The sequence below is a fragment of the Caulobacter sp. SLTY genome, assembly GCF_009905535.1.
GTDB lineage: Bacteria > Pseudomonadota > Alphaproteobacteria > Caulobacterales > Caulobacteraceae > Caulobacter.
Genome location: NZ_JAAALA010000015.1, coordinates 53,077 through 102,561, shown reverse-complemented (window position 1 = coordinate 102,561; position 49,485 = coordinate 53,077). Strand labels below are relative to the sequence as shown.

Annotated in this window: 51 protein-coding genes and 1 tRNA gene (1 of these 52 only partly in view); 24 read left to right on the top strand and 28 right to left on the bottom strand. The window is 68.1% G+C overall.

The genetic code is table 11. The features are described 5' to 3' along the window. The coding region (locus GVN21_RS10775) for a carboxylesterase family protein (RefSeq protein WP_166574739.1) at positions 1-1,319 on the bottom strand (1,319 nt) is incomplete at its 3' end. A gap of 72 nt (positions 1,320-1,391) precedes the next feature. Between GVN21_RS10775 and GVN21_RS10770 the strand changes: the two genes are divergently transcribed. Both GVN21_RS10770 and GVN21_RS10765 read left to right on the top strand, forming a co-directional pair. Then, positions 1,392-2,168, top strand: a complete 777-nt coding sequence (locus GVN21_RS10770) for a thiazole synthase (RefSeq protein ID WP_166574738.1) — start codon at positions 1,392-1,394, stop codon at positions 2,166-2,168. A 39-nt stretch (positions 2,169-2,207) separates the two neighbouring features. Beyond that, positions 2,208-3,830 (top strand): hypothetical protein, encoded by a 1,623-nt coding sequence (locus GVN21_RS10765; protein WP_166574737.1) that lies wholly within the window; start codon positions 2,208-2,210, stop codon positions 3,828-3,830. 6 nt (positions 3,831-3,836) lie between these two features. On the opposite strand, the gene GVN21_RS10760 is transcribed toward GVN21_RS10765, so the two are convergent. The 5 genes from GVN21_RS10760 to GVN21_RS10740 all read right to left on the bottom strand — a co-directional run bounded on the left by GVN21_RS10760 (position 3,837) and on the right by GVN21_RS10740 (position 12,066). Continuing rightward, positions 3,837-4,598: a DsbA family protein gene (locus GVN21_RS10760; RefSeq protein WP_166574736.1), complete on the bottom strand. Its 762-nt coding sequence runs from the start codon at positions 4,596-4,598 to the stop codon at positions 3,837-3,839. A 21-nt stretch (positions 4,599-4,619) separates the two neighbouring features. Further along, positions 4,620-6,029 (bottom strand): M48 family metalloprotease, encoded by a 1,410-nt coding sequence (locus GVN21_RS10755; RefSeq protein WP_166574735.1) that lies wholly within the window; start codon positions 6,027-6,029, stop codon positions 4,620-4,622. 57 nt (positions 6,030-6,086) lie between these two features. Next, positions 6,087-8,909 carry a ribonuclease E/G gene (locus GVN21_RS10750; protein WP_166574734.1) on the bottom strand — a complete coding sequence of 941 codons (2,823 nt, stop codon included), beginning with the start codon at positions 8,907-8,909 and terminating at the stop codon, positions 6,087-6,089. Positions 8,910-9,249: 340 nt separating this feature from the next. Beyond that, positions 9,250-9,960, bottom strand: coding sequence for a thermonuclease family protein (locus tag GVN21_RS10745; protein WP_166574733.1), 711 nt, complete (start codon positions 9,958-9,960; stop codon positions 9,250-9,252). Between the two features lie 105 nt (positions 9,961-10,065). After that, positions 10,066-12,066 (bottom strand): PBP1A family penicillin-binding protein, encoded by a 2,001-nt coding sequence (locus GVN21_RS10740; protein ID WP_166574732.1) that lies wholly within the window; start codon positions 12,064-12,066, stop codon positions 10,066-10,068. 298 nt (positions 12,067-12,364) lie between these two features. Here GVN21_RS10740 and GVN21_RS10735 point away from each other — a divergent pair, with 298 nt between their 5' ends. Continuing rightward, positions 12,365-13,585 carry an N-acetylmuramoyl-L-alanine amidase gene (locus GVN21_RS10735; RefSeq protein ID WP_166574731.1) on the top strand — a complete coding sequence of 407 codons (1,221 nt, stop codon included), beginning with the start codon at positions 12,365-12,367 and terminating at the stop codon, positions 13,583-13,585. Between the two features lie 56 nt (positions 13,586-13,641). Here GVN21_RS10735 and GVN21_RS10730 read toward each other — a convergent pair whose 3' ends face one another. Then, on the bottom strand, positions 13,642-13,920 hold the full coding sequence (locus GVN21_RS10730; protein WP_166574730.1) for a hypothetical protein: 279 nt from the start codon (positions 13,918-13,920) through the stop codon (positions 13,642-13,644). A 150-nt stretch (positions 13,921-14,070) separates the two neighbouring features. On the opposite strand from GVN21_RS10730, the gene GVN21_RS10725 reads away from it, so the two are divergent. Both GVN21_RS10725 and prfB read left to right on the top strand, forming a co-directional pair. Next, positions 14,071-16,500: a penicillin-binding protein 1A gene (locus GVN21_RS10725; RefSeq protein WP_240902862.1), complete on the top strand. Its 2,430-nt coding sequence runs from the start codon at positions 14,071-14,073 to the stop codon at positions 16,498-16,500. A gap of 69 nt (positions 16,501-16,569) precedes the next feature. Continuing rightward, positions 16,570-17,683 (top strand): peptide chain release factor 2 gene (gene prfB / locus GVN21_RS10720; RefSeq protein ID WP_205690025.1). Its coding sequence is split into 2 segments (ribosomal slippage): positions 16,570-16,638 and positions 16,640-17,683, totalling 1,113 coding nucleotides; the frame shifts between segments, so codons are not numbered across the junction. 9 nt (positions 17,684-17,692) lie between these two features. On the opposite strand, the gene GVN21_RS10715 is transcribed toward prfB, so the two are convergent. The 3 genes from GVN21_RS10715 to GVN21_RS10705 all read right to left on the bottom strand — a co-directional run bounded on the left by GVN21_RS10715 (position 17,693) and on the right by GVN21_RS10705 (position 20,768). After that, the gene (locus GVN21_RS10715; protein ID WP_166574728.1) at positions 17,693-18,088 is read right to left on the bottom strand and encodes a DoxX family protein; all 396 of its coding nucleotides are present in this window, start codon (positions 18,086-18,088) and stop codon (positions 17,693-17,695) included. A 27-nt stretch (positions 18,089-18,115) separates the two neighbouring features. Next, positions 18,116-19,672 (bottom strand): AMP-binding protein, encoded by a 1,557-nt coding sequence (locus tag GVN21_RS10710; RefSeq protein WP_166574727.1) that lies wholly within the window; start codon positions 19,670-19,672, stop codon positions 18,116-18,118. Between the two features lie 76 nt (positions 19,673-19,748). Beyond that, positions 19,749-20,768 (bottom strand): alpha/beta hydrolase, encoded by a 1,020-nt coding sequence (locus GVN21_RS10705; protein WP_166574726.1) that lies wholly within the window; start codon positions 20,766-20,768, stop codon positions 19,749-19,751. A gap of 102 nt (positions 20,769-20,870) precedes the next feature. On the opposite strand from GVN21_RS10705, the gene lipA reads away from it, so the two are divergent. Both lipA and GVN21_RS10695 read left to right on the top strand, forming a co-directional pair. Beyond that, entirely contained in the window at positions 20,871-21,827 is a 957-nt protein-coding gene (lipA, locus tag GVN21_RS10700; protein WP_166574725.1) for a lipoyl synthase, read from the top strand. Between the two features lies 1 nt (position 21,828). Then, on the top strand, positions 21,829-22,278 hold the full coding sequence (locus GVN21_RS10695; RefSeq protein ID WP_166574724.1) for an SRPBCC family protein: 450 nt from the start codon (positions 21,829-21,831) through the stop codon (positions 22,276-22,278). A 51-nt stretch (positions 22,279-22,329) separates the two neighbouring features. On the opposite strand, the gene GVN21_RS10690 is transcribed toward GVN21_RS10695, so the two are convergent. Continuing rightward, complete coding sequence (locus GVN21_RS10690) at positions 22,330-22,872, bottom strand: outer membrane protein assembly factor BamE (RefSeq protein WP_166574723.1); 543 nt, start codon at positions 22,870-22,872, stop codon at positions 22,330-22,332. A 98-nt stretch (positions 22,873-22,970) separates the two neighbouring features. On the opposite strand from GVN21_RS10690, the gene GVN21_RS10685 reads away from it, so the two are divergent. From GVN21_RS10685 to GVN21_RS10655, 7 genes are all read left to right on the top strand, one after another. After that, complete coding sequence (locus tag GVN21_RS10685; protein WP_166574722.1) at positions 22,971-23,495, top strand: ubiquinol-cytochrome C chaperone family protein; 525 nt, start codon at positions 22,971-22,973, stop codon at positions 23,493-23,495. Continuing rightward, the gene (locus GVN21_RS10680; protein WP_166574721.1) at positions 23,495-24,025 is read left to right on the top strand and encodes a DUF177 domain-containing protein; all 531 of its coding nucleotides are present in this window, start codon (positions 23,495-23,497) and stop codon (positions 24,023-24,025) included. The genes GVN21_RS10685 and GVN21_RS10680 overlap by 1 nt, the downstream gene beginning before the upstream one ends. A 139-nt stretch (positions 24,026-24,164) precedes the next feature. Next, positions 24,165-25,190, top strand: coding sequence for a phosphate acyltransferase PlsX (gene plsX / locus GVN21_RS10675; RefSeq protein WP_240902871.1), 1,026 nt, complete (start codon positions 24,165-24,167; stop codon positions 25,188-25,190). Further along, positions 25,190-26,170: a beta-ketoacyl-ACP synthase III gene (locus GVN21_RS10670; RefSeq protein WP_346764245.1), complete on the top strand. Its 981-nt coding sequence runs from the start codon at positions 25,190-25,192 to the stop codon at positions 26,168-26,170. Before plsX ends, GVN21_RS10670 begins: the two co-directional genes overlap by 1 nt. A gap of 266 nt (positions 26,171-26,436) precedes the next feature. Next, positions 26,437-26,739 (top strand): integration host factor subunit alpha, encoded by a 303-nt coding sequence (locus GVN21_RS10665; protein WP_166574719.1) that lies wholly within the window; start codon positions 26,437-26,439, stop codon positions 26,737-26,739. 9 nt (positions 26,740-26,748) lie between these two features. Beyond that, positions 26,749-27,162, top strand: a complete 414-nt coding sequence (locus GVN21_RS10660; protein WP_166574718.1) for a MerR family transcriptional regulator — start codon at positions 26,749-26,751, stop codon at positions 27,160-27,162. A gap of 68 nt (positions 27,163-27,230) precedes the next feature. Further along, positions 27,231-27,307 (top strand) — tRNA-Pro (locus GVN21_RS10655). 7 nt (positions 27,308-27,314) lie between these two features. On the opposite strand, the gene GVN21_RS10650 is transcribed toward GVN21_RS10655, so the two are convergent. The 3 genes from GVN21_RS10650 to GVN21_RS10640 form a co-directional block, all read right to left on the bottom strand. Beyond that, on the bottom strand, positions 27,315-27,527 hold the full coding sequence (locus GVN21_RS10650; RefSeq protein WP_166574717.1) for a DUF2842 domain-containing protein: 213 nt from the start codon (positions 27,525-27,527) through the stop codon (positions 27,315-27,317). Between the two features lie 62 nt (positions 27,528-27,589). Then, positions 27,590-27,850 carry a GlsB/YeaQ/YmgE family stress response membrane protein gene (locus tag GVN21_RS10645; RefSeq protein WP_166574716.1) on the bottom strand — a complete coding sequence of 87 codons (261 nt, stop codon included), beginning with the start codon at positions 27,848-27,850 and terminating at the stop codon, positions 27,590-27,592. Positions 27,851-27,922: 72 nt separating this feature from the next. After that, positions 27,923-28,255, bottom strand: coding sequence for a hypothetical protein (locus GVN21_RS10640; protein ID WP_166574715.1), 333 nt, complete (start codon positions 28,253-28,255; stop codon positions 27,923-27,925). On the opposite strand from GVN21_RS10640, the gene GVN21_RS10635 reads away from it, so the two are divergent. Next, entirely contained in the window at positions 28,254-29,285 is a 1,032-nt protein-coding gene (locus GVN21_RS10635) for a COX15/CtaA family protein (RefSeq protein WP_166574714.1), read from the top strand. The two genes, GVN21_RS10640 and GVN21_RS10635, sit on opposite strands and share 2 nt — an antisense overlap. Before the next feature lie 18 nt (positions 29,286-29,303). Here GVN21_RS10635 and GVN21_RS10630 read toward each other — a convergent pair whose 3' ends face one another. After that, a complete protein-coding gene (locus GVN21_RS10630) occupies positions 29,304-30,644 on the bottom strand; it encodes an alkaline phosphatase PhoX (protein WP_166574713.1) in 1,341 nt (446 codons plus the stop codon). A 234-nt stretch (positions 30,645-30,878) separates the two neighbouring features. On the opposite strand from GVN21_RS10630, the gene rplM reads away from it, so the two are divergent. Genes rplM through GVN21_RS10610 form a run of 4 tightly spaced genes read left to right on the top strand, consistent with a single transcriptional unit; the run spans position 30,879 to position 33,237 of the window. Further along, positions 30,879-31,352, top strand: coding sequence for a 50S ribosomal protein L13 (gene rplM / locus GVN21_RS10625; RefSeq protein WP_166574712.1), 474 nt, complete (start codon positions 30,879-30,881; stop codon positions 31,350-31,352). After that, a complete protein-coding gene (gene rpsI / locus GVN21_RS10620) occupies positions 31,352-31,816 on the top strand; it encodes a 30S ribosomal protein S9 (protein WP_166574711.1) in 465 nt (154 codons plus the stop codon). The genes rplM and rpsI overlap by 1 nt, the downstream gene beginning before the upstream one ends. A gap of 21 nt (positions 31,817-31,837) precedes the next feature. Then, entirely contained in the window at positions 31,838-32,818 is a 981-nt protein-coding gene (gene argC, locus GVN21_RS10615) for an N-acetyl-gamma-glutamyl-phosphate reductase (RefSeq protein ID WP_166574710.1), read from the top strand. Then, a complete protein-coding gene (locus tag GVN21_RS10610; RefSeq protein ID WP_166574709.1) occupies positions 32,815-33,237 on the top strand; it encodes a GNAT family N-acetyltransferase in 423 nt (140 codons plus the stop codon). Before argC ends, GVN21_RS10610 begins: the two co-directional genes overlap by 4 nt. Here the strand turns inward: GVN21_RS10610 and GVN21_RS10605 are convergent. Next, complete coding sequence (locus GVN21_RS10605; protein ID WP_166574708.1) at positions 33,234-33,866, bottom strand: nuclear transport factor 2 family protein; 633 nt, start codon at positions 33,864-33,866, stop codon at positions 33,234-33,236. The genes GVN21_RS10610 and GVN21_RS10605 overlap by 4 nt on opposite strands. 3 nt (positions 33,867-33,869) lie before the next feature. On the opposite strand from GVN21_RS10605, the gene GVN21_RS10600 reads away from it, so the two are divergent. Beyond that, a complete protein-coding gene (locus tag GVN21_RS10600; RefSeq protein WP_166574707.1) occupies positions 33,870-34,472 on the top strand; it encodes a class I SAM-dependent methyltransferase in 603 nt (200 codons plus the stop codon). Positions 34,473-34,556: 84 nt separating this feature from the next. Beyond that, complete coding sequence (locus tag GVN21_RS10595) at positions 34,557-35,705, top strand: acyl-CoA dehydrogenase family protein (RefSeq protein WP_166574706.1); 1,149 nt, start codon at positions 34,557-34,559, stop codon at positions 35,703-35,705. A gap of 147 nt (positions 35,706-35,852) precedes the next feature. Here the strand turns inward: GVN21_RS10595 and GVN21_RS10590 are convergent, their stop codons facing one another. The 3 genes from GVN21_RS10590 to GVN21_RS10580 all read right to left on the bottom strand — a co-directional run bounded on the left by GVN21_RS10590 (position 35,853) and on the right by GVN21_RS10580 (position 39,606). Beyond that, on the bottom strand, positions 35,853-36,200 hold the full coding sequence (locus GVN21_RS10590) for a nuclear transport factor 2 family protein (RefSeq protein ID WP_166574705.1): 348 nt from the start codon (positions 36,198-36,200) through the stop codon (positions 35,853-35,855). Beyond that, positions 36,200-37,432: an FAD-dependent monooxygenase gene (locus GVN21_RS10585; RefSeq protein ID WP_166574704.1), complete on the bottom strand. Its 1,233-nt coding sequence runs from the start codon at positions 37,430-37,432 to the stop codon at positions 36,200-36,202. The genes GVN21_RS10590 and GVN21_RS10585 overlap by 1 nt, the downstream gene beginning before the upstream one ends. A gap of 65 nt (positions 37,433-37,497) precedes the next feature. Beyond that, positions 37,498-39,606 (bottom strand): acylase, encoded by a 2,109-nt coding sequence (locus GVN21_RS10580; RefSeq protein WP_166574703.1) that lies wholly within the window; start codon positions 39,604-39,606, stop codon positions 37,498-37,500. 218 nt (positions 39,607-39,824) lie between these two features. On the opposite strand from GVN21_RS10580, the gene GVN21_RS10575 reads away from it, so the two are divergent. Further along, a complete protein-coding gene (locus GVN21_RS10575) occupies positions 39,825-41,681 on the top strand; it encodes a phosphoenolpyruvate carboxykinase (GTP) (RefSeq protein ID WP_166574702.1) in 1,857 nt (618 codons plus the stop codon). Positions 41,682-41,697: 16 nt separating this feature from the next. On the opposite strand, the gene GVN21_RS10570 is transcribed toward GVN21_RS10575, so the two are convergent. From GVN21_RS10570 to purL, 3 genes are all read right to left on the bottom strand, one after another. Continuing rightward, the gene (locus GVN21_RS10570; RefSeq protein ID WP_166574701.1) at positions 41,698-42,063 is read right to left on the bottom strand and encodes a hypothetical protein; all 366 of its coding nucleotides are present in this window, start codon (positions 42,061-42,063) and stop codon (positions 41,698-41,700) included. Positions 42,064-42,223: 160 nt separating this feature from the next. Beyond that, positions 42,224-42,616 (bottom strand): hypothetical protein, encoded by a 393-nt coding sequence (locus tag GVN21_RS10565; protein WP_166574700.1) that lies wholly within the window; start codon positions 42,614-42,616, stop codon positions 42,224-42,226. After that, complete coding sequence (purL, locus tag GVN21_RS10560) at positions 42,613-44,823, bottom strand: phosphoribosylformylglycinamidine synthase subunit PurL (RefSeq protein WP_166574699.1); 2,211 nt, start codon at positions 44,821-44,823, stop codon at positions 42,613-42,615. The genes GVN21_RS10565 and purL overlap by 4 nt, the downstream gene beginning before the upstream one ends. Before the next feature lie 225 nt (positions 44,824-45,048). Here purL and GVN21_RS10555 point away from each other — a divergent pair, with 225 nt between their 5' ends. After that, entirely contained in the window at positions 45,049-45,249 is a 201-nt protein-coding gene (locus tag GVN21_RS10555) for a hypothetical protein (RefSeq protein ID WP_166574698.1), read from the top strand. A gap of 66 nt (positions 45,250-45,315) precedes the next feature. Here the strand turns inward: GVN21_RS10555 and GVN21_RS10550 are convergent, their stop codons facing one another. The 5 genes from GVN21_RS10550 to GVN21_RS10530 form a co-directional block, all read right to left on the bottom strand. Beyond that, positions 45,316-45,855 (bottom strand): hypothetical protein, encoded by a 540-nt coding sequence (locus GVN21_RS10550; RefSeq protein ID WP_166574697.1) that lies wholly within the window; start codon positions 45,853-45,855, stop codon positions 45,316-45,318. A gap of 68 nt (positions 45,856-45,923) precedes the next feature. Continuing rightward, complete coding sequence (purQ, locus tag GVN21_RS10545) at positions 45,924-46,586, bottom strand: phosphoribosylformylglycinamidine synthase subunit PurQ (protein ID WP_166574696.1); 663 nt, start codon at positions 46,584-46,586, stop codon at positions 45,924-45,926. 455 nt (positions 46,587-47,041) lie between these two features. Further along, positions 47,042-47,278 (bottom strand): phosphoribosylformylglycinamidine synthase subunit PurS, encoded by a 237-nt coding sequence (purS, locus tag GVN21_RS10540; RefSeq protein WP_166574695.1) that lies wholly within the window; start codon positions 47,276-47,278, stop codon positions 47,042-47,044. Next, positions 47,278-48,036, bottom strand: coding sequence for a phosphoribosylaminoimidazolesuccinocarboxamide synthase (gene purC, locus GVN21_RS10535; protein WP_166574694.1), 759 nt, complete (start codon positions 48,034-48,036; stop codon positions 47,278-47,280). Before purC ends, purS begins: the two co-directional genes overlap by 1 nt. A gap of 115 nt (positions 48,037-48,151) precedes the next feature. Then, positions 48,152-48,589 (bottom strand): nuclear transport factor 2 family protein, encoded by a 438-nt coding sequence (locus GVN21_RS10530; RefSeq protein ID WP_166574693.1) that lies wholly within the window; start codon positions 48,587-48,589, stop codon positions 48,152-48,154. 75 nt (positions 48,590-48,664) lie between these two features. On the opposite strand from GVN21_RS10530, the gene GVN21_RS10525 reads away from it, so the two are divergent. Further along, positions 48,665-48,982, top strand: a complete 318-nt coding sequence (locus tag GVN21_RS10525; RefSeq protein WP_166574692.1) for a DUF1476 domain-containing protein — start codon at positions 48,665-48,667, stop codon at positions 48,980-48,982. A gap of 7 nt (positions 48,983-48,989) precedes the next feature. Here GVN21_RS10525 and GVN21_RS10520 read toward each other — a convergent pair whose 3' ends face one another. Continuing rightward, positions 48,990-49,485, bottom strand: the 3' portion of a protein-coding gene (locus GVN21_RS10520; RefSeq protein WP_166574743.1) for a DNA-deoxyinosine glycosylase. It continues 8 nt past the right edge of the window; 496 of the gene's 504 nt are visible here — the last part of the coding sequence; its start codon lies beyond the right edge, outside the window — the gene reads right to left on this strand; it ends in the stop codon at positions 48,990-48,992.

Below are 49,485 nucleotides of genomic sequence, written 5' to 3'. Positions count from 1 at the left end.
GTGATCGACCCCTCCGCCGCCAGGGTCCCGAACACCAGCGGGATATCCAGCGTATGCGGCGCCCCCCACCGCCCTCCGTCCTTCGGCGACGCCCAGTCCAACTGATAAACAAACGCCGGCGACCCCTGCGCCGCCCGCAGCTCCGCCTCGACGATCGCCGCCCGCCACGACCGCGAAGCCGTGGTCGCCGCGAAGAACACATCGCTCGCCGAGTAGTCCGGATACAGCGCCCGATACCGCGCGATCACCACGTGCGGATCGATATCCACCCGCATGTTGGGGATCAGCTTCCCCGGCAGTTCCTCCCAGCTCAGCGCATACATCGCCGGATCGCTGAAGAACCCTCGCGTCTCGTCCTTCGTATTGCCGATCATCATCGGCACACCCGCGCTCTGTGCCGGCGCATCCGGATAGAAGGGGTGCCGCGTCAAACTCCGCTCATCCAGCACCGGCCCGAAATACAGCCCCCCTGACCCGATCACGGGGTCCACCGCCCCCAACGCCTCAACGATCCGCCCCGCTGGCATCCCCGCCAGCTCTTCGGGCCGCGCCTTCAGCGCCTCCAGCAGCGCCAACGTCCGCCGCGTCGCATTCCCCGGCCCCGAGGCGGTCAACTGCTGCCCGCTCATGGTCGCGGCCCGGTGGAACAGCCCCTTGGCCGCCGGCATCGCCATCAGGGTGGCGATCTTCGCCCCACCACCCGATTGCCCGAACAGCATCACCCGTGAAGGATCACCCCCGAACGCCGCGATATTGTCCCGCACCCAGCGCAGAGCCAGCACCAGGTCCAGCATCCCGGCGTTCCCGCCATCCTCGAACCCCGGGATCACGCGGTTCAGATACAGATACCCAAACGGCCCCAGCCGGTGGTTCAGGGTGACCACCACCACATCCCCCCGCGCCGCCAGCGCCGCCCCGTCATACAGCGGGCTGGACCCCGACCCGGTCATGTAGGCGCCGCCATGGATATAGACCATCACCGGCCGCTGCCCCGCGTCCGCCCCCGGCGTCCAGACGTTCAGGAAGAGACAGTCCTCCGACTGGTCGGGCTCCTGGCCCCGCTGAGGCGAGGCGTGGCCGAAGCCCTGGCAGGGCAGGGGGTCCCGCCAGGGCGCCGGTTGCGCCGGTGGCTGAAACCGGCGCGGCCCGGTGTCGGCGCCATAGCGAACACCCTTGAACAGCAGCAGGCCGCTCTCCCGCAGCCCCTTTACCGGTCCGGCCGTCGTCCGGACAACCGGCTCATGTCGCCTCGCCTGCGCTGGACCGGCCAGAGCGGCCGCGGCCAGGGAAAGAGTCGCCAGTCTGCGGGTCATCGTCATGCGGCCATGATACCGGTTACCTATGCTCCCGACAGCCTCCCCCTTTGCGGCGCGCTGGTGTAAGCCCCTCCCATGACCTCGACCGATACCTGGACCGTCGCCGGCCGCACCTTCAGCTCCCGCCTGATCGTCGGCACCGGCAAGTACAAGGACTACCAGACCAACGCCGACGCGGCCCGCGCCGCCGGGGCGGAGATCGTCACCGTTGCGGTGCGACGGGTGAACCTGACCGACCGCACCCAGCCGCTGTTGATGGATTTCGTCAAACCGGACGAGTTCACCTACTTGCCCAACACCGCCGGGTGCTTCACCGGCGAGGAGGCGGTCCGCACCCTGCGCCTGGCCCGCGAGGCCGGCGGCTGGTCGCTAGTCAAGCTGGAGGTCCTCTCCGACCCCAAGACCCTCTATCCGGACATGGAGGAGACCCTCCGCGCCCTGAAGCTGCTCGTCGCCGAGGGCTTCGACGTCATGGTCTATTGCACCGATGACCTGGTCTACTGCCGCAAGCTGGAGGAGGCGGGCGCGGCCGCCATCATGCCGCTGGGCGCGCCGATCGGGTCGGGCCTGGGCATCCAGAACAAGGTCAACCTGCGCCTGATCGTCGAACAGACCACCGTGCCCGTGCTGGTCGACGCCGGGGTCGGCACCGCCTCGGACGCCACCATCGGCATGGAGCTGGGCTGCGACGGCATCCTGATGAACACCGCCATCGCAGAGGCCAAGGATCCCATCCTGATGGCCAGCGCGATGAAGCACGCGGTCATCGCCGGCCGCGAAGCCTACCTGGCCGGCCGCATGCCCAGGCGGATGTACGCCGACCCGTCCTCGCCCCTCGCCGGATTGATCTGAACGGGCTAGCCTACGCCATCGATCAAGGGGGGCCGATCCATGAAAACCCAACTCATGCTCGGCGTCGCCCTGGCGCTGCTCATTCCCGCCGCCCAGACCCAGTCGGCCCCGGTGTTCGACCCGCTGGCCGTCTCGCCGATCTGCCAGAGCGAATCCGGCCCCGGCGGCCTGTCCACGCTGAAGGAACCGCCCGTCCTCACCGAAGGCTTCGGCAACAATCGTTGGGACGTTGCCGCCACCAATCCCGAGGGCCAGCGCTGGTTTGATTTCGGCCTCCAACTGGCCTGGGCCTTCGCCCACCAAGACGCCAAGGGCGCCATGGCCGAGGCTGTGAAGCGCGACGCGACCTGCGGCCTCTGCGCTTGGGGCTACGCTTGGGCGCTCGGCCCGACCATCAACTACGGCCTGGACGCCAAGCAGCTGACCGATGCCCGCGCCGCCGCCGTGAAGGCCCAATCCCTGCTGGCGAACGGCTCGGAGCGCGACCGCATGCTGGCCGCCGCCCTGGTCGCCCGCTACGCCCCCAAGGGCGGCGACAGGGCCTTCGCCAAGGCCATGCAGGCCATCGCCGCCAAGTACCCGGATGACAACGTCATCCTGACCTGGACCGCCGACGCCCTGATGATCGCCGAGAAGCCGGCCCTGGCCGTGCCGATCCTCGAAACCGTGCTGGCCCGCGATCCCAACCACGCCGGCGCGATCCACTTCTACATCCACGCCACCGAATGGATCGACCAGCCGGGCAAGGCCGAGAAGTACGCTGACGCCCTGGGCGGCCTCGCGCCGAACGCCAGCCACCTCATCCACATGCCGTCGCACACCTACTACCAGATCGGCCGCTATAAGGACGCCGCCCGGGTCAACATTGAGGCCATGGACGCCGACGCCGCCTGGCTGAAGAAGACCGGCGGGGAGGGCGACGCCTTCAAGATCGGCTACCACGGCCACAACGTCAGCTACGCCCTGGGCGGGGCGATGATGTCCGGCGACGCCGCCGCCGGCCTGCGCCTGGCCGACCACTACAGCAGTCTCAAGACCCCCAGCCCCTGGTCCAAGGCCAGCGCTAGCCGCGTCTGGTTCGCCTATGGCCGCTACGGCGAGATCGACAAGGTGCTGGCCATGCCGGCGCCGGACAACTCGATCCAGAAGGCTATGTGGCACTACGCCCGCGGAGAGGCCCTGGCCCGTCGCCGGGACTCCGCCGGCGTTCGCGCTGAAGCCGCCGCCATCCTCGCCGTGAAGGCCACCGTGAAGGCCGACGGCATGGGCGACTTTGTCGAGTTCGCCGACATCGCCCATGAGGTCCTGCTGGGCCGCGCCGCCATGCTCGATGGTTTCGCACCCCAGGCCGCCAAGCATTTCCGCAAGGCCGCCGAACTGCAGGAGCGGAAGCTGGGCGATCTGCGCGACCCGCCGCCCTGGTGGTACCCGGTCCGCCGCAGCTATGCCGCCGCCCTGCTGGCCGACGGCAAGATCGATCTGGCGCTCAAGGAGACTGACAAGGTGCTGGCCAAATGGCCGCACGATCCGTTGACCTTGCTGATCGCCTCCCGCGCCACCGCCCACAAGGGCGACCGCGACGCGGCTGAGGTGAAGCTGGCCGCCGCCCGTCGCGAGTGGGTCGGGTCGTCGCTGACCGACTTCGCGCCGGCCCTTCTCTGACGGGAATTACTTGCCGCTGAGGGCCTTGGCGATCGCCGCCTTCAGCTCTTCGGGCCGGGCGCCGCTGATGAAGTCGCCTTCGACGAAGAAGGCTGGGGTGCCGTCGATTCCGAGATCCTTGGCCAGGGCTCGGACGTCGGCCAGGTACTGCTGCTGCGGCTTGCTGGCTTCCAGGGCGCGCACCGAGGCGGGGTCGATGCCGTTGCGGCGCAGCAGGTCGTCCACCATCTCGTCGGTCAGCGGCTTGCGCGACATCATCTCGGCGTGGCTGTCGGCGAACAGACCCTTGTCGCCCAGCGCCCGCGCCGCGGCCGCCGCGTATTCCGAGGTCGGCCCGAAGTTGCCCAGGGTGAAGTCCTTGAACACGAAACGCACATTGGGATTCTGGCGCGCCATCTCCAGCACTTCGGGCGCCACGACCTTACAGTACCCGCAATTGTAGTCGTAGAACTGGACCACGGTGACCTTGCCGTTCGGGTTGATCACGAAGTCCCGCCGGTCGCGCTGAATCTTGACCTTGTTGGCCTTGAAGGCCTGTTCCGTCGCGCCCTCGGCCTCCGCCATCTGCTTCAGCTGCAGGGCGTTGGAGACCTCGATCAGAACCTCCGGATTCTCCAGCAGATAGGCCCGCACCTTGTCGCCGAACGCCTTGTCCACCGCGACCTTGGGCTCGGCAGCCTTGTCGAAGACGGACTTGGGCTCCTCCTTCCCGCAGGCGGACAGGCCGGCGGCCAGGATCAGGACGAGCGGGAAGGTCAGGCGGCGCATGGGCGGCTCTTATGGTGAGGGTCAGTTGCGCCCAACGGGCGGGTTGTCCTTGGCGAGGTCCTGCAGGTCCTCGCGGCTTGGATTGGCGGTCAGTACGATGTCGGTGGCCCGGCGCCAGCCGACGGTGTCCTTGGCCAGCAGGTCACGGGCCCGCATGGCGAACCCGCGCGCCTCGTTCATCCCGCCAAGGCTGTAGTAGTATTCGGCGGTGGCGAGCCGGGCGAGGCCCTCATCGCCACGGGCGTCATAGGCCTGGGCTAGCAGCCGCCAGGCGTCCGGGATCTCCTCGTCGAGCAGCGCCCGCTTCAATTCCTCGATCCCCTCGTCCCGCTTCACCGGATCGCCCAGGTTGATCAGGGTCTGGCCGAGGTTGATGCGCAGCAGGGGGGCGTTGGGCTTGAACTTGACCGACTGGCGCTGAGGGAATTCCGCCTCTTTGGTGCGGGCGAATTCGAACAGCATCTGGCCCTTCAGTTCCCACAGGTAGGCATTCTCCGGCTGCTCCGCGAGCAGGGCGTCGACCAGGCCGACGGCGCGGTTGACGTCCTTCAGCCGGTAGTAGGCGATCGCCCGGGCATAGCGGGCGGGGTAGCTCTTGTCCGTCTCGGGAAACTCGATCATCGCCTTCTGCGGCTGGGTGAAGGCGAGGATCTTGGCCTTCATCACCTTGTGCTGCTCAAGCTCGGCAGGGGTGTCGGTGACCTCGTAATACTTCGACTGCATGACCTTGGTCCGCAGCATCTCGATCCGGGTCGAAGACAGCGGGTGGCTGCGGAAGTAGGGGAACCGCCGGGCTTCCTGGAAGACTTCCTGGTAGCGGAACTTGTCGAAGAACTCGACCAGCCCCTTGCCCGACTGGCCGCTCTTTTCCAGGTAGCTCAGGCCCGCCTGGTCGGCCCGGCCCTCCTGCTCGCGGCTGTAGCCGAGGGCGCCCAGGGTGCCCATGTAGCCGGAGTTGCCGATCAGCATCGCGCCCGCGTCCGGCGCTCCGGCCAGCATGGCCAGCACGCCCAGACCCATGGTCAGCAGCATGGGCCGCAGGCCCGCGTTCTGCAGGTCGCCCGAGCGCATCGGGTGGGCCCCCGCAATGTGACCGGCCTCGTGGGCGATGACGCCCTTCAGCTGGTTGGGATTCTCGGTCTCCAGGATCAGGCCGGTGTTGTAGCCCATCACCTGGCCCTGGGTGGCGAAGGCGTTCAGCGTCTTGTCGCCGATCAGCAGGATGGTCACGTCCTCGGGGACCAGGCCGGCCGCCGCCAGCAGCGGGTCGGCCTGGGCGTGGAGGATTTCCTCGATCTCGGTGTCACGAAGCAGGGTGACCCGGTCCTGGGTCGACGCCGGAACGGCCGCCGTCAGGGTTACGCTGAACGCCACCGCCGCCGCGATCGCGGCGCGGATCGGCCGCCAAAGAGGGAATCCACGCGAGGTCATGAGCTAAGCCTACTCCGAAAGCGCCCCCGCGCGGAATCCAACTCTAGCTGGGGACGATTACCGACGCCACCAACCCTTTTTGGGTTTTTCAGGCGGGGCGGTGATCTCGTTGGGGTCGGGCTCCTTCACCGCAGCCGGTTCCGGGGCGGCCACCACGACCGGTTCCGGCTCAGGCTGGGGTTCCGGCTCGGGGGCAGGGGCCTCCGGCTCCGGCGCGGCCTCGACGACGTCCGGCGCGGCTTCCACCACCTCGGGCACAGCCTCGGCGTCAGGCGCCTCCTCAGCCTTCTTGCCCTTGGCGCGGCTGCGGCGCGGCTTCTTGGCCGGCTCCGGCTCGCTGGGCAGTTCGACCCAGACCTCGTCGGTAAAGGGCTCGCCGGCCGCGATGGTGGAAATCGGCGGATCGACGAAGGTGTCGGCCGACTCGGCCTCCTCGGCGGCCAGCGGCGCCTCGGCGGCGACCTCGCGCGGACCACGGTCACGGCGATCGCGACGGTTGCGGCCCCGGCCACGGCCGCCGCGCTCTTCGCGGGCGATCGGAGTCGGACCTTCGTCGTCCTCGGCCACTTCGGGCTTCACATGCGGCTCATCGCCCGTGCGGACGGCCAGCATGCCGCCGCCTTCCAGCTTGGCCGGGTCGTGCCACTGGAACGGATCATCGCCGAAGGGCACGCGCGGGCGGGCCCAGGCAAAGCCGTCGCGGGGACGATCCTCCTCGCGGCTGCGGCGACCGCCACGGCGGCCCCGGCGCCGGCGACGGCCGTCCTTGTCGTACTCGTCCTCGCCTTCGGGACCGATCTCCTCGTCGGACTCGCTGACCGGAGCGGCTTCGCGGGGCGCGTCACCCTCTTCGTCGCGGCGACCACCCCGGCGGCGGCGGCCACGGCCACGGCGGCCACGCTCGTCCTCGTCACGGCGCGGACCGGCCTCCCGGCGGGCTTCGCGCGGCGCATCCTCATCCTCGTCGTCGGGGATGATCTCGTCTTCGTCCTCGTCCTCCTCGGGCGGGACGAAGTCGTCGTCCTCGACGAGGGCCTGGGTGGTCATCGCCAAGGCGGCGCTGTCCAGGGCATGCAGGCTGTGCTCGCCCAGGCTGGTGCGTTCCAGCTCATGGTCGGCGTGGGCCAGGCTCTCGTCGATCTGGATGGTGACGTAGAGGTGGTGGACGGCATGAATGCGCGCCAGATGGCCGCGCTTCTCGTTGAGGATATACAGGCCGACGGCGGCCGGCACCTTCAGGGTCAACTCGCCGCCGCCGCGCAGGGCTTCCATCTCCACCGCGCGCAGGGCCGACAGGGCGCTAGATTCGACCGAGCGAACCCGGCCCATGCCTTCACAGTGGGGGCAGGTGTGGGTGGTGCCTTCCAGCACGCCGGTGCGGCGGCGCTGGCGGCTGATCTCCATCAGGCCGAAGGCGCTGATCCGGCCCATCTGCACGCGGGCGCGGTCGTCCTTCAGATTGTCCTTCAGCACCTTCTCGACGGCGCGGTTGTTCTTCGACTCCTCCATGTCGATGAAGTCGATGACGATCAGCCCGGCCAGGTCGCGCAGACGCAGCTGGCGGCAGGCCTCCTCGGCCGCTTCCAGGTTGGTCTTCAGCGCGGTCGCCTCGATGTTGCGCTCGCGCGTAGCCTTGCCGGAGTTGACGTCGATGGCGACCAGGGCCTCGGTCTGGTTGATCACCAGATAGCCGCCCGACCGCAGCGGCACGACCGGACTGTAGATCTGGCTCAGCTGGCTTTCGATCCGGTGCGCCACAAACAGCGGCGTCGGCTCGCGGTAGGCCACCACCTTCTTGGCCTGGGCCGGCATGATCATCCGCATGAAGTCGCGGGCTTCCTTGTAGCCGGCCTCGCCCTCGACCTGGACGCTGTCGATGTCCTTGTCGAACAGATCGCGGATGGCCCGCTTCACAAGGTCCTCTTCCTCATAGATCAGGGCCGGGGCCACCGAGCCGAGGGTGGTGTCGCGGATGTTTTCCCACAGCCGCATCAGGTATTCGTAGTCGCGGCTGATCTCGGCCTTGGTGCGCTTGGCGCCGGCCGTGCGGACGATCAGGCCCAGGCCCTTGGGCACGTTCAGGCCCTGGACGATGGTCTTCAGACGCTTGCGGTCGGTGGCCGAGACGATCTTGCGCGAAATGCCGCCGCCCCGGTCGGTGTTGGGCATCAGCACGCCATAGCGGCCGGCCAGCGACAGGTAGGTGGTCAGGGCCGCGCCCTTGTTGCCGCGCTCTTCCTTGACGACCTGGACCAGCATGATCTGCCGGCGGCGGATGACGTCCTGGATCTTGTACTTGCGCATGAGGCGGCGGCGGCGGCGCTCGACCTCCTCCTCCATGTCGTCTTCATCATCGTCCGCGCCGGTCGTCTCGACACGGCGTTCCTCGCGGCCGCCTTCGTCGTGACCGTTGTCCTCGCCGCCATGGTCACCCTGGTGCGCGTCCTCGGCATGGGCGGCGTTTTCGTCGGCCTCCTCGCTGTCCTCGGCTTCCAGCACCGGATCGGCTTCGGCCTCCTCGCTGGCGACCGGCTTGGCGAGGCCGCGGCCACGGCCGCGGTCACGCTTCGGGCGCGGCGGTTCGTCCTCGTCGTCCTCGGCCAGCTCGCGGGTCAGCGCTTCGCGGTCGGCCAGGGGGATCTGGTAGTAGTCGGGGTGGATTTCGTTGAAGGCCAGGAAGCCGTGACGGTTGCCGCCGTACTCGATGAAGGCGGCCTGCAGGCTGGGTTCGACCCGGGTCACCTTCGCGAGGTAGATGTTCCCGCGGAGTTGCTTGCGGCTCTGGCTTTCGAAGTCGAATTCTTCAATCCGGCTTCCGTCCATGACGACCACACGCGTTTCTTCGGCATGTGCGGCGTCGATGAGCATTTTTTTGGTCATCGATTTTCTCTCTCCGGCATTCGGCGCGCTCGTGGCGCAGCCGCCGGTCTGGTTGATCGGCGCGCAGCACGCCGCCGGCCGCGCCTGTGGCGGGCTTCAGCGGGTAGGTTTTCGGGGCGTGCGCGCGGCCCATGAAGGTCTCTGTTGTTCCCGTCAGCGCCGTTGCGGCGCTCAGGATGCGGATGTGTTCGGCGCCCTTTCGCCGGAGCTTCCTCCAGCCAGGCCGGACACCCGCCTGTGCGTTGCGCGGAGCGACCCCGTCGGTTGCGGGATGCGGCGCGCTGGAGGTGAATATAGGCGGATGTTGGGGGATAAGGGAAGGGCGACTGTCGGCCAGCCATCAGAACCCTTGGCGGCACAAGGCTTCGCAGGGCACTCCATCGCCATCCCCATCGATCCGTGTCGCACCGCATTGGTTCAGTTGGAACACAGCTTCCTCGCAACTGGCCATCTGGCCGCATGTCTTCCGCGCGTCGCAGGTGAAGCCGCTCGCGGCGGAGGGCAGGGGAGAGGCGTCGGCGAAGGTCACGGGTTGGGCTTCGGTCCTTTCGCCGCGCCGCCAGTCCCAGGGGGCAACGATGTCTCTGGAGGATTGGGCCCAGAGGCCCGTGCGGCTGCGGCGGGCCTTGTTCTCCGTCTCAAGCAGGCGGTCGTCGGTCAGGTGGGCGCGATAGGCCCAGGCGCAGCCCTCCTCGATCATCCTGGCGCTGACATCGACATCGCCCACGTAGATTCGCCCGATGAGTCGGCCGTAGCGATCCCGGCCGCGCCCCTCAATGCGAACCGGCTTGTCGAGCGTCAGGCGCGTCAGCACCGCTTCGGAGCGGTCGCCCCAGGCCTGGTTGCTTTCGGGCGCATCGATCTCGGCCAGTCGGACCTGAACGATCTCGCCATCCAGCTCGACCTCGACCGTGTCCCCGTCCACCACCCGAGTCACGGTGGAGACCGTCACCTCGGGGGTGGTGATCGGCGCTGGCTCGTGTGGCTGGATCGCGACCCAGCCGGCGGCGGCCAGCATCAGAAGGCAGGCGGCGATCGCCAGCGCCGACAAGGGCCGGCGCCTATGGCGGAAGGGACTGACAGACACAATGGCCCCCGCGGCTCGCACGCAGGCCGCGTGCGCCGTCAGTTCGCCTTTGCGCCGGTTAGGAAATCGTCAACTCGTTCCCGGTTCGTCCAACACCGGCTCTGGCCCATCGCCGAAGTCGCGATCCATGAGGTCCTCATCCGGCGGCCCGACCGGCTCTTCGCCATAGTCCGGCGGCGGGGCGTCGCGATAGCGAGGCGGAGGCGGGCCGACGTCCCGATCGTCGTAGCGCGGCGGCGGGCCGTAAGGCTCGTCGTAAGGGCCGCCTGGCGGGGGCTCGGGAAGGGGGAAGGGATCGTCCAGCTCCGCCGACAGTTCGCCGGGTTCCTCCAGTTCGGCCATCTCGAAGTCGATGATTGGCCCATCGTCCACCGTGACGGCGCCTTTGGGGAAGTCCGGTCGGCGCATGGCGTAGGTCATGAAGTCGCGCCAGACCTGGGCGGGGATCGAGCCGCCCGTGACCCCCTTCATCGGGGTGTTGTCGTCATTTCCCATCCACACCCCGACCACCAGGTCGCCGGCGAAACCGACGAACCAGGCGTCGCGATAGTCCTGGCTGGTTCCGGTCTTGCCGAACACCTGGGGACCGATGTTGGCGGCCGTGCCGGTGCCCTGGGCCACCACCCCGCGCATCAGGGTCAACAGGCCCTCCCGCTCGCGTGTGGCCAGCCTGGCCTTTGCCGCGCCCTGCTGTTCGATCAACAAGCCGCGCGGGGTCACCGGCCCCTGGCCTGCGGCAATGGCGGCGTAGGCGCTGGTCAGTTCCAGCAGGGTCATCTCGCCGGTGCCCAGGGCGATGGTAAAGTCGTTCGGGAGGTCTGAGGTGACGCCCATATCTCTGGCCGCTTCGGTCACCCGGCGTACACCGACCTGTTGCGTCAGGCGGGCGGAGGCCACATTGCTGGACTTGGAAAAGGCCTGGAACAGGGTCACCGGCCCGCCGCTGTAGCGGCCTTCGTAGTTCTGAGGGCTCCAGTTCCCGATCTTGATCGGGGCATCCACGACGGTGCTTCCCGGCCCCATGCCGCTGCGGAGGGCGGCGAGGTAGACGAAGGGCTTGAAGGCCGAGCCCGGCTGGCGCTTTGCATCGGTGGCGCGATCGAACTGGCTCTTCTTGTAGTCGGCCCCGCCGACCAGGGCGACGACCCGGCCATCGGTGCGCATGGCGACCAGGGCCGCCTGGGTAACGCCCTGGCGCCGGCCGCTCTTCAGGCCGTTTCGGATCGCCCGCTGGGCCTGCACCTGCATCTGGCTGTCCAGCGTGGTCCAGACCTTCACCTCGCCGTAGCCGCGTCCGAACGACTGCTCGACCCGCGGCCCGATCCAGTCGGCGAAATAGGAGCCTACCGGGAGGCGCGCCCGCTCCCCGCGCAGCTTGACCTTGGCCAGCGAGGCCTTGGCCTCCTTGGCTGTGACCATGTCCTGATCGACCATGGCGGCCAGCACTACGCCGGCCCGTTGCTTCGCGTCCTTGAAATCCACAGTGGGGGCCAGGCGGCTGGGCGCCTTGACCACCCCGGCCAGCATCGCCGCCTCGCCGACCGTGAGCTGCTCCGGCGCCTTGTCGAAGAAGTGCCGCGCCGCCGCCCCAAGCCCATAGACGCCGTCGCCGAAATACACCGCCGACAGGTACCGCGACAGGATCTCGTCCTTCGACAACCGCGCCTCCAGGTAGACGGCAATGATCGCCTCCTGAGCCTTGCGCCGCAGGCTGCGCCGGTTGTCGAGGAAGGCGTTCTTGGCCAGCTGCTGGGTGATGGTCGAGCCGCCCTGGCGCACCTCGCCGCTGTCGGCATTGACCTTGGCGGCCCGCGCGATCGCCTGAAGGTCAACGCCCAGGTGGCTCCGGAACCGACGATCTTCGATGGCAATGAAGGCGTTGGGGATGTGCGCCGGCAACTTGTCGGCCTCGACCGGCGCCTCCTTGTACGACCCCCGCCGCGCGAACGGCTTGCCGTCGGCGGTCAGCAGCACCAGCGTCGGGGTCTGCAGCGGCTCCAGCGCCCGCCCGATCGGCAGGGCCCAGGTCAGGTAGGCGAAGAAGATGACCAGGACGCCGAGCGCGATCACCGTGTACGGGGCCCACCGCGTGCGAGTCCACCGTTGGAAGGCCGTGCCCCCGCGAAGGGCCAGCGCCCGCGCGGTCTGTAGGTCAAAGGAGCCGGACGCGCGGGGCGCTCCGGGGGTCTTGTCGTGATCCATGAATGCTAACTCGCCGGCGGCGTCCCGGTTGGGTAACGCGGGCGGAGTCGGATGGTTCGGCGGTGCAGGCGCGCGCGATTTCCTAACCCGCTTTAACCGCTTCTCCACTCCCTCACGCCCATAAGGGGCCGGATCGCCGGAGAGGCGGGGCGTGAAGGGCGTAAGAATGCGCGGGATTTCGGGCGGCAAGCGGTGGACTGCGGCGTTGATCGCCGGCGGCCTGATCGTGGTCGCGCTCGGGGCCGGCGCCTGGGCTCAGGCGTCCGGTGCGATGGCGGGCATTCTCAAGGTGCGCCTGGGCGGCGATGCGGCCGAGACACGGCTGGTGGTCGATCTGGACCGGTCGGTCAGCGGCAAGCTGATCGACGACGGCTCGACCGGCCGCACCGTGATCGTTTCCTTCCCGAGGGTCGGGCTGCCGGGCGAAACGCGCGGCGGCGGCCAGGGCGTGGTGCGTCGCTGGACCATGGAGAACAAGGGCGGGGCCGCCCGCCTGCAGATCGACCTGGCGCGCAACGCCCAGGTGGCGCGGCGCTTCCTGCTGCCGCCGGGCGATGGGGTCGCCCACTACCGCTATGTCATCGACCTGAAGGCCGTCGGGCCGGTCGATCCGCGGGACGCGCGCGGTCTGGGCCCGGCTCAATCGCTGCCGGTTGAGCAGGCTTCGCGCCGTGTCCCGACCGCGCCGATTCGCGCCGAGCGGTCCAACGGCCGCAAGATCATTGTCATCGATGCCGGCCACGGCGGGCATGACCCCGGCGCCCTGGGCGCGCGGGCGCATGAGAAGGACGTCACCCTGGCGGCGGCCAAGGCCCTGAAGGCGCGGCTGGAGAAGAGCGGCCGCTATACCGTCATCCTGACCCGCGACAGCGACAGGTACGTCACCCTGGAGGGCCGGGTTCAGATCGCCCGCCGGGCCGATGCCGACCTGTTCATCTCGCTGCACGCCGACGCCGGGCCGGCGTCGACCAGCGGCGCCTCTGTCTACACCCTGTCCGAAAAGGGCGAGGGGCGGGTGGGCAAGGTGCTGGGCAAGGACGACTGGCTGATCAGCGCCTCGACCACCGGCGGGGATCGCGGGGTCGGCCAGATCCTGCTCGACCTGACCCAGCGCTCGACCAAGAATCGCTCTGCCGCCTTTGCCGAGGTGCTGGTCCGCGAGATCAGCGACGTGACGCCTATGCTTCGCAGAAGCCATCGCGACGGCAACCTGGTGGTGCTGCTGGCGCCCGATGTGCCGGCCGTGCTGCTGGAGATGGGCTTCATCACCAGCCCTGCAGACGAGGCCAGGCTGACCAGCGCCGCAGGCCGCCAGAAACTGGTGAACAGCATCGGTGACGCCATCGACCGCTGGTTCGCCCGCGATATGCGGGTGGCTTCGCGCTGACGAAAAAAGGCCGCCGGCCCGAAGGGCGGCGGCCTCCGTCGATAAATCCAGAGAGCCTACTGCTTGGCGGCGTCGGCCTTGGCCTCTTCGGTCGCCTTCTCGGCTTCGTCGCCGGCCTTCTCGGCCGTCGCGGCGGTCGAATCGGCAGCGCCTTCCACGGCCTTGGCGGTGGCGTCGGCCGCGCCTTCGACGTTCTCCTTGGCGTCACCCGCGGCGGAGGCGGCGGCGTCGCCGGTCGCTTCCACGGCGGCGGCCGCCTTGTCTTCGGTCTTCTGCGAGCAGGCGGTCAGCGCCAGGGCTCCAATGGCCAGAGCGGCCAGGACAGTCGTACGCATTAGGACGTTCCCTTCGATCTTTTTCGTTGTTTGACGTCGACCGTCGATGCGGCGACTCCCCGACGGTGACACGGTCGGAAGCGACAAGGAAGCCATTGCCCGCGATCCGCCGCATTGGCGCCGTCCGCTGGGCGCGGTAGAGGGATTCCCATGTCGGAGACCAAATCTCGGGACCGCTGGCCGGTGTTCAACCCGCCGGAGCGGTGGGTGGCGATGCTGGGCATCAGTGTGCTCAGCGTGATCGCCGTGGCCGGCTTCGCCATCGCCATCTACGCGGCGGTGCTTTTCTACGACATGCCGGACGCGGGCGACCTGGTCGACTACCGCCCGCCGACCGCCACGCGGGTCTATGGGTGGGACGGCACCCTGATCGGGGAGTTCAGCCGCGAGCGCCGGATCTTCGTGCCCTATGACCAGATGCCGCCGCGCCTGGTCCAGGCCTTCATGGCCGCCGAGGACCGCAACTTCTTCCAGCACAGCGGGGTGGATGTTCAGGGACTGGGTCGGGCCATGCTGCGCAACGTGGTCAATGTGGCGCGCGGCAGACGGCTGGAAGGTGGCTCGACCATCACCCAGCAGGTCGCCAAGAACGTGCTGCTGACCAGCGACGCCACCCTCGGCCGAAAGCTGAAAGAGGCGATCCTGGCGCGTCGCCTGGAACAGACGCTGACCAAGGACCACATCCTTGAGCTCTATCTGAACGAAATCTGGCTAGGCTATCGCAGCTACGGCGTGGCGGCGGCCGCCTACAACTATTTCGGCAAGTCGCTCGACAACCTGACCCTGTCGGAGATGGCCTATCTGGCCGCCGTGCCCAAGGGGCCGGACAATTACCATCCGGTCCGGCGCAAGGCGAACGCCATCGCCCGCCGCAACTGGATCCTCAGCCAGATGGCGGAGCTGGGCTGGGTCAGCCAGGCCGAGGCCGATGCGGCGATGAAGGAAGACCTCGTCGTCCAGGCGGCCCCGACCCGCGCCAAGTACAAGGACGCCGACTACTTCGTCGAAGAGGTCCGCCGTCGGGGCCTGGGCACCATGGGCGACCGCCTGACCGAGGGCGGCTACTACATGCGCACGACGCTGGACTCGAACCTCCAGACGGCCGCGCGCATCGCCCTGATGAACGGCCTTGAGGCTTATGACCGCCGCCACGGCTGGCGCGGCGCCTGGGGGACCACCGACATGGCGCCCGGCTGGGAAGCCGCTGCCCTTAAGAAGTCTCCGCCGTCCGAGCGCCGCCAGTGGCGCGCCGCGGTGGTCGAACAGGTCGAGGGCGGGGTGCGCGTGCGCCCGGCCAAGGACTATGCGCCGGGCCCCATCGCCGCCGAGGACGTCGCCTGGGCCCGCAATGGCAAGGGCGGTCTGAATGTCGGCGACTTGGTGTTCGTCGAGCCGGACGAGAAAAATGCCGGCGCCTACCGCCTGAAGCAGGTTCCGCTGGTCAACGGCGCCCTGGTGGCCATCGAGCCCAACAGCGGCCGGGTGTTGGCCATGGTCGGCGGCTATTCGTTCTCGCTGTCCAACTTCAACCGCGCCACCCAGGCGATGCGACAGCCGGGTTCGGCCATCAAGCCGTTCGTCTACGCCGCCGCGCTGGAGAACGGCTACACCCCGGCCAGCATGGTCACCGACGCCCAGATCACCCTGAAAGGGGCGGTCAACGGCGAGGACTGGACGCCGGAGAACTACAATCGCCAGTATTATGGATCGATGCCCCTGCGGCGCGGGTTGGAGCTGTCGCGCAACGCCATGACCGTGCGCCTGGCCCAGGGCGTGGGCATGCGCAAGGTGTCCGACCTGTCGATCAAGATGGGCGTGACCAACGAGATGGCGCCGGTCCTGGCCATGGCCCTGGGGGCCGGCGAGACCACGCCGCTGAAGATCACCGGCGCCTATGCCGCCTTCGCCAACGGGGGCCGCCGCATCGACCCGCACCTGATCGAGCTGGTCCAGGACCGCGAGGGCAAGGTGCTGTTCCGGGCAGACAAGCGTGACTGCCCCCGGTGCAACAACGGTTTCAATGGTGACGAGAGCCCGCGCATCCCGGCCGGCGGACAGCAGGTGATCGACCCGGTCACCGCCTATCAGATCACCTCCATGCTGGAGGGCGTGGTCCAGCGCGGCACCGCCACCCAGGCCCGCGTCCTGGGCCGCCCGGTCGCCGGCAAGACCGGCACCACCAACGAGTACCGCTCGGCCTGGTTCGTCGGCTACACGCCGCAGATCGTGGTCGGGGTGTTCGTCGGCTTCGACGACAACCGCTCCCTGGGCGAAGGGGAGGTGGGGGGCGTGGCCTCCCTGCCGATCTTCATCGACTTCATGAAGGTCGCCCTCAAGGATGTGCCGCCGACCCAGTTCAAGCCGCCGAAGACCGCCAAGTTCGGCATGGTCGGCGGTGTGCGCGAAGCCTTCCGGCCGGGCAGCGAGCCCAGGGCCCCCGTCGGCCTGCCGACCGGACCCAAGCCGCCAGGGCCGATTCCCTATGAGGATGCCTTCAAGGGCCCGATCGCCCCGCCGCCCGAACAGAAGCCGCCGCCCAAGCCCAAGCAGGCGCCGGACGACCTGGACGGATTGTATTGAGGCGCGGGTGCCTGTAATCGCACCGCTCCGCGCCCCATATGGCGCGAACAGATATTGCTGGAGTTTTTCATGAGACCGGATGTCGAGGCCGCGAAGGCCGACATCGAGCAGGCGATCAGCCTGCTCAGGAGGCGACTTTGACTGGGATCCTGCCCTAAGGCGGCTCGACGAGCTCGACGCCCGATCCGAGGATCCCACCCTGTGGGACAAGCCGTCCGAAGCCCAGGCCCTGATGCGCGAGCGCCAGGCGCTGGCCGCCAAGATCGCCACCGTCCGCGCGCTTGAGGCCGAACTCAACGACGCGGTCGACTATGCCGAACTGGCCGACATGGAAGGCGACGAGGTCGCCCTTGAAGAAGCCCGCGCCCAGCTGAAGGCCCTGCGCGAACGGTCCGACCGCGCCCAACTGGAAGCCCTGCTGTCCGGCGAGGCTGACGGAAACGACGCCTATGTCGAGATCAACAGCGGCGCCGGCGGCACGGAGTCCTGCGACTGGGCCAATATGCTGCTGCGCATGTACAGCCGCTGGGCTACCGCGCACGGCTACAAGGTCGAGCTGATCGAAGAGACCTCAGGCGAAAGCGTCGGCATCAAGTCGGCGACACTCCAGGTGACAGGACCCAACGCCTATGGCTGGTTGAAGACCGAGGCCGGCGTGCACCGCCTGGTTCGGATTTCGCCTTACGATGCGGCGGCCAAGCGGCACACCAGCTTCGCCTCGGCCTGGGTCTATCCGGTGGTCGACGACACCATCGAAATCGAGATCAACCCGGCCGATGTGCGCACCGACACCTATCGCGCCAGCGGCGCCGGCGGTCAGCACATCAACAAGACCGACTCGGCCGTCCGCCTGACCCACATCCCGACCGGGATCGCGGTGGCCTGCCAGGCCGGCCGTTCGCAGCACCAGAACCGAGACGAGGCCTGGAAGATGCTGCGAGCCAGGCTCTATGAGCTGGAACTGCAGAAGCGCGAAGCCGCCGCCCAGGCCCTGGAAGACCAGAAGACCGACATCGGCTGGGGCCACCAGATCCGCAGCTACGTCCTGCAGCCGTATCAGATGGTCAAGGACCTGCGCACCAACGTCGAGACCAGCGACACCGACGGCGTCCTCGACGGCGACCTCGACCAGTTCATGGCGGCGAGCTTGGCCCAGCGGGTCGGGGCGACGCGGGAGGCGTAGGAGCGGCCCTTAAGGCCGCTTGCGCACCAACGTGTCCAGGCTCCAGGTCCCGCCCCCGGCGAAGGCCAGGTAGAAGAAGATGAAGCAGAACAGCAGGGCCGGCTCGCCGCCGTTCAGGGCGGGATAGAAGCTCTTGCTGGCGTGGGCAATGAAGTAGGCCACCGCCATCATGCCCGACATCAGAAAGGCGACGGGCCGGGTGAACAGCCCCAGCGCCAGCAGGCCGCCGCCGACGATCTCCAGCCAGCCGGCCGCCAGCAGCATGGGCGGCAGCGGGTCCGGAGCCCCCTCCTGCGGAACGGGGAAGTGGAAGATTTTCATCAGCCCGTGGGCCATGAAGGCCAGGGCGGCGACGACGCGCAGGATGCTGAGCACCTTGCCCGAGTGTGGTGCGAGAAAGTCCATCGGTAGCTCCCCTTCAAAGAAGGCGGATCACGCCGCCTTCGCCTGCGCGTCGGCCATTCGCTGGATGGCGACATAGTCGGTCTTGCCGGTGCCCAGCACGGGCACCTCGGAAACCTTGAGGATCTTGCGCGGCACGGCCAGCTCCGGCGCGCCGATCTCCTGCGCATGCTTGAGCAGGGCGTCGACGGCCGCGTCGTGGCGGTCGGTGACCAGCACCAGCCGCTCGCCCTTCTTGGGGTCGGGCATGGAGATGACCGCGTGCCGCTCGTTCGGCCAGACGGAGACGGCCAGGTCCTCGGCCGCGGTCAGGCTGACCATCTCGCCGCCGATCTTGGCGAACCGCTTCACCCGGCCCTTGATGGTGATCCAGGTTCCGTCGGGATCGATGGCCACCACATCGCCGGTGTCGTGCCAGCCGCCGGCCGGCGGATCGACGCCACCGTCCTCGCGCAGGTAGCCGGCCATGATATTCGGCCCGCGCAGTAACAGCTTGCCGCCGCCAGGAATGCCCTCGACCGGCTCGACCCGGTATTCCATGCCCGGCAGCAGGCCGCCGACGGTGCCGCGGCGGTTGTCGCCGGGCTTGTTGACCGCCACCACGGGCGAGGCCTCGGTGGCGCCATAGCCCTCCAGCACCGGCACATTGCCGAAGCGCTCGGCGATCAGGTTGTGCGTCTCGTCGCGCACCTTCTCGGCGCCGCAGACGATGAACTGCAGCCCCGACAGCTCGCCCGGATCGGCGGAGCGGGCGTACTGGTTCACGAAGGTGTCGGTGGCCAGAAGGATCGAGGCCTTGCTGTCCTTGACCAGCGGCGGGATCTGCTTGGTGTGCAGCGGGGAGGGGTATTGGAAGGCCTTCATCCCGGTCAGGATCGGCAGGATCACACCCCCCGTCAGACCGAAACAGTGGAAGGTCGGCAGCGGGTTGAACATCACCCAGTTGGGGTCGAGGTCTATGTGCGCGGCGATCTGCTTGGCGTTGGCCACCAGATTGGCCTGGGTCAGCACCACCCCGCGCGGCGCCCCGAAGCTTCCCGACGTGAACAGGATGACGCCCGGATCGGACGGCTTGGTCTTGGCCGCGAACAGCTTCGGCGCCATGCCCGCCGCAAGGGCGAACACCTTGTCCGCCAGGCCGATCTTGGACCGCACCTCTTCGAGGTAGACGATCTTGGCCGTGTCCTCGAGGGCGTCGATCAGGTCGTGCAGCTTGCCCTGCTCGATGAAGGCATGGGCGGTCAGCACCGTCTTCACCCCGGCCAGCTTGCAGGCGGCGCGCAGGTTCCGCAGCCCCGCCGTGAAGTTCAGCATGGTCGGGATACGGCCAAAAGCGTGCAGGCCGAAGAAGGTGACCACCACCCCGGCGCTCGACGGCAACAGGATGCCGACCTTTTCGCCCGACTCGGTGATCTGCGAAAGCCTGCGCCCGAGCGCGAAGCTGCCACGAACCAGGTCGGTGTAGCTCAGCGGGGTGCGGTTCTGATCCTCGAGGATCTCTTTCTTGGGCCCAAACGTGGTTTTGGCGTCTACCAGGGCGTCGAACAGCGACCGTTCGATCTCCCGCGCATCGAAAGGACGCGGCATATGGGCGTGGCTCCTGATGTTTCCCACCGTTATTGGCGGGAACCGTATAGAGCGCTTCACGGAATGAAAAGGTCCGTTACTGGCCGTGAGCGGGGAGCAATCCTTGCGCAGCAAGGCGGTCGCGGCGTCGCTCGGCAACAAAATCATCCACCAGCGCCAGCCAGACCTCGCGCGGAGAGTCGCCTTCCAGATGGGCGTAGGGACCACGGGATCCGACCGGCGGCGGCCTTGCGACACAGGCCTTGGCCTTGCCGCACGCCTCGCTGAGCGCCGGCGGCGCCCCGATCAGCAGGACAGTGCCGGGCAGGGCGGGCAGCGCCCCCAGCGCCTCGTCATAGGCCTGGGCCATGATGCGCCGCGCTCCCAGGCTCGGGCCGCCCATCCGCAGGTCGGGGTTGGCGATGGCCCAGGCTTGCTGCGTCCCGGCGCGGTAGGGGTCGCCGCCTGCAGGGCCGGTGCGATAGGGCGTCTCACGGCTCCAGCCCGGCTCGTTGAAGTCCCGCAGCCAGCCTAGGCCAATGCTGGCGGCCGCCTGATCATAGGGCGCCGCCGCGCGCGGTCGCCAGGGCGCCGAGGCGATCACACCGTCCCCGTGCAGCCCCCGGCGCGCCGCGAGCAACGCCACCAGCCCGCCTGTCCGGCCGCCCAGCACTACGACCGGCCGCCCATCCTCGGGAATCACCGCCCGCAGCATGGCCTTTACGCCGAGCAGGTCAGGCTCGAGGCTGGGGATATGGCCGACATCCCGCGCCGGCCCGAACCGCCCCGACCCACCCTGGCCGGCGCCCTCCAGCACCCAGACGGTATAGCCGCGCCGGTTGAGGTCCCCCGCCGTCTCGAACCAGGCCTCGGCGCTCTCGCCATAGCCGGGCAGCACCAGGATATGGGCCGTTGGCCCCGTGGAGGGCGAGGATACGCCGTACCGCTGGGCCGGATACGCCCCCGCCTGGACCAGCCCCCAGGTCCAGCCTTCCGGCGGATAGAACCGCGGCGCCAGGCCCGGCGGCGTCCGGCTGTCGACGAACGGCTCGCGCCCGCCGTCCTGCCCGCAGGCCGTCAGCAGCAGCGCCAGGCAGAGGAGGAGAGGGCGGAGCATTGGGCCGACTTTGTGCGGCCTTGCGGGGCGCCCGCAAGTGCTCTCCCGCCACAGGCGGAAGCATGGCTTGATCCTGGGGCCAAGAAAGCCGATTTACCGCCCATGGTCACCGTGATCGACACCCTCAAGGTCCGCCCCAGGCACCCTGAGAAGCAGGCCCGCCCTGACAGCCCCGTGCTGCGCAAGCCCGAGTGGCTGCGCGTGCGAGCGCCCGGCAGCGCCGGCTACAGCGCCACCCGCGACATCGTCCGCCAGCATGGGCTGGTCACCGTCTGCGAGGAGGCGGCCTGTCCCAACATCGGCGAGTGCTGGACCCAGAAGCACGCCACCATGATGATCATGGGCGAGGTCTGCACCCGCGCCTGCGCCTTCTGCAACGTCGCCACAGGCAAGCCTAACCCTCTGGACCCCACCGAGCCGGCCCGCGTTGCTGAAGCGGTCGCCAAGATGGGCCTCAAGCACGTGGTCATCACCTCGGTGGACCGCGACGATCTCTCCGACGGCGGCGCCCAGCATTTCGCCGACGTGGTCCTGGCCATCCGCGCCGCCGCGCCGGGGACGACCATCGAGATCCTCACCCCCGATTTCCTGCGCAAGGACGGGGCGGAAAAGGTGGTCATCGACGCCGGCCCGGACGTCTTCAACCACAATCTCGAGACTGTGCCGCGGCTGTACCTGACCATCCGGCCTGGCGCCCGCTACTACCATTCCCTTCGCCTGCTGGAGCGGGTCAAGGAACGCGACCCCACCCGTTTCACCAAGTCCGGCCTGATGGTCGGGTTGGGCGAAACCAAGGAGGAGGTCATGCAGGTGATGGACGACATGCGCAGCGCCGGCATCGATTTCCTGACCATCGGCCAGTACCTCCAGCCGACCCGCAAGCATGCCCCGGTCGACCGCTTCGTCACCCCGGACGAGTTCGCGTCCTACGAACAGATCGCCCGCGCCAAGGGCTTCCTGATGGTCTCGGCCAGCCCCCTGACGCGCTCCTCGCATCACGCCGGCGAAGACTTCGAACGGCTCAAGGCCGCCCGCCTGGCCAAGGAAGCGGCCGCTTAAGTTGCGGCATACGGTTACGCGCGTCCTGCCTCATGAACCGGACCTGCTGTTCCAGCTGGTCGGCGACGTGGAGCAGTATCCGAAGTTCGTGCCCTGGGTGACCGGCATGCGGGTCTGGAACCGGCGCGAGGTTGAGCCCGGCGTCAACCAGCTGGACGCCGAGGCGGCGGTCACTTTCTCTTTCCTGCGCGAGAAGTTCGCCACTCGCGTCCGCCGCGACGCGAATGCCCGACAGATCGATGTGAACCTGCTCTACGGCCCGTTCCGCCGCCTGCGGAACCTGTGGCGGTTCGTCCCCCACCCGGACGGCTGCGAAGTCACGTTCGAGATCGACTTCGAGTTCAAGGTGCCGATGCTCGACCGACTGCTGGCGGCCAATTTCGACACCGCCGTCGCCAAGCTGATGAAGTGTTTCGAGGATCGGGCTGCGACCCTGTCGAAGGGTCTCTGAACGAAAAGGGGCGCCCGAAGGCGCCCCCGATCCTTCGCGACAGGCGAAACCTTAGCGGTTGTCGCCCGGCCGGCTGCCCGGCAGGCCTTCGCTGTCGTCGCGGGGCAGCATGCCCCCCTGTCCGACGTTGCCCAGCAGCTGTTCGAGGATGGTGATCTCGCGGCCCCGGGTCGGCGTCTCGCGGCCGTTGAAGGCCACCACCTTGCCGTCTTCCAGGGTGTAGGTATTCACCGAAAGCACCGCGTCGCTTCCCGGGTCGAACGACACCGCGACCACGTCGCGCTTGGCCACCCGTGGCTTGTAGAAGGCCACCCGGTCGGTCACCTGGCTCATGTAGAACCACAGGTTGCTGTCATAGACCGTGGCGACGCGAATCTCCTTGCCGGCCTCGGCCGCCTTGCTCTCGGTCAGCGAGGTGGCGGTCGGTGAGCCCAGCTTGGTGATCACCGTGGTCTTGGTGTCCTCGCCGATCTTCACGTCCTTGGGGTTGGCCTCCACCACCTGGAAGCCGGAATAGGTGGTCATCGGCGTACAGGCGCCGGTCGCCACGAGAGCGGCGCTGGCCAGAAGCACGAGGGCGGTTTTACGGAACAAGTTGGCGTCTCCCGACGGTGTCGCTTTGACCTACCGCCCGCGTGGGCTTAGTTCAATGCCCGCCTTATAGGCTAAGCCGGGGCGAAATCGAGGCGGACATGTTCTTCAAGCGCTGGCGCAAGCCCAGACCGGCCCAATTGGCGGGCGAGGCCCTCTATGCCGGGGCCGTGGCACAGGCGCGCACCCCCGCCCTCTATCTGGACCTCGGCGCCCCCGACACCCGTGAGGGCCGGTTCGAACTCTACAGCCTCCACGTCATCCTGCTGCTGGATCGGCTTAAGGGTCAGGGCCCCCAGGCCGAGGAGACGGCCCAGGCCCTGGTCGATCGCTTCACTCGTGGCCTCGATGACGCGTTTCGCGAGCTGGGCGTCGGCGACATGGCGGTTCCCAAGCGGATCAAGAAGCTGGCGGAAGCGTTCTTCGGACGCGCCCGGTCGGCCGACCAGGCCTTCGACGCCCTTCCGGACCGACGGACCCTGCAGGCCCTGTTGGCCCGCACCCTGTACGAGGGGGATGATGGGAAGGCGGCCGGCATGACCGACTACGTGGTCCGGGCGCGCGAATCCCTGGCCGCCCAGCCGACGGAAACGCTGCTGGCCGGCGAGGCTGTCTGGGAGGTCTGATGGACAAGCCGCTTTGGTCCCACACCGTCACCCTGGCCGACATCGGCCGGTCACCTCAGGCCGTGACCCTGTCGGCTGACAACGCCACCCGCGTGTCGATCGCCCGCGAACTGGGCCTGGAGCGCCTCAACGCCCTGTCCGCCAACGTCCGCGCCAGGCCCTGGCTCGACGGCGCCGAGATCACCGGCGCCCTCGAGGCCGAGGTCACGCAAATCTGCAGCCTCACCGGCGAGGCGTTCGATTCGGTTTTGCGCTCCGACTTCACCGTCCGCGCCGTGCCGGAGGGCAGCGATGCCGCACCGCGCAACGATTCGGCTGAGGTCGACATCGATCCGGAAGGCGACGACCCCCCCGACGTCCTGGACGGCGACCACATCGACCTGGCCGCCTATGTGGTCGAGCACCTGGCCTTGGAGGTCGATCCCTTCCCCCGCAAGCCGGGCGCGGTGTTCGAGCCGCCGGCCGAGGAGGGCCCCAGCTCCCCCTTCGCCGTTCTGACCCAGCTGCGCCGCGACCCGCCCTCCACATGACGGGGGCCTTGCATCCACGCGGACCGGCGCTATCGTCCGGCCGCTTCGCCCGCCGGCCCTGTTCGGTCGGTTCCCTCACGGCGTCTCCGGGAGCTAACAGCCCGTCTTGTCCCCGACCCTGACCCTTTCCATCGACGCCATGGGCGGCGATCACGGCCCGTCCGTGGTGATCCCCGGTCTGGCGCTGGCCGCGGCCGAAATGGGGCCCGGCGTGCGCTTCCTCGTGCACGGCGACGAGGCGAAGATCGCCCCCGAACTTGCCCGTCACACGGCTCTCAAGGCCTTGGTCGAGATCCGCCACACCGAAAAGTTCGTGGCCATGGACGAAAAGCCGGCCCAGGCCATGCGCCGAGGCAAGGGCAGCAGCGTCTGGAATGCCGTCGAGGCCGTGAAGACGGGCGAGGCCGTGGCCGCCGTCAGCGCCGGCAACACCGGCGCCCTGATGGCCATCTCCATGCTCATCCTGCGGCTGGCGGCCGACATCAACCGCCCGGCCCTGACCGCCAGCTGGCCGACCGCCGGCGGCATCACCACGGTGCTGGACGTGGGCGCCAACGTCGAGAGCGACGCCGAGCAGCTGGTCGAATTCGCCATCATGGGCGCGGCCTTCCACCATGCCCTGCACGGTGGCGGCCGGCCGACCGTCGGCCTGCTCAACGTCGGCTCCGAGGAGCAGAAGGGCCATGAGGAGGTCCGCGAAGCCCACGCCCTGCTGCGCGCCACCGACTTCGAGTTCGACTACCACGGCTTTGTCGAGGGCGACGATATCGCCAAGGGCACGGTCAATGTGGTGGTCACCGACGGATTCACCGGCAACATCCTGCTGAAGACCGCCGAGGGGGTTGTCCGCTTCATCGCCAATGAGTTGCGCGGGGCCTTGAAATCCAGTCCGCTGAACATGATGGGCGCCCTGCTGGCCACGAGCGGACTCAAAAGCCTGCGGACCAAGCTCGACCCCGGCGCTGTCAACGGCGCCCCGCTGCTTGGTTTGAACGGCATTGTCATCAAGAGCCACGGCTCGGCCGACGCCAAGTCCTATGCCGCCGCCGTGGTGGTCGCCGCCGATCTGGCGCGCAGCGACTTCCTGGCGCAGATCGACCGTAGTGTGAAGCGGCTGACGGCCGTCCTGGCCCAGCCCACCCCCGCCCAAGCGGAGTCCGTTTAGTGACCGAAGTCCTGCGTAGCGCGATTACCGGCGTCGGCGCCTACCTGCCGCCGGATGTGGTCACCAACGAGGCCCTGTCGAAGATCGTCGACACAACGGACGAATGGATCACCGAGCGCACCGGCATCCGCCGCCGCCACCGCGCCGCCGACGACCAGGCCGTCTCCGACCTCGCCGTCGAGGCCGCCCGCAAGGCGCTGGAGGCCGCCGGCAAGACGCCCGCAGACGTTGACCTGATCGTGGTGGCGACCACGACCGCCGACCTGACCTTTCCGGCCACGGCCGCCATCGTCCAGCGGAAGCTGGGTTGCCCGGTCGGCATCGCCTTCGACGTCCAGGCGGTCTGCTCGGGCTTCGTCTACGCCCTGACGGTCGCGGACGGTTTCGTGGCGCGGGGCAATTCCCAGTGCTGCCTGGTCATCGGCGCCGAGACCATGACCCGCCTGATGGACTGGACCGACCGCGGCACCTGCGTGCTGTTCGGCGATGGCGCCGGCGCCGTGGTGCTGGAACCGGTGGCGGGGCAGGGGGCTAACACCGACAAGGGCCTGATCAGCTTCGCCCTTCGCTGCGACGGGACCAAGCAGGACCTGCTCTATGTCGACGGCGGCCCTTCGACCACCGGCACGGTTGGCAAGCTGCGCATGGCCGGCAACCAGGTGTTCAAGCACGCGGTGATCAACATTTCCGAGTCGATCGAGGCGGCCTTGGAAAAGGCCGGCCTGACCATCGCCGATGTTGACTGGTTCATCCCCCATCAAGCCAACCAGCGCATCCTGCACGGCGTCGCCAACCGCCTGGGCCTGGACGAGAACAAGGTCATCCAGACCGTCGCCGACCACGCCAACACTTCGGCGGCGTCGATCCCGCTGGCCTTCTCCGCCGCCGTGGACGACGGCCGCATCAAACCCGGCGACCTCCTCCTCATGGAAGCCATGGGCGGCGGCCTCACCTGGGGCGCCTGCCTGGTGCGGCTGTAGCCACCCCACTGCCGTCATCCTAGGCCTTGTGCCTAGGACCCATTCGTCCGCCGCACGAACCGCGGGGTGAGGGCGCGCCGCGCCCCCAGGGCAGAAGTTCGCGGCGGCTGTGCGATGGGTCCTAGGCACAAGGCCTAGGATGACGGTGCTAGGGGTAGGAGCTGGCGTGTCAAACTAACCCCCACCCTCCAATCCCGCGCGGAACCCTTTGACGCGGCGGCATATTCGCGTCATGGATGAGGCTGTTAACGGCTGGGAGGGGTCCCATGAAAGGCGCGACGCTGACCCGCGCGGAGCTGTGCGAGGCGGTCCACGAAGAAGTGGGCCTGACTCGGCAGGATTGTTCCGAGCTGGTTGAACGCACCCTCGATCTGATGGCCGAGGCGCTGGAGCGAGACGAACAGGTCAAGCTGTCCGGCTTCGGCGTGTTCCAGGTCCGCGCCAAGCGGGCCCGCATGGGCCGTAACCCCAAGACCGGCGAGCCGGCCGAGATCGAACCCCGCCGGGTGATCGGTTTCCGCGCCAGCCAGGTGATGAAGGCGCGAATCGACCGCGCCCTCGAAGGCTAAGGACAGACCTTGGCGAAGGGCCCCAACGCCTTCCGCACCATCTCGGAAGCCGCCGAGGAACTCGGCGCGCCGCAGCACGTCCTGCGATTCTGGGAGACGAAGTTCGCCTTCATCAGCCCGATGAAGCGCGCTGGCGGCCGCCGCTTCTATCGTCCTCAGGACATCGAGATTCTCCGAGCCGTCCGCACCCTGCTGCACGACGAGGGCTACACCATCAAGGGTGTCCAGAAGCTCCACAAGGACGGGGGCCTTAAACGCCTGCTGGCCGTGGCGCGGGGCGAGGAGGGGCCGGCCGTGACCGAGTCTGGCGACCTCGACCCGACAGGCGGAGACCTGACCGACGAAGCCCGGGTCCGACTGACCGAGACGCTGGGCGATCTGGAGGCCATCAAGGCCCGGCTGGACGGGCTTTTGAAGCGCTGATGCAATGGGCCAACATTGCCCGTTGCCCCCGCCGGACCTCATCCCTATAAGGGCGCTCCCCCCTGTGTCGGAGCGTAGCGCAGCTTGGTAGCGCACTTGACTGGGGGTCAAGGGGTCGCAGGTTCAAATCCTGTCGCTCCGACCATTCTCCTCTATGGACGAGGGCCTTTGGGCTCCTTGTTCATCCAGGTGAGCAGGGGGAAGAGCGGCACACCCCAGGCCGTTCCCGCGACAGCGAAATAGACGAGTTCCAAGAGGAAGTTCTTGGGCAGCAGCGCATGCAGGCTGACCGCGCCCATGGCATACAGGGTCAGAAATACCAGGATGGCCAGCATCCCGATCGCCTTCTTGGTCCTCGGTCCCATGCAAAAAGCTCCCGCCGCTGTCACCAGTGACGGGAGCCTTTATGCGCTAGTTCGCGGGGGTTCTAGCCCCGGCGGCGGAACAGGCCGATGACAAAGAGCAGGAGCACCGCGCCCACCACGGCCGCGATCAGGCTCCACAGGGTGCCGCTGTACTCGACGCCGGCCACCGTCTGGATGAGGAACTTGCCGATCAACGCGCCGACGAGGCCGACGATCAGGTTGGTCAGCAGGCCGTGATCCCGCCTCATGATCTTCTCGGCGATCCAGCCGGCGAGGATCCCGATGATTATGGCGCCGATCCAGCCCCAGAAAACTCCGTCCATTTGCAGCCCTCCATGATGTGCCCGGCTGTAACCCCGGATTGACGGGGAGGTTCCGCCTGTCCGGGGTCGGCGTCAATGACGTTGGGGCATGAGGGCCGTCAGCCCGGCCGCCAGCAGCGCCGCGATGGCTGCGCCCGCCAGCAAGGCCCAAAGCGGCGCAACCGGCCAGCCCAGCGCGCCGCTCAGCCATGGACCACCCAGCGCGCCCGCCAGGCCCGCCGCCATTCCCGCCAGCATCGCGCCGCGTCGCCGCGTGGCGAGGGCCGCCAGGGCGCCGCAGGCAAAGCTGAGCAGGATAAGGCCGAACAGGCTGGGCATGGCGCGATCATGCATGGCCCGCGTGCAGACGTCATCAAGGCGTCGAACGGCTGGACCCGCGAAGGGCAGGGGCGTAGGAGGCGCCATGACCTCGTTCCTGCGTTCCGATCGCTCGACGCCGGTCGCCATCTGGCTGGCGATTGTGGCGGTCCTCATCCTGGCCATGGTGGTCGTCGGAGGCGCGACCCGCCTGACCGGCTCGGGCCTCTCGATCACCGAATGGCAGCCGATCATGGGCGCCCTGCCGCCGATGGGTGACGCTGCCTGGGCCGAGGCCTTCGCCAAATACCGGGAGATTCCGCAGTACAAGCTGGTCAACGCCGGCATGACCATGGACGAATTCAAGTTCATCTTCTGGTGGGAATGGGGTCATCGGCTACTGGGGCGGCTGATCGGCCTCGTCTTCGCCGTCCCCTTCGTGGTCTTCCTGGTCAGCCGTCAGATCCCCAAGCGCCTGGTATGGCGCTGCGTCGGCCTGCTGGTCCTCGGCGGCATGCAGGGCGTCATCGGCTGGTGGATGGTGGCCAGCGGCCTCTCCGAGCGCGTTTCCGTCGCCCCCGAGCGCCTGACCGTCCACCTGGGCATGGCCCTGGCGCTGTTCGTGATGACGGTCTGGACCGCCCTCGAAGCCTGGGCCGGCAAGCCACGCCAGCCCAGCGACACCCCCTGGCGGACCTGGGCTCTGGTCTTCCTCGGCGCGGTCTTCTTCCAGTGCCTGCTCGGCGCCCTGGTCGCCGGTACGGACGCCGGCTTCGCCTACAACGACTGGCCGCTGATGGCCGGCCAGGTGTTCCCCCGCGACTATGCGGGCGACGGCCTCTGGCAGACCCTGGCCCATAACCAGGCTTCGGTGCAGTTCCACCACCGCGTCGGCGGCTACCTCCTGGCCCTGGCTACCGCGGTCCTCGCGGCCTTTGCCTACCGTGACCGAGTGCTGCCCAGGGAAGCCAAGCAGGCCGCCTGGATCCTCACCGGCGTGGTCGTGCTCCAGATCCTCCTCGGCATCGCCGCCCTGATGCTGGTCGTTCCCCTCTGGCTCGGCCTCCTCCATCAGGCCGGCGCCGTCTTCCTGCTGGCCGCCGCCACCCTGTTCGCCTGGCGCGTCAGGCGGTCCTAGACAGCAAGTGGCAACAGGTTAAGTCGTAAAGCGGTCCCACGGTCCGGTGATGGCGAAGGTCACGCCCGGCGTCTGGACATTGACAAACATCGTCCGGCCGTCCGGCGAGAAGCAGACCCCGGCGAACTCCGAATTGCCGGCCATAGCGTTGCGGCCGATCGTGTAGATTCGCCCGTCGGGCGTAACGCCCTTCAGGTGGTTGGGCTGGACCGGCGAATAGTTGTCCTCGCAGACGATCAGGTGGCCGCCCGGCCCCATGGCCAGGTTGTCGCCGTAGTCCATCACTCGCCGGTCGGACGGCTCGACGAACAACTGCACCCGCGCCCCAGTCTCGTCCGGCTGGCCCTCGCGATCGGCGGGGACGTATCGGACGATCTGGCCCAGCTTGCCCGGTCCCCCCGAAGTGCAGGCGAAGTAGAGCTCACCCTGGCCCCAGAAGATGCCCTCGCCGCGCGCGAAATAGGTCGCCCCGGCCGCGTGGCCGCGCTGGGCGATGTCGTCGTGCGGGTTGTCTACGCCGTCCAGGTCGATCCAGCGGGCCGCCTTCCAGTCGCCGGCGCTCCAGGCGCGGCCCTTCCAGTTGCGGCTGTCGCCCATGCCGTTCACGGCCAGGGCCTGCAGCCGCCCGCCCTTGTGCAGTTCGCCCGGCTGGGCAGGCAGACAGCGGTAGAGCAGGCTCTCCTTGGTGTCCTCGGTCAGGTAGACGATGCCGGTGCGCGGATCGATACAGGCCGCCTCATGCTTGAACCGGCCCAGGGCGGGGAGGGGACGCGCTTCCACCAGGCGCCCGTGCGCCGCCGGGACCTCGAAGACATAGCCGTGGTTCTTCGCCGTGGTCTCCTCGCAGCTCAGCCAGCTGCCCCAGGGCGTGATCCCGCCGGCGCAGTTCACCGCCGTGCCGGCCAGGCTGAGGTACTGCTGCTCGACCTTGCCATCGGCGCCCAGCACCAGCGTGGTCGTCCCGCCCGCCAGGGGAGCGCCATCCGCCCCGCGGGCATAGGCGCCCGACAGGTCCAGCCCGGCGGGCACACCGCCGGCAAAGGCGCTGATGGCTGCGTCCTCGTCATCGAGCTCGTGGTTGCGCACCAGCGCCGTGCGGCCGCCACCCAGGTCGAAGGCGCCCATGCCGTCGAACTTGCCGGGGACCCGCAGGCCATCACTCATCGTCTCGCCCGTCCGGGACAGGATGCGATAGGAAAAGCCCTCGGGCAGGTCCAGGGCGCCCGCCGCATCGCGCTTCAGGGGGCCGTAGCCGGCGACCTGGTTGATATAGCTTTCGGCGGCTTCGGCGCGGGCCAGACCGCTGAAAGCGGCGGTGGCCGAAAGGCCGGCAAGCAGCGAGCGACGCGACAGGGACACGGGCGAACTCCGGGGGTCTAGGGAGACCGTCCGCCTAACGCGAACCTGCGACAGGGGTGTTACAGCACCCAAAATGTCCGGGTATTATATTACCGTATTAATGAAAGTGCGAATTTTCAATGGCTTACGGCTATTTCGGCCTCTTCACCGCTGTTGACACTGCCCCGCCGACCCCGTATTGCCCCGCCCTCACATCGGGGGCGGTCGCCTCCGCATACTATTGGATCGAAACCCATGATGAAGACCACGGCTTCGCTGAAGCCCGCCGAGGTCGAGAAGAAGTGGATCGTGATCGATGCCGAGAACGCCGTGGTCGGCCGCCTCGCCTCGTTCATCGCCATGCGTCTTCGCGGCAAGCACCGTCCCGACTACACCCCGCACGTCGATTGCGGCGACTATGTTGTCGTCCTCAACGCGGACAAGGTGAAGTTCACCGGCCGCAAGCTGGACCAGAAGATCTACTACCGCCACACCGGCCACCCGGGCGGCATCAAGCAGATCACCGCCGGCAAGCAGCTGAACGGCCGCTTCCCCGAGCGCGTCCTGGAAAAGGCCGTCGAGCGCATGCTGCCCAAGGAAAGCCCCCTGGCCCGCGCCCAGATGACCCACCTGCGCATCTACAACGGCGGCGAACACCCGCACGAAGCGCAGAACCCCGAAACCATCGCGTTCGCTGATCTGAACGCCAAGAACGTGCGGAGCGCCTGATGGCCGAAGGTCTCGAAGCCCTGCAAGCCCTGTCCTCGTCGCCTATCGCGGCCTCGGCGGAGCCCAAGCTCGACAAGTTCGGCCGCGCCTATGCGACCGGCAAGCGCAAGAACGCCATCGCCCGCGTCTGGGTGAAGCCCGGCAAGGGCACGATCACCATCAACGGCCGCGACCAGGAGATCTACTTCGCTCGCCCCGTGCTGCGGATGATGATCGCCCAGCCCTTCGAAGTGACCGACCGCGTCGGCCAGTTCGACGTGATCGTGACCGTCGAAGGTTCGGGCCTGTCGGGCCAGGCCGGCGCCGTGCGTCACGGCATCTCCAAGGCCCTGACCTACTACGAGCCGGGCCTGCGCACCCTCCTGAAGCCGCACGGCTTCCTGACCCGCGACAGCCGCGTCGTCGAGCGTAAGAAGTACGGCAAGGCCAAGGCCCGCCGTAGCTTCCAGTTCTCGAAGCGCTAAGGCGCGGACGCAGATACGCGTTTGCGAAAGGGCGCTTCGGGCAACCGAGGCGCCCTTTTTCTTTGTCCCCTTAGGAGACCTGTGATGGCCCTTCCGAAGATCTTCATCGATGGCGAAGCCGGCACCACCGGCCTGCAGATCCGCGAGCGGCTGGACGGCCGCCGCGACATCCAGCTCGTCTCGATCGATCCGGAACGCCGCAAGGACGCCGCCGCCCGCGCCGAGCTGCTCAACGGCTCGGACCTGGTCATCCTCTGCCTGCCGGACGATGCCGCGCGGGAGGCTGTCGGCCTGATCGAGAGCCATTCGGTCAAGGTCATCGACGCCTCGACCGCCCACCGGACAGCCGACGGCTGGGCCTACGGCTTCGCCGAACTGCCCGGCCAGCGCGCCGCCATTGCCGCCTCGACGCGAGTCAGCAACCCCGGCTGCTATCCCACCGGCGCCATCGCCCTGATCCGGCCGCTGGTCTACGCCGGCATCCTGCCCGTCGACTACCCGGTCAGCGTCAACGCCGTCAGCGGCTACAGCGGCGGCGGCAAGGCGATGATCGCCGAGTTTGAAGGTGAGGGGGCCGAGGCCTTCCGCATCTACGGCCTGGGCCAACAGCACAAGCACGTCCCCGAGCTGCAGAAGAACACAGGCCTCACCGTCCGCCCGTTCTTCGCCCCCAGCGTCGGCCGCTACGCCCAGGGCATGATCGTCGAGGTTCCCCTATTCCTCGACCGGCTGAACGGCCGCCCGAAACTGGCTGACCTCTACGCCTGCCTGAACGCCGCCTACGCCGGCGAGCCCTTCGTCTCGGTGGAGAGCGGCTCGGGGATAACCGGTCTGGAACCGGAAGCGCTCAACAACACCAACCGCATGCAGCTGTTCGTGTTCGGCTCCGACGAGCAGGCGCGCCTGGTCGCCCGCCTCGACAACCTCGGCAAGGGCGCCTCCGGAGCTGCGGTTCAGAACATGAACCTGATGCTTGGCCTGCCGGAGACGGCGGGGCTGTGACCCTGCGCCTGGCCACCCCGGACGATGCGGCGGCCATCGCGGCCGTCTACCGGGTCAGCGCCTGGCACCCGCACATCCACACCCCGGAGGAGGACATCGCCTTCTTCCGCGACACAATGCTGCCCGAACAGACGGTGCGGGTCATCGAGGCCGATGGCGCGGTGATCGCCTACGCCTCCACGACCGAGGGCTGGCTCAACCACCTGTTCGTCCACCCGGACCACCAGGGGGCCGGACACGGCTCCCGCCTGTTGACTAAGGCGATGGAGGGCGAGGACGGCATCCAGCTCTGGACCTTCCAAGGCAACACCCGCGCCCGCGCCTTCTACGAGAGCAAGGGCTTCACCGCCGTGGAATTCACCGACGGCGAAGGCAACGAGGAGAAGATCCCCGACGTCTGCTACGAATGGCGCCGCTAGCCGGCCAGCCAGGCCTCTTCGGCGGCGAGAAAGGCCTCCACGGTCTCGGGCCGATCGATTCCGGCCAGGTCCGCACTCGGCGTCTTGCCGCTCTCTTCCAGCAGATAGGATAGGAACCGTAAACTGGGCCGATAGCCCGCCAGCCGCGCCGCATCCAGCACCGGCGTTTCGCCCGGAACCCTCGCCGCCATGGCGTCCTCGAAATACACCGCCCCCAGCCGGGCGATGCGCCAGACGCCGTCGCGCCGTTCGACCCGCGCATGCATCCGCGCATGGCTGGTGACCATCACCTCCACCCCGCCGATCCGGCCGCCCAGGAGGATCGCCGCCCCGCTCTCCGCCAGGGCCCGGTCGCCGTTCAGAGTGACCAGGGTCGGGGCCATCTGGTGCAGATGGCGGATGCCGGCGGCGAAGGCCTTTTCGGAGGCGGCGACGAAGTCCCGCCCGCTGGTCTCGATCCAGCTGATGCTGACCACCGAATCCGGGTGGTAGCAGGCCGCCATCCGGCCCCACTGGCCCTGGTCACGAGCAGCGCGCTCGATCTGAACGACCTCGGCGACCTCGAGCTTGTCGGACTGGAACAGGGCGGCCTCCTTGCGATACCCCTCGACCATAGCCGAGATTGTCACCCCATGGCGCAAGACCCGACTGACGACCCCGCCACCTTGGCCTTCTACGACCGGGAGGCCGAGGTCTATGTGGCCCGCGAGCAGACCGCCGATCCGGCCGTCGACCGCTTCGTCGCCCGTCTCGCGCCCGGCGCGGTGGTGCTGGAGCTGGGCTGCGGAGGCGGGCGGGACGCCGAGGCGATGCTCAAGGCCGGCCTCAAGGTCACCCCGACCGACGGCTCTGAGGTCATGGCGGCTCAGGCGCAGGCACGGCTGGGCGTCCCCGTTCGGGTCATGCGGTTCGCCGAGCTGGACGAGGTGCAGACCTTCGACGGCGTCTGGGCCAATGCCAGCCTGCTCCACGCCCCGGCCGAGGCTCTGCCGGACATCCTCGCCCGCGTCTGGCGGGCGTTGCGGCCCGGCGGGCTGTTCTGCGCCAGCTTCAAGGCCGGCGACGGCCCCGGCCGCGACAGCCTGGGCCGCTACTACAACTTCCCCTCGGCCGAGGGCCTGGAGCGTCACCTGCGAGGCGCCGGCTCCTGGTCGGACCTGGTCATCGAAAGCGGCACAGGCGGCGGCTATGACGGGGTCCAACGCCAGTGGCTGCGCGCCTGGGCGGTCACATAACCCTTGGTCACTCTTTCCCGACGCGCCACGGCGCCGTAACGGACATCCAACCAAGCTTGGGCAACGAAATCTCTGGAGGCCGCCATGGCGCTCGACGCCGAAACCCGCGATCAGCTCGTCGACACCGTCCGCCGCTTCGTCAGCGAGCGGCTGCGCCCGCTGGAGGCCCAGGTGGCCGAGGCCAACGCCGTGCCGGAGCCGGTCATCGCCGAGATGCGGGAGCTGGGCCTTTTTGGCCTGTCGATCCCCGAGGAATACGGCGGCCTCGACCTCTCCATGGAGGACGAGTGTCTGGTGATCTTCGAGATGGGCCGCACCAGCCCCGCCTTCCGCTCGGAATTCGGCACCAACGTCGGCATCGGCAGCCAGGGTCTGGTGATGTTCGGCAACGACGAGCAGAAGGCCAAGTACCTGCCCGGCATCGCCGCCGGCACGCTGGTGACCAGCTTCGCCCTGACTGAACCGGAGGCCGGCTCCGACTCGGCCGCCGTGCAGACCCGCGCCATCCTCGATGGCGACGCCTATGTGCTGAACGGCTCCAAGCGCTACATTACCAATGCCGCCAAGGCCGGCCTGTTCACCGTCATGGCCCGCAGCAACCCGGACGTGAAGGGCGGCGGCGGGGTCAGCGCCTTCCTGGTGCCCTCGGACCTGCCCGGCATCACCGTCGGTCCGCCTGAGAAGAAGATGGGCCAGCACGGCGCCCAGATCCACGACATCACCTTCGACAACGTCCGCGTCCCGGTCGAGAACCGCCTGGGTAATGAGGGCGAGGGCTTCAAGGTGGCCATGCAGGTGCTCGACAAGGGCCGGCTGCACATCGGCGCCCTTTGCGTGGGCGTAGCCGAGCGGCTGATCGCCGACTGCGTGGCCTATGCCGGCGAGCGAAAGCAGTTCGGCCAGGCGCTGAGCAACTTCCAGATGGTCCAGGCGATGCTCGCCGACAGCAAGACCGAATGCATGGCCGCCCGCGCCCTGGTGCTGGAAAGCGCCCGCAAGCGCGACGGCGGGGCCAACATCGTGCTGGAGGCCGCCGCGGCCAAATACTACGCCTCGGAGATGGTCGGCCGGGTCGCCGACCGGGCGGTGCAGATCTTCGGCGGCGCCGGCTACGTCGCAGACTACGGCATCGAGCGCCTGTACCGCGACGTCCGCATCTTCCGCATCTACGAAGGCACCAGCCAGGTGCAGCAGCTGGTCATCGCGCGAGAGACGATGAAGCGGGGCGGGTAGGGGACTGGTTGCGCGCGAAGCGGGCTACCTGTCCCCGGTCAGCGCCAGCGGCTGGGCCGGGCTCGGTCCAGCCGGTTCGCTATGTCGGCTGGAGCGGTTTTTGCTTCGCGGTCCGCGCAGACCGGGGACAGGTAGACCGCTGCGCGGTCAACCGGTCCCCAAGGGATGCACGTACACCTCGTTCTCGACGATCTTGTCGTCCTTCAGGATGACCAGGTCGAAGCCGCGCATCTTTCCGCCGCGGTCGATGTCGCAGTACCAGCGGCCGCAGAAACCGCCTTCGATGGCCCAGACGGTTTCGGGCGTGTAGGTCATCGGCGGGACGGCGGCGAACAGGCCTTCGAGGTAGGGCTTCAACGCCGCGTGGCCGACAATGCCGGCGGCAGTGTTGTTGTCCTTGTAGAGGCAGTCCTCGGCATAGAAGCTGAGCAGGGCGGGAACGTCCTTGGCGGTCCACGCCGCCAGCCAACGCCGGTTGAAGTCCTCGATGTCCATCAGTGGGCTCCCAGCACCTTGGCGCGGTGCTCCTCGGTGAAGATTTCCGGGGGGGCCATCTCCGGCCCGCCCATGACCGCGAAGCCGTGGGCGCCCAGGCTGGGGTCGGCGCCGGTGCGTTCGAAGTGGTCGCGGCGGCGGGCCTTGGCCTCGTCGCCGAACTCGCAGTCGAGGGCCGAGGTGATCGAGGCAGCGAAACGCAGGCGGCGCATCCGCTCGGCCCGCTCCTCGGCATAGGGGGCGAAGGCGGCGGGCGACCAGTCATCCCCCTGCAGGATGTCGCTGACGATCCGGACGTCGCGGTAGGTGATGGAGAGGCCCAGCCCGACGATCGGGTCGTTCCAGCCGGCGGCGTCGCCGACCAGGACCACGCCTTCGCCAAACGGCTGGTCGGTCCAGCTGTCGTGGTTGAAGTAGGAGAGCAGGGGGCCAGCCGGGGTGGCGTCGGCCAGGGCGGCGTTGAGCGGGGCGCTGTCCATCCGGAAGGCTTCGAGGAAGGCTTTCGCGCCATCGGGGCCGGCGAAGCGGCGCTTCTGCTCCAGCGGATAGCCGCCGTAGACGCGCACCCGGCCGCCGCCCTGTGGGAAGGCCAGGAAGTTGAAGTCGCCCTCAGTGCCGATGGCCTGCAGGTCGTCCGGCCAGTCGTGGGCGCCCTCAAGGAGAAGGCCGGCGAACCAGTGGTGGGGCTTGTCCTGGTGAAGCTTGATGCCCGCCGCCTCGCGCACGGCGCTGGTGCGGCCATCGGCGCCGACGATCAGGCGGCAGTCGGCACTGTGCTCGACATCGCCCTCCATCCAGCTGACGCGGGGCGAGGCGCCGGCCTGGACGGCGGTGACCTGGGCGCCGCGCCGGCCTTGGGCGCCCCGGCGGACGGCCTCGTCGAACAGGGTCTGGCAGTGGTGCGGGTTGCCGATGCAGAGGGGGCCGGGCACGTCCGGGGCGAAGATGGAGAGGGGTAGGGTGCGGGCCTCCGCCTCCGCCGGGGTGCGGCTTTCGTCATAGGTGATGTGGCGGGTCAGGTGGTGGCCGCCGGCGGCCATCAGCACGTCGTATAGGCCGACCCGCTTGGTTTCGCTGACGCCCCACGGTGCGATCCACTCGCCGCGCACCCGGTCTTCATAGACCTCGCTCTGTTCCAGCAGCAGGACGTCGACGCCCCGCCCAGCCAGCACCGCCGCCAGGGCCGAGCCGCCGATACCGCCGCCTACGATGATCACGTCGTGCCGGGCCATGTTGTTCCTCCACGCTTTTGCAGGACGGTAACGCGGTGGTGGGCCGGTTCAATGGCGCCCTGGCGTCAGCCTCTACGCTTTCCAGGGCGATAGTCCTCGACGATGTGCCCTTTTTTGAGCTGGTCCTCGGTGAACAGTACCGGCTTGAAGCGGTGGGTCGCGAACAAGGGCGCCTGGTCGGCGTAGTGCTTGGATTTGGCGTCGAGGGTCGCCGAGCCGAACTGGTGGATGCTCTGGCTTGAGAGCCGGCCCTGGCGGTCCCAGCTGACCACCATGATGAAGGTGTCGCCGGCCATGGCGGTCAGCCGGCCATCCTTGCCAGGTTTGCCGTAGATGGCCCGCAGGGTGTCCGGGCCGCCGTCGACGGGCAGGTCGACGTCTCCTCGGCGGAGGCGATTGACTTCACCCCAGGTCGGATCCATGCGCCCGAAGCCGTCGCCCAGGATATCCATAGCGCGGTACAGCGCCGGTTTCGCAGCCAGGCCCTCGCCGCCCTCGGCTTTCGGCAGCATGGCCAGGGCAGCGACAATCGGCAGGGCAGCGTTGCGGTTGCCGGCGTCGGCGCGCAGATCCCAGGACCTGACGACAAACACCGCCTCGCTCAGTGCATCGTCGGCGCCGGGATCGACCTTGCTGAGTTCGGCGACCAGCCGCGCCATCCGGGATTTCGGGCTGTAGGCGACGTCGAACTTGTAGGTGAGGAACTCCTCGGGGGTGATCGAGGCGTCGGCGCCGAAGGTCTCTACCTCGCGCCAGGAGCGGTTGGTCATGTCCATCTGCAGGCCCATCGAGGGCGGGAAATTGCGGGGGTCGAGGCCGTCGCCGGGGGCTGTGGCCTGGAAGGGAGTATTGTTGGCGTTGAACACCAGCCCGCCCTTGGGCGACCAGATCTGCGGGACCTTGTCGAACGGCAGATAGCCTTTCCAGATCAGGTCCGAGCGGTCGCCGGGCAAGGGGCCGGCCCAGTCGACCTTGGCGTCCGGCCGGTTGGGGAACAGGCCGTTGTAGACGTAGCCGATGGTCCCGGTCTGGTCGGCGTAGATGTAGTTGATGCTGGGCAGGGCCTGGATGGCCATGGCGGCGCGCCATTCGTCGGCGGTGCGGGCCAGGTTGAGCCGCCAGTACTGCAACGGCTGGCGGGCCTCGCCCATGCCGGCATAGCGCAGGGCGAACGCGCCGCCCTTCGTCTTCATCACCGGGCCATGGACCGTGCGAAGCACCTCGCGGTTCACGGTGACGTGGAAGGGGCCCCAGAGCTTGACGCGCAGCTTGGCCTGGGAGCGCTCGAAGTCCTTCCACTGGCCGTCCAGGCGGTACTGACGGGGGTTCTTCGGATTCACGACGAGGCGGTAGGTGTCGATCAGGTCCGGGGTGTTGACGGTGTTGGCCCAGCCCAGCGTGGCGTTGTGGCCGTGCAGCATGAAGGGGGCGCCGGGGAAAAAGCCGCCGGCCACATGCCAGCCCTCGCCGCTCTGGACCACGGCCTCGTACCAGGCGACCGGGCCGGTGAAGGGCTGGTGGCTGTTGACCAGCAGGCGGGTGGCGCCGTCGGCCGAACGGGAGGGGGCGACCGCGACGCCGTTGGAGCCCTTGGGCGTGGGATCGGCGGGCAGCTCGTTGAGCCGCTTCAGCTCGGCGTCGAGGCCGTAGAAGAAGGGGGTCTTGAAGATGAAGCCAGCGGCGATGTCCTTCCCGGTCAAGGGCAGCAGGCCGGGGGCGACGGCGTCCGGGTGCTCGGCGCCGTAGAGGTTGATCCCGTCCGCATAGCCTTCCAGCACAGCGCGGACGTCGGCCGGGAGGCTGTCATAGCCGCCCTCGGTGGTCTTCCAGACCTCCAAAAGGCTGACGATGTAGTCGGTCGGCGCCGCCTTCAGCCCGTCCTTGCCGGCCAGCTGGCCGCGGGTGGCCAGGGCGACATCCTGGATGGTGACGAAGTCATCCTCGGCGTGTGCGTAGGCCAGGCCGAAGGCGGCGTCGGCATTCCGACGACCGAGGATGTGCGGCACGCCCCATTTGTCGCGACGGATTCGCACTTGATAGGCCTGCGCCTTGGCCTGGATGGCGGCCAGATCGGCCTTGGCCGGGCGGTTGGGCAGGTCCAGGACCAGCAGGGCGGCAACCGCCACCACGACGAGCAGCCCAAGGCCGATCAGGCCCCTGACGATCCACCGCATCCCGTTTCCCCCGTGTTTTGGCGATCTTATGGAACGGGCGCCCAGTTGGCTATTCGGTGGGCTGACGCTTGGTCAGCCGTCGCGCTCTCATCACATTTGCCCCTTTCGGCTTGCCCCGGAACCCCCCGCCGGGCTAGGCAGGATGCGCGCAAGGGCGTGACACGGGGCCGCGCACAGACGGACCCGGCGCGTCAAAGTAACGATGGAGGGCGCCGGTTATGGGCGGCGAAGTCTCGATTCCGGGTCTCGATGAGGCCCCGACCAATCACGCCAAACTGATCGCCTGGGTCCGCGAGATTGCCGCGCTGACCAAGCCGGCGGCGGTCCACTGGTGCGACGGCTCCGACGCCGAGTTCAAGCTGCTGACCGACCAATTGGTCGAGGCCGGCACGATGAAGCGCCTGAACCCGGACCTGCGTCCCAACAGCTTCTACGCCGCCTCCGATCCGCGCGATGTCGCGCGCGTCGAGAGCCGCACCTTCATCTGCTCGGAGAAGGAAATCGACGCCGGGCCGACCAACAACTGGTCCGATCCGGCTGAGATGCGGACCCGCCTGAACGGCCTGTTCGACGGCTGCATGGCTGGGCGGACGATGTATGTCGTGCCGTTCTGCATGGGCCCGATCGGCTCGCCCATCTCGGCGCTGGGCGTCGAGATCACCGACAGCGCCTATGTCGCCATCTCGATGCGGGTGATGACCCGCATGGGCAAGCAGGCCCTCGACATGATGGGCGACGATGGTTTCTTCGTGCCGGCGGTCCATACCCTTGGCGCGCCGCTGTCGCCGGGGCAGAAGGACGTGCCGTGGCCTTGCAACGAGGAAAAGTGGATCGTCCACTTCCCCGAGAGCCGCGAGATCTGGTCCTACGGCTCCGGCTATGGCGGCAACGCCCTGCTGGGCAAGAAGTGCTACGCCCTGCGTATCGCCAGCGTCATGGCCCGCGATGAGGGGTGGCTGGCCGAACACATGTTGATCCTCAAGCTGACCAGCCCCAAGGGCGCGGTCCGCTACGTGGCCGCCGCCTTCCCCAGCGCCTGCGGCAAGACCAACCTGGCCATGCTGCAGCCGACCATCCCCGGCTGGAAGGCCGAGACGGTGGGTGACGACATCTGTTGGATGCGGTTCGGCGAAGACGGCCAGTTACGCGCCATCAACCCGGAAGCCGGCTTCTTCGGCGTCGCGCCGGGCACCGGCATCGGCACCAACAAGAACGCCATCGACGCCCTGAACCGCGACTGCGTGTTCACCAACGTGGCTCTGACGCCCGAAGGCGACGTGTGGTGGGAAGGCCTGACCGACACCCCGCCGCCCGCGCTGACCGACTGGCAGGGCAAGCCCTGGACCCCGGAGTCGCCGACCCCGGCCGCCCACCCCAACGCCCGCTTCACCGTGGCCGCCCACCAGTGCCCGGTGATCGCTGACGAATGGGCCGACCCGGCCGGCGTGCCGATCAGCGCCATCCTGTTCGGCGGCCGCCGCGCCAGCGCCGTGCCGCTGGTGACCGAGGCCTTCGACTGGGAGCATGGGGTGTTCCTGGCCTCCAACACCGCCTCGGAAGGCACTGCCGCCGCCGAGAACAAGGTCGGCGAGCTGCGCCGCGACCCGTTCGCCATGCTGCCCTTCTGCGGCTACAACATGGGCGACTACTTCGCCCACTGGCTGAAGGTCGGCGCCAACGCTCCGGACCCGGCCAAGCTGCCGAAAATCTTCTTCGTCAACTGGTTCCGCAAGGACAACGGCAAGTTCGTCTGGCCGGGCTTCGGCGACAACAGCCGCGTGCTCAAGTGGATCGTCGAGCGCCTGGAAGGCGAAGCCGGCGCGGTGGACACCGCCATCGGCCGCCTGCCGGCCGAGGGCTCGCTGGACGTCTCGGGCCTGGATCTGAGCGCCGACAAGCTGAATCTGCTGCTCAGCGTGGACGGCGATGTGTGGCGTGAGGAAGCCTCGCTGATCCCGGCCTTCTATGACCGGTTTGGTGATCGGATGCCCGCCGCGCTGTGGTCGCAGTACGAGGCCCTTGTCGAACGGCTGGGGACCGGCGCTGAAGCCGAACGCAAGGTAGAGATGGCCTGAGAGGCCGCCGCAGCCGCTAGTAGCGGCCGCTCCGACTTGGCTGGTTGTTGATGCCGTTGTCGCGCGGCGGCCGACGGTCGTTCGCGTAACCTTTCCCTCGGACGCGCGAGGGTTTCTTCGATCCGCGCTTCTGCTGCTGGGCGGTCGTCAGGGTCACCGGCGGCATGACGTTGTTGTTCGACAACAACGTTCCAACGTCCTGGAACAAGCCAGGGATGCCCTCCCGCGTCGGCGAGGTAATGCACAGGGAACGCGCCCCATTGGAAAAGGCGGTTTCTACGATGCCGGCGGTTCGCGTCGGGTTGGCTCTCAGCCAAGTCCCTATCCTGTCATAGGCGCCTCGGTCGATCTGCCCGCCTCGGTGCTCGAAGGACACAAGCATATCGCATGTCTCTGCGCTGGCCGGCGTAGCCAGAGCTACAATCAGCGCTGCGCCGCTGAACGCCAAGAAAGCCCGACACGTCTGGATCATTACGCTCCCCCTGCGCGGGAGCATTGCCAACTCTAGCTGCTGTGTCCAGGGGTAGAGTCCGGGGGGTTAATCAACCCGGCCCGCCCTTTGTGTGGAAATGCCCACCCGTCTTGCTCAGCGCCGTGATCGGGGCCTTCTTGCCCTCGACGGGGAGCAGCTTCACCACGCCGGTGAACACCGGCTTGATGGCGGCCTGTGATGTCGCGGTGACGCAGACGGTGCGTTCGCCCTCTCGGCCCCAAGGCGTGACCTTCACGTCGGTTACGAGCTTGGGATTTGCGGCCAGCCAGGACTCGACGCGGCCATAGGCTTCCTGGTCGATGCCCATGGCGTAGCTGCCGAAGGAGACGCTGACGTCGCAGCCTTCGCCGCCGGGCACGCTGGGCGGGGGCTCGGCGCCGCTGTCGGTGGCGCAGGCGGCGGCGAGCAGGGCGGTGGCGGCGAGGGCGGCGAAGGGTTTCAAGCGGCGGCTCCCATGAAGGCCGGCAGCCAGCCCTCGTGGGCGGCGCGCAGCTTGTCCAAGTCTATCGAAAAGAGCCCGCGAGAGGCGAAGGCGTTCCCACCCGCCGTGCCGACGACGCTGGCGTGCAGGCCGGCGGCGGCCGCGGCGGCCAACAAGGGGGCCGGGTCCGCTATGGCGACCAGGTAGCGGGCCTGGTCTTCTCCGAACAGGAAGGGGTGGGCGTTGTTGGCGCTGGTGGCGTCCAGGGTGACGCCGACGCCGCTGGCCAGGGCCATCTCGGCGGCGCCGATGGCCAGGCCGCCATCGGAGAGGTCGTGGACGCAGGTCAGGGTGCGTCCGACGATCTGGGCCCGCACGAAGTCGCCGGTGCGGCGCTCGAGGGCCAGGTCGACCGGCGGCGGGGCGCCGTCCTCTCGGCCGAGGAGTTCGCGCAGGTAGAGGCTGGCGCCGAGTTCTCCGTGGTTGGTCCCGATAACCACCAGGGTGTCGCCATCCTTCATCGAGCTGAAGTCGGCGCGCTGGGCATAGTCGGTGAGCAGGCCGACGGCGCCGACGGTGGGGGTGGGGGGAATGCCCTTGCCGTTGGTCTCGTTGTAGAGGCTGACGTTGCCGCTCACGACCGGGAAGTCGAGGGCGCGGCAGGCCTCGGCCATGCCCTCGATGGCCTTGACGATCTGGCCCATGATCGCCGGGCGCTCTGGATTGCCGAAGTTCAGATTGTCGGTGATGGCGATCGGATCGGCGCCGACGGCGGTCAGGTTACGCCAGGCCTCGGCGACGGCCTGTTTGCCGCCCTCGTAGGGGTCGTTCAGCACATAGCGGGGCGTGCAGTCGCTAGTCACCGCCAGGGCCTTACGGGTGCCGTGGACGCGGATGATGCCGGCGTCGGCGCCGGTGGCGCTGTCTTCCAGGGTGTCGGCCATCACGTGGCGGTCGTACTGCTCCCACAGCCAGCGCTTGGAGGCGACATCGGGGCAGGACATCAGCTTGAGGACGGCGGCTTCCCAGTCGGCCGGGGCGGGGACCTGGCCGGGGTCGATGCGGTCGAGCTTCGGCGGCTCGGTCCACGGCCGGTCGTACAGCGGCGCGTCGTCGGAGAGCGGGCTGAGCGGCAGGTCGCAGACCACCTCGCCCTTGTGCTTGAGCACGATGTGGCCGGTGTCCGTGGTCTTGCCGATGATGGCCGCGTCCAGCCCCCATTTCTCGAAGATGGCGTGGCCATCGCGCTCTCGGCCGGGCTTGAGGATGGCCAGCATCCGCTCCTGGCTTTCCGACAGCATCATCTCATAGGCGGTCATGCCCTCTTCGCGCTGCGGCACCATGTCGAGGTCGAGCTCAATGCCGACGCTGCCCTTGCCGGCCATCTCGACCGAAGAGGAGGTCAGGCCGGCCGCGCCCATGTCCTGGATGGCCGCGACGGCGCCGGTGGCCATCAGCTCGAGCGTAGCCTCGATCAGCAGCTTCTCGGCGAAGGGGTCACCGACCTGGACGGTGGGACGTTTCTCGTCGCTGTCCTCGTCGAACTCGGCGCTGGCCATGGTGGCGCCGTGGATGCCGTCACGGCCGGTCTTGGAGCCGAAGTAGACGACCGGCAGGCCGGCGGCGGGGGCGGCGCTGTAGAAGATCTTGTCGGCGTCGGCCAGGCCCACGCACATGGCGTTGACCAGGATGTTGCCATCATAGCCGGTGTGGAAGTTGGTCTCGCCGCCAACGGTGGGGACGCCGACGCAGTTGCCGTAGCCGGCGATGCCGGCGACCACGCCCTCGACGAGGCGCTTGGTCTTCGGATGGCTTGGGTCGCCGAAGCGCAGGGCGTTGAGCAGGGCGATGGGGCGGGCGCCCATGGTGAAGACATCGCGCATGATGCCGCCGACGCCGGTCGCCGCGCCCTGATAGGGCTCGATGTAGCTGGGGTGGTTGTGGCTCTCCATCTTGAAGATGCAGGCTTGGCCGTCCCCGATGTCGACCACACCGGCGTTCTCGCCGGGGCCGCAGATGACGCGCGGGCCGGTGGTGGGGAATTTCGAGAGGTGCTTGCGGCTGGATTTGTAGCTGCAGTGCTCCGACCACATGACCGAGAAGACGCCGAGCTCGACGAGGTTGGGTTCGCGGTTCAGCCGCTTGAGGATCACGGCATATTCGTCGGGCTTGAGCCCGAACTCGGCGGCGACCTGGTCCATGGGCTTGGCGGGAGAGGGAGCGCTCATGGAATGGGGCTTCTAGAGCGCGTTCCGACAAGTGGAAACCGGTTATCGGCAAAATCGCGCGCCCAGCTGACGGCTGCAGCGGCGTTGCTTTGGATGCCGACTCAGGTCGGGCAGCCGACGCGCGGGCGCCAAAGGCGTGATGGGCGGCCCTGGAACAGCAGAGTCTGGTCGGGGTTAGTCCATCCGAAGGCGCGAGTGGCGCGCCGGAGCGTAGAGGAAACTCCGATGGCCGATAACGAAAAGCCGCAACAACAACCGGACAACCAGGAGCGTCAGAATCCTGGCCAGCAGCAGCAACAGGGTCAGGACCGTGATCGCAAGGACGACCAGGGTCAGGGCCAAGCCGGACAGGCGGGCCAGGCCGACCAGACCGATACGGGTCGTGGCGGCCAGGGCGGCGAGATGGATCGCGACAACGATCGCTGAACCCCGCCGGACTGTGCGGAAAAGGGAAGGCCGGGTGAAAGCCCGGCCTTTCTCATGTGCGTCCAGTCAGGTGGCGGCGCTGGGCGCCTGGCGGGCCCGCATCAGCGACCACAGCACCCCGACCGCGAACGGGAACAGCATGAACAGGATCAGAAGCCCGGTGGCGACGTAGCCGGGGATGGTCATGGATTCGCCCAGCTGGATGCTCGTGCCGACGCCGTCCATCAGGTCCCTGGCAACCGGCCAGCCGAGCACGACCAGGAAGAGGACGCTGGTGACCGCGGTAATCAGGGTCGCCTCGCGCGAGCCCCGTAGGGCGCTGAAGGCGCCGACCACGGCGGTCACGAACACGGCGCCGGCCATGGTGGTCACCGTCAGGCCGGGCTCGGCGACCAGCAGGCCGAAACGGTAGCCCTCATAGCTGGGGTCGAGGCCACCTCGGATCGGGGCGGCCGTGTTGATGCAGGCGGCGATCAGGTGAGCGAAGCCGACCACCGCGCCGATGAACCCCGTCCGTCCCCGGAACAGGGCGACCAGCCAGGCAACGAACAGCACGGCCGACATGCCGCCGGCGACGTAAAGCCAGTTGATCTGACTGATATCCATGGAGCGGCCCTGCGTGTGTCGTCGCTGAACGTGCGGGTTGCGACGCCTCAGGCCAAGTTAATTCGATTTCAGGCGCTGGCGAGCGCGCTCTGGAACAGCAGGGCGCCGTCCGCGGAGCCAAGCTCCGCCTCGAAGCTGCGGTCCGGGTGCGGCATCAGTCCAAGGACATTGCCCTTGGGGTTGATGATCCCGGCGATGGCGCGGGCCGAGCCGTTGGGATTGTCCTGGTAGCGGAAGACCACCTGGCCCTCGCCCTCGAGCCGGTCGAGGGTGGCCTCGTCGGCGAAATAGTTGCCCTCGCCGTTGCCGACGGTCATCACCGCCTCGCGCCGGCCCTGGTAGGCGGCGGTGAACCGGGTCTGGCCGTTGACGATGTCGAGGCCCACCGGCTTGCAGACGTATTTGAGGCCGGCGTTGCGGAGCAAGGCGCCGGGCAGCAGGCCCGCCTCGCACAGCACCTGGAAGCCGTTGCAGATGCCGACCGTGGCGACGCCTCGCTCGATGGCGGCCTTAACGTCGGTCATGATCGGCGAGAGCGCCGCCATGGCGCCGCAGCGCAGGTAGTCGCCGTAGGAGAAGCCGCCCGGCAGGACGATGAGGTCAAGACCATCGGGCAGGGCGGTGTCGCCATGCCAGACCATCTCCACCTTGGCGCCAGTGGAGCGCTCGACGGCGACCTTGCAGTCCCGGTCGCAGTTGGAGCCGGGGAAAACGATGACGGCGGCTTTCATGGCGCGGGCCTGTAGCAGAGTCCCGGCGACGGCGCGAGCGGAAGGCTAGTCACGTCGCAAATAGGACCAGGAGTGTGCTGTTGGGGTGAGCGGGGGTGCGTTGGACCAGCGGTCGCGGTCGAAGACCAAGTAGGAGCGTTTGAAGTCAGACGCGTTGGGATCCCAGTCCAGACGGAAGTGTACCTCGTCGCCATTCCAGGTGATGCTATCGACGTCGCGCCGAGACATGAGGCCCAGCAAGACCCCGCCTCCCGGACGAGACGCGCAGCCCACGACGAGGCGCCCCTCATAGCGAAGTTCGCCGCGAGTTCCGCAACTGAGGACCAAGACAGCGGCCATCTCGAACTCGTCGCGATTGGCATCAAAGAGCGCGAGCGCATCATCCTCGTCTCGTCGCCCCACGCAGGCGGCGACTGCCAGAAGGCAAACAGCCAGAACGAGGGACCGCTTAGGCGTCACGCCACCTCGATGCGGTAGCTTTCGATCACTGTGTTTGCGAGCAGCTTGTCGCACATCGCCTTGACCTCGGCCTCGGCCGAAGCCTTGTCGCCGCCGACCTCGAACTCCAGCACCCGGCCGACCCGCACGCCGGAGACGTCGGCCCAGCCCAGGCCGTGCAGCGCGTTCTCGATCGCCTTGCCCTGGACGTCGAGGACGCCCGGCTTGAGGAAAACGTGGACGGTGGCCTTCACTAGTGCAGTCCCCCTTGGATGACGGTCGGCATGTCTTTCATGATCCCGAGGCGGCGGGCCACCTCGGCGTAGCTCTCGATGACGTCGCCCATGTCACGGCGGAAACGGTCCTTGTCGAGCTTCTCGTTGGTGACCGAATCCCACAGCCGGCAGCTGTCGGGGCTGATCTCGTCTGCCAGGATGATGCGGGAAAAGTCGCCTTCCCAAATGCGGCCGAACTCGATCTTGAAGTCCACCAGGGTGATGCCGACGCCGCTGAACATGCCGCTCAGGAAGTCGTTCACCCGCAGGGTGGTGGCCATGATGTCATCAATGTCCTGGGTGGTCGCCCAGTTGAACGCGGTGATGTGCTCTTCGGCCACCAGCGGGTCGCCCAGCTCGTCGTTCTTGTAGCAGAACTCGATGATCGAGCGGGGCAGGGGGGTGCCTTCCTCCAGGCCCAGGCGCTTGGACAGGCTGCCGGCGGCGATGTTCCGGCAGATCACCTCCAGCGGGATAATCTCGACTTCCTTGATCAACTGCTCGCGATGGTTCAGCCGCTTGATGAAGTGGTTGTGCACGCCGATCGCGTTCAGCTTGGTCATCACGAACTCGCTGATGCGGTTGTTGATGACCCCCTTGCCCTCCAGCACGGCCTTCTTCTGGGCGTTGAAGGCGGTGGCGTCGTCCTTGAAGTACTGGATCAGGGTGCCGGGCTCGGGACCCTCGTACAGGATCTTGGCCTTGCCTTCGTAGATCTTCTTGCGGCGGGTGGTCATTCGTCTCCCCTCGGGGGGTGCGGCGCGGCGGAACGAAAATCGCGCGCGGGCGAGGGCCAGCGCGCGGGGTCCGACTCGCGTCCGCGAGGATGGTTGGTCGAGGCGGAACCTACTCTCAAAGCGTCGGCAATGAAAGGCCGGGGCGCTCGTTGTCCCAGATCATCGAGATGATCTTCCAGGCGCCGTCCTCGCCCTTGAACAACTGGATGGAATTGATGCCGCGGCGCTCGGGGACCAGGTCGGTCGGGTCGCGCTTGGCTTCATACAGGCTCCAGACATGGGCCATGTTGCCGAACACCTCGACCTGGCGACCCAGCTCGACCTCGAAAAAGGGCTCGACGTCGAAGAAGGGGGTGGTGTTGGCCCGGTATTCCTCCAGCCCCATGATCACGATCCAGGGCTTTCCGTCGTCTCCCACGCCGGTGCGCATCTGGCGCGCCTCGGGGTGGAAGTAATCCGCCTGCAGAGCCCAGTCGCGCGGGCCGGCCGGGCCCGAAATCATGGCGTACATTCCGTCCACGACGTCCCCGATGGCGATGTCGTCATTGACCATGGAGGCTCCGGTTGTCATTGCGGGCCGGCGCGCCGCGCGGTATGGACCGCGCCGCACCCAGAGTTCAGGACTTCTATGACCACCTTCGACGATCGCGAAAAGGGCTTCGAGCGGAAGTTCGCCCTCGACGCCGAACAGGAATTCAAGGCCTCGGCCCGGCGCAACCGGATGCTGGGCGAATGGGCTGCCGGCCTGATGGGGCTGGAGTCCACCGAGGAATACGTGCGGGCCGTCGTGAAGTCCGACTTCGAAATGCCGGGCGACGAGGACGTACTGCGCAAGGTCTTCGGCGACCTGAAGGGCTCTGGCCTCGACACCACCGAGGGCGAAGTCCGCATGAAGATGGACGAACTGCTGGCCCAGGCTCGCGAGCAGATCAAAACCGGCGGCTGATCGCCTTCTAAGCTTCAGCAAGACCTAGCGGCCGCCTGAGCTCAGCCCAGGCGGCCGCCTTGCGTTCGAACGCCAGGGTGTAGGCCGGGCTGGAAGAGGGCAGGGCGAATCGGGCCAGGTCCGGCCGCACGTCGGCCAGCGCCTTGGCGCCAAGCTTCGTCGCCGTTCCTCCGTTGAAGGCGATGGCCTGGAGGTCTGGGAGTTCGGAGATCAGGCCCGGCAGATCGTTGGCGCGCTCCTCGCGGATTGCGCCGTCCAGGCTGCCCGGCCGGTGCGCCTCGGCGATCACGTCCCACAGGGCGATGTGGGCAGCTTTCAGGGCTTCCAGGCGGGCTTCATAGGCCATCGCCTGCAGATCGACGCCGATCACGCCGCCAACCAGCCGCCAGAAGGCGTTCTGGGGATGGCCGTAGTAGCGGCTCTGGGACAGGGAAGCGTCGCCGGGCAGGCTGCCGAGGATCAGCAGACGCGCGTCAGGCGCATAGACCGGCGGGAAGCCAGCC

What these genes read in the sequence shown, in the direction of transcription:
- GVN21_RS10755 (WP_166574735.1), bottom strand. Translation starts at nt 6,029, where the DNA reads ATGACCTCGCGTGGATTCCCTCTTTGGCGGCCGATCCGCGCCGCGATC.
- rpsI (WP_166574711.1), top strand. Translation starts at nt 31,352, where the DNA reads ATGGCCGAAGGTCTCGAAGCCCTGCAAGCCCTGTCCTCGTCGCCTATC.
- GVN21_RS10765 (WP_166574737.1), top strand. Translation starts at nt 2,208, where the DNA reads ATGAAAACCCAACTCATGCTCGGCGTCGCCCTGGCGCTGCTCATTCCC.
- GVN21_RS10770 (WP_166574738.1), top strand. Translation starts at nt 1,392, where the DNA reads ATGACCTCGACCGATACCTGGACCGTCGCCGGCCGCACCTTCAGCTCC.
- GVN21_RS10645 (WP_166574716.1), bottom strand. Translation starts at nt 27,850, where the DNA reads ATGGACGGAGTTTTCTGGGGCTGGATCGGCGCCATAATCATCGGGATC.
- GVN21_RS10635 (WP_166574714.1), top strand. Translation starts at nt 28,254, where the DNA reads ATGACCTCGTTCCTGCGTTCCGATCGCTCGACGCCGGTCGCCATCTGG.
- GVN21_RS10570 (WP_166574701.1), bottom strand. Translation starts at nt 42,063, where the DNA reads ATGCTTGTGTCCTTCGAGCACCGAGGCGGGCAGATCGACCGAGGCGCC.
- GVN21_RS10640 (WP_166574715.1), bottom strand. Translation starts at nt 28,255, where the DNA reads ATGGCGCCTCCTACGCCCCTGCCCTTCGCGGGTCCAGCCGTTCGACGC.
- lipA (WP_166574725.1), top strand. Translation starts at nt 20,871, where the DNA reads ATGGTCACCGTGATCGACACCCTCAAGGTCCGCCCCAGGCACCCTGAG.
- GVN21_RS10735 (WP_166574731.1), top strand. Translation starts at nt 12,365, where the DNA reads ATGCGCGGGATTTCGGGCGGCAAGCGGTGGACTGCGGCGTTGATCGCC.
- plsX (WP_240902871.1), top strand. Translation starts at nt 24,165, where the DNA reads ATGGGCGGCGATCACGGCCCGTCCGTGGTGATCCCCGGTCTGGCGCTG.
- GVN21_RS10555 (WP_166574698.1), top strand. Translation starts at nt 45,049, where the DNA reads ATGGCCGATAACGAAAAGCCGCAACAACAACCGGACAACCAGGAGCGT.
- GVN21_RS10600 (WP_166574707.1), top strand. Translation starts at nt 33,870, where the DNA reads ATGGCGCAAGACCCGACTGACGACCCCGCCACCTTGGCCTTCTACGAC.
- GVN21_RS10725 (WP_240902862.1), top strand. Translation starts at nt 14,071, where the DNA reads ATGTCGGAGACCAAATCTCGGGACCGCTGGCCGGTGTTCAACCCGCCG.
- GVN21_RS10685 (WP_166574722.1), top strand. Translation starts at nt 22,971, where the DNA reads ATGTTCTTCAAGCGCTGGCGCAAGCCCAGACCGGCCCAATTGGCGGGC.
- GVN21_RS10730 (WP_166574730.1), bottom strand. Translation starts at nt 13,920, where the DNA reads ATGCGTACGACTGTCCTGGCCGCTCTGGCCATTGGAGCCCTGGCGCTG.
- purQ (WP_166574696.1), bottom strand. Translation starts at nt 46,586, where the DNA reads ATGAAAGCCGCCGTCATCGTTTTCCCCGGCTCCAACTGCGACCGGGAC.
- GVN21_RS10715 (WP_166574728.1), bottom strand. Translation starts at nt 18,088, where the DNA reads ATGGACTTTCTCGCACCACACTCGGGCAAGGTGCTCAGCATCCTGCGC.
- GVN21_RS10710 (WP_166574727.1), bottom strand. Translation starts at nt 19,672, where the DNA reads ATGCCGCGTCCTTTCGATGCGCGGGAGATCGAACGGTCGCTGTTCGAC.
- rplM (WP_166574712.1), top strand. Translation starts at nt 30,879, where the DNA reads ATGATGAAGACCACGGCTTCGCTGAAGCCCGCCGAGGTCGAGAAGAAG.
- GVN21_RS10580 (WP_166574703.1), bottom strand. Translation starts at nt 39,606, where the DNA reads ATGCGGTGGATCGTCAGGGGCCTGATCGGCCTTGGGCTGCTCGTCGTG.
- GVN21_RS10550 (WP_166574697.1), bottom strand. Translation starts at nt 45,855, where the DNA reads ATGGATATCAGTCAGATCAACTGGCTTTACGTCGCCGGCGGCATGTCG.
- GVN21_RS10705 (WP_166574726.1), bottom strand. Translation starts at nt 20,768, where the DNA reads ATGCTCCGCCCTCTCCTCCTCTGCCTGGCGCTGCTGCTGACGGCCTGC.
- GVN21_RS10585 (WP_166574704.1), bottom strand. Translation starts at nt 37,432, where the DNA reads ATGGCCCGGCACGACGTGATCATCGTAGGCGGCGGTATCGGCGGCTCG.
- GVN21_RS10525 (WP_166574692.1), top strand. Translation starts at nt 48,665, where the DNA reads ATGACCACCTTCGACGATCGCGAAAAGGGCTTCGAGCGGAAGTTCGCC.
- GVN21_RS10750 (WP_166574734.1), bottom strand. Translation starts at nt 8,909, where the DNA reads ATGACCAAAAAAATGCTCATCGACGCCGCACATGCCGAAGAAACGCGT.
- GVN21_RS10530 (WP_166574693.1), bottom strand. Translation starts at nt 48,589, where the DNA reads ATGGTCAATGACGACATCGCCATCGGGGACGTCGTGGACGGAATGTAC.
- purL (WP_166574699.1), bottom strand. Translation starts at nt 44,823, where the DNA reads ATGAGCGCTCCCTCTCCCGCCAAGCCCATGGACCAGGTCGCCGCCGAG.
- purC (WP_166574694.1), bottom strand. Translation starts at nt 48,036, where the DNA reads ATGACCACCCGCCGCAAGAAGATCTACGAAGGCAAGGCCAAGATCCTG.
- GVN21_RS10650 (WP_166574717.1), bottom strand. Translation starts at nt 27,527, where the DNA reads ATGGGACCGAGGACCAAGAAGGCGATCGGGATGCTGGCCATCCTGGTA.
- GVN21_RS10595 (WP_166574706.1), top strand. Translation starts at nt 34,557, where the DNA reads ATGGCGCTCGACGCCGAAACCCGCGATCAGCTCGTCGACACCGTCCGC.
- GVN21_RS10760 (WP_166574736.1), bottom strand. Translation starts at nt 4,598, where the DNA reads ATGCGCCGCCTGACCTTCCCGCTCGTCCTGATCCTGGCCGCCGGCCTG.
- GVN21_RS10590 (WP_166574705.1), bottom strand. Translation starts at nt 36,200, where the DNA reads ATGGACATCGAGGACTTCAACCGGCGTTGGCTGGCGGCGTGGACCGCC.
- GVN21_RS10665 (WP_166574719.1), top strand. Translation starts at nt 26,437, where the DNA reads ATGAAAGGCGCGACGCTGACCCGCGCGGAGCTGTGCGAGGCGGTCCAC.
- GVN21_RS10575 (WP_166574702.1), top strand. Translation starts at nt 39,825, where the DNA reads ATGGGCGGCGAAGTCTCGATTCCGGGTCTCGATGAGGCCCCGACCAAT.
- GVN21_RS10680 (WP_166574721.1), top strand. Translation starts at nt 23,495, where the DNA reads ATGGACAAGCCGCTTTGGTCCCACACCGTCACCCTGGCCGACATCGGC.